The organism is Nocardioides sp. YJ-D4 (assembly GCF_054031495.1).
In genome coordinates this window covers 3,050,853-3,108,523 of record NZ_CM132932.1, presented here as the reverse complement: position 1 = coordinate 3,108,523, position 57,671 = coordinate 3,050,853, and the positions used below count along the sequence as shown (strand labels likewise).

The following is a 57,671-nucleotide window of genomic DNA, read 5'->3' as shown; positions in this document are numbered from 1 at the left end:
GCCAGGGCGACGTCGGTGCCGGTGCCGATCGCGATCCCGACGTCGGCCTGGGCCAGCGCCGGGGCGTCGTTGATCCCGTCGCCGACCATCGCGACGACCTTGCCCTCGTCCTGGAGCTGCTGGATCCGGGCGAGCTTCTGCTCGGGCAGCAGGCCGCCGGCGGCGTGACGTACGCCGACCTCGTCGGCCACCTTCGCCACCGTCACGGCCGCGTCGCCGCTGAGGATGTGCACCTCGACGCCCGACTCCTCGAGCAGGCGCACGGTCTCTTTGGCCTCGTCGCGGACCTGGTCCGCGACCCGGATCGACCCGGCGTACGTGCCGTCGACCGCGACCAGGACGGAGCCGTTGTCGGCGGCGTCGATGCCGTCCTCGGCCAGCATCGCCGAGTTGCCGACGACGACCCGGCGCCCGTCGACGTACGCGCTGATCCCGCGCCCCGGGTGGGCCTCGAACGCCGAGACCTCCGCGTCCCCGGTGTCGGCCGAGGCCTCGGCACGGGCTCGGAGCGCGGTGGCGAGGGGGTGGTCGCTGCCGGTCTCGGCGGCGGCGGCGATCCGGACCAGCTCGTCGCGGGTCCAGCCAGCGGCCGGGACGATCTCGGAGACCTCGGGCTTGCCGTGGGTGATCGTCCCGGTCTTGTCGAAGACGATCGCGGTGACGGAGCGGGCGCGTTCCAGGGTCTCGCCGGAGCCGACGAGTACGCCGAGCTCGGCGGCGCGGCCTGCCCCGACCATGACGGCGGCCGGCGTGGCCAGGCCGAGGGCGCACGGGCAGGCGATGATGAGGACCGCGATGGCCGCGGTGACGGCGCTGGTCAGACGCTCGGCGTCGGGGCCGAGGACCAGCCACCCGATGAAGGTCAGCGCTGCCACGACGAGGACGGCGGGCACGAACACCGCCGAGACCCGGTCGGCGAGGCGCTGCAGCTTGGTGCCGGAGCCCTGGGCCGACTCGACCATCGCGATGATCTGCGCCAGCGTGGTCTCGGCGCCGACCGCGGTCGCCTCGATCTCGAACGAGCCGGTCTGGTTGATCGTCGCGCCGATGACGATGTCGCCCTCGGTCTTCCGCACCGGGTCGCTCTCGCCGGTGAGCATGGACTCGTCGACGTAGGACGATCCGGCGACGATGCGGCCGTCGACCGGGATCTTCTCCCCGGCGCGTACGCGAATCCGGTCGTTGACCTGCAGGTTCGCGACCGGGACCGTGACGTCACGACCGTTGCGGACCACCGTGGCCGTCTCCGGCATGAGGCCGACGAGGGCCTTGACCGCGTCGGCCGTACGCGACTTCGCCCGTGCCTCGAGCCAGCGGCCCATCAGCACCAGCGCGACGATGACCAGGGCGGTCTCGAAGTAGAGGTGGAGCGGCAGGCCCCACGCCTCGGCCTGCCCCATCCACAGGGTCACGAAGGCGCTGTAGGCGAAGGCGATGCCGGTGCCGAGCGTGACCAGGGTGTTCATGTCGACCGTCCCGTGGCGTGCGCCTCGAGCCGCCGCGACGTAGATGTCCCGGCCCGCCCACCACTGGGTGATCGCGGCGACCACGAGCACGATCGACATCACCGGCTCCATGGCGTCGACGGGGAGCGGGACGTACATCAAGGCCATCAGGCCGAGCCCCACCGCCAGGGCCGTGACCCACCGCCGCTTGAGCTGGACGAGCTCTTCCGCGCGGCGTACGTCCCGACCCGACTCAGACGTCGCCGCCTCGTCGATGTGCGGCTCCTGCGGATTGTCGACAGTCGACGATCTCAGGACGGCCTGATAGCCCGCCTTCTCGATGGCGGCGCTGATCTCGGCGAGGTCGGTGCGGGTGGGGTCGAAGTGAACGAGGGCGGTCTCGGTGGCGAGGTTGACGTTGGCGTCCTCGACACCCTCGACACGGCTGATGGCCTTGGTGACACGGCGCACGCAGCTCGCGCAGGTCATGCCCTCGATCTCGAGCTGTTGCTCGGTCGGATTCGCGGCGGTGGGGGTCATCATGATCAGGCCAGCGAGTAGCCGGCCTCCTCGACGGCCGCGCGAATCGCGTCGTCCGAGATCGGCTCAGCGGCGGTGACGGTGACGTTGCCCGAGGCCAGGTCGACGTCGACATTGCTCACGCCGGCGATCTCGGTGACCTCTTCGGTGACAGAGGAGACGCAGTGTCCGCAGGTCATACCGACGACAGTGAAGTTCTGGGTGCTCATGAGAATCTCTCTGGGTTGTTGGATTGTTGACAATCAGGACCGGACGAGGCGAGCGATGGCGGCAGAGGCCTCGGCGAGCTTCTCGTCGGCCTCGGCGCCACCGTTCTGGACCGCGCCCGCGACGCAGTGACCGAGGTGCTCGTCGAGCAGCCCGAGGGCGACGGCCTGGAGCGCCTTGGTCGAGGCGGAGACCTGGGTGAGGATGTCGATGCAGTACGCCTCGTCCTCGACCATCCGCTGCAGCCCGCGCACCTGACCTTCGATGCGCTTGAGGCGCTTGAGATAGGCCTCCTTGTTCTTGTTGTGGAGGTATCCGTGATCCGCGTGGCCTTCGGGCCCGGTGTGCTCGTCCATGCGGCCTACCATACCCCCGTAAGGTATGAAGTCAAGCCAACATATGTCGGTGCCGCGCCCTAGAATGAAGCCATGGCTGTTGCGATCGGTGCCCACGTAGACCAGACCGACCCCGTTGCCGAGGCGACCGCGCGCGGCGCGAGCCTGGTGCAGTTCTTCCTGGGCGATCCGCAGTCCTACAAGGGCCCGGTGGTGACGTACGCGGACGGCGCAGCCGCCCTCAAGGCGCGCGCGGAGGAGCAGGGTGTCGATCTGTACGTCCACGCGCCCTACATCATCAACGTCGCCACGACGAACAACCGGATCCGGATCCCGAGCCGCAAGCTCCTCCAGCAGCACATGGACACCGCGGCCCAGGTCGGCGCCAAGGGCCTGATCGTCCACGGCGGTCACGTCAACAAGGACGACGACCCGGCAAAGGGCTTCGACAACTGGCGCAAGGCGATCGAGGCGACCGACATCAAGGTTCCGCTCCTGATCGAGAACACTGCGGGCGGCGACAACGCGATGGCGCGCTACCTCGACCGGATCGCCGGCGTCTGGGAGGCCATCTCCACCGCCGACGGCGCGGAGAACGTCGGCTTCTGCCTCGACACCTGCCATGCCCACGCCGGCGGCAACCCGCTCGAGACCGTGGTCGAGGACGTCCTCAAGATCACCGGCCGGATCGACCTGGTCCACTGCAACGACTCCCGCGACGAGTTCGACTCGGGCGCCGACCGCCACGCCAACTTCGGGGCCGGCCGCATCGACCCCGACCTCCTCGCCGGCGTGGTCCGCGACGCCGGGGCCCCGGTGATCTGCGAGACCCCGGGCGGTGCAGCGGAGCACACCAGCGACTTCGCCTGGCTCCGCGAGCGACTCTGACCGATTCTCACCGAATCTTCACTTCTGTCAGCCGAGTCGTGAGTTCTGACGGACGAAACTGCACATTCGTCCGCCACAACCGAAGATTCGTTCGCCACAGCTGCGGTCTCGCTCACCAAAGGTGAAGAATCGGCTGAGAATCAGACCACCCAGCGGGGCCGTCGGCTATGACCCAACCGGGCCATTGACTTATTGTTGATCGAATGGGTTCGAATTGGCGCGCCGATGTTCAAGGTCTCCGTGCCGTCGCTGTCGGTCTAGTGATCGCAGGACACGCGGGGCTCTCAGGATTCGAGGGAGGGTTCGTCGGAGTCGACGTCTTCTTCGTCCTCTCCGGGTTCCTGATCACCACTCTGCTGCTGCGTGAGACCGACCGCAGCAGCAGAGTCAGCATCAGTCAGTTCTACGCTCGCCGCGCCCGCCGCATCCTGCCGGCGGCGACCGCGACGATGCTGGTCGTACTCACCTACAGCGCGATCGTCCTGCCCCAGACCCGCACCGACCAGATCGCGGGCGACGCAGGCTGGGCGGCGGTCTTCCTGGCGAACGTGCACTTCGCCAAGGAGGCGGTCGACTACTTCAACAACGCCGCGCCCTCGCCGTTCCAGCACTACTGGTCGCTCTCGGTCGAGGAGCAGTTCTACGTCGTCTGGCCGCTGCTGGTGCTCGCGGTCGCCCTCTGGATCCCGAAGCACCACCGCCGCCGCGCGATCACCGCGCTCGCAGCGCTCGTGGCGGTGGTCAGCCTCGCCTGGTCGCTGCACGCCACCGCTGCCGACCCGACCACGGCCTACTTCTCCACCCCGGCGCGGGCGTTCGAGCTCGCCGCCGGCGCGCTGCTCGCCTGCGTCGCCGGACGACTGACCCGGATCAAGAAGCCGTACGCAGCCGCCCTCGGCATCGCCGGTGTCGGCACCCTCGTCTACGCCACGACCAACTTCAGCGAGGCGACGCACTTCCCGGGCTGGCACGCCCTGGTCCCGGTGCTCGCCACGGTCGCGCTCCTGGTCGCCGGCCCCGCCACCCCGACCGGCTGGCTGCTCTCGAAGCAGCCGTTTCGCTACCTGGGTGACATCTCGTTCAGCCTCTACCTGTGGCACTGGCCGATCCTGATCCTCGCGCCCGAGGCCATCCCCGGCGGCGGCGTCCGCCAGCTGCTGATCATGCTGGCGCTCATCCTGGCCGCCTCCGCGGCGAGCTACCACTGGATCGAGATGCCGTTCCAGCGCCACAAGATCCCGCACCTCACCAAGGGCCGCCGCGCGCTGGCGCTCTGGCCCGCCGCCGCCGCTCTCGCCCTGGTCGCGGGCACGAGCTCGCAGGCGTACGCCGGCTACCAGGTCGACGTCGCCAAGGCCAACGCCGAGGAGTGGTTCAAGGAGAACCCCGACGTCCTCGAGACCGACGACAAGCCGGTCACCGGCGTACTGAAGAAGACGGTCAAGGCCGCCGAGGAGGGCGCACCACTGCCGCCGGAGGTCGAGTTCGACGCCACCGACTCGTGGGCCGAGCGCGGCGGCTACTGCTACGCAGGCTACGGCGAGACCAAGCTCGACGGCGACTGCGTCTACGGCGACGGCAAGGCCGAGCGCACCGTCGCGGTGGTCGGCGACTCCCACATCGGGATGTGGCTGCCGGCCCTCGACACCCTCGCCGAGCGCCAGCACGTGAAGCTGGTCCCGTTCGTGAAGCTCGGTTGCGCCGCGTACGGCGTCAAGCAGAAGTCCTCGAAGATGACCGTCGAGGAGTGCGAGGACTTCCGGTCGTGGACCAACGAGCAGATCGCCGAGCTCGATCCGGACACGATCGTCGTCGGCGCCCGCGGCATGCTCGACATGGAGGAGCGCGACGGCGTCTCGACCGAGGAGCAGTGGCGCGAAGGCGTACGCCACGGCGTCAGCGCCTTCGAGAAGGTCACCCCGGACGTACGCGTCTTCGCCGATGTCCCCGCTGTCGACAGCGACCCCGGCGAGTGTCTCTCCGACGCCCGCAACCTCCTCGAGGACTGCGTCGTGAAGCCCGACGGCACCGAGGTCGACTCCAACGAGGTGACCCAGGAGGCGCTCGAGGGCACCGAGGCCGCGTACGTCGACATCGTCGACCTGGTCTGCACCGAGCGCTGCCCGCTCGTCGTCGGCGACGTCGTCACCTACTACGACGACTCCCACATCACCGCGACCTGGGTCGACCGGGTCACCCCCGCACTCGGCAAGCGCCTCGGCCGCCTCGACCGTTCCGCCTAGAACACATTTCAGTTCTGCGGCGGCGGAACCATTGCCGTAGCCGCGTCGGCGCGGAAGAATCGAAGGTTGCCGGGCGGGGCAGTCAATCCCCTCACCGCCCCGCCCGGCCCATGTCTTGGCCACTCGTGGGTTGGGCATCCCCCTCTTGCCCAACCCACGTTGTGGCCCCGAAACCGCCTGCCTCCCCCAAGGCGGCGGCGCCAGCGTCCGAACCGAATTCCCCCGAATCTCGGTCCGGACAGCCCCAAGGAGTACGCGACCGACCGCCTGATACACGCTCGCCGAAAACTTTCTTGCGATCCGCGAGACAGTTGCCCAGACCCTAGGAGACTCAGTCACATCTGGCGTGACTGAGTCTCCTAGGGTCGCCGGGCTACTGACTGAACCCGGTGCGGCGGGTGCCAGGCCCCCGGGATGCTCACACTGAGCTCCGTCGCAGGGTGGGCGAGGACCTTGTAGGTCTCGCCCACCCACCTCGGTAGGCAACGGCGCCGTTACGAGAAGCAGACGAACGGGGCTGGCGGGGCGTCGGTGGTCGCTGCCGGGAGGGACTCGGCGAGGGCTTCGGCCGGAGCCAGGCCCTTCGCGAGGGCGCCGTGAAGGCGGCTGAACACCTCGTACGCCGCCTCATCGGCCACGACGGCAGGCGAAGCGATCACGGCGCGGGCACCGGCGTGCAACCAGGCTCCGACCAGGCCGATCAGCTCCTCGCCCCAGCGGATGGTCGAGCGTCCGACCTCGCAGGCCGAGAGAAGTACGACGTCGGGGACGGCGGAGAGGCCGTCGATGTCGTAGCCGTACCAGGTGCCGTCGGCGAGCTCGAGGCCGGAGAAGAGCGGGTTGTCGGCGGAGTGGTGGCCGTGTGCGGCCAGGTGGAGTACGTCGACCTCGGCCGCCAGTGCGGAGACGGCGGATGCGGTCGCGTCGGCGCCGGTGAGGATGTGCGAGCCGCGCCAGGCGGTGGCGCTGTGAGCGACCTCGTCGGCGGCGCGCATGACGCGGGGTCCGGCGACGAACCCGGCCACCTGGGTGCGCAGCGGGGTGTCGGCGCGGCTCAGCCAGGCGGTGGCGCTCTGGGCCACTGTGACGGGTCTGCCGGTGAAGCCCGACAGGAGCGTCCACGGCACGGCCGCCAGCACCGCCGAGGGAGTCAGCACGACGGGCCGGTCGCCGATCCGATCCAGGACCGGCGCGACGAGCAGGTCGGAGAGCTGCTGGAGCCGGGCGGTCAGGTCGCCGCGTACGGCGGCGCCCAAGGGCCCCGGGAGGTCGGTCGCGGCGACGTCGAGATCCGGCAGCAGGCCGCCCAGGAGCGACCCGAGCGCGGCCTGCTCGCCGAGGTCGATCCGGGTGGCCGCGTCGTCGGTCGCGACGAGCGCGACGATTCGTCCTGCGGCGACGACGTAACCGACGAGCGCATGACCTCCGATGCGTTCACGCAGTTCAGGCAGTGAGATCGGGTCGGAGACCTGCCCCGATCCCTTGACCCGCCAGGCTCGCTGACGGATCTGCTCACGCAGCTCGTGCTCGCGTTCGGGCGACACCTCACCGCGCAGCTCGGCCAGGTCGGCGGCGAGCTGAGGATCAGACGGCGGCCGCACCGGCTGGACCCGCGAAGCCAGCATCCGCGAGCGCTCCGACCACTCGAAGAGCACGTCGGTCTCGCCCGACTCGACGGCCAGCTCAAGGCCGCGCCTGGCCAAGGTCCGGCCGTGTCCAGCGACGTTGGTCTGCAGGTCGAGGCTGCCGAACGAGCTCTGCCACAGGTGGAAGTCATCGAGCCCGGCCCGCAATTCGCGAAGCCCAGCCACCGCACGGCCGGCGGCCACCGCCAGCTCGGCTCGCAGCTCTCGCTCCAGAAGCCGTACGTCGATGGGCGCCTCCGGCGGAACCGGACCGACCACCCTGCCGCTCGCGGGCCTCGTCGGTAGACCAGACGCGTCAGCCGAACGAATGCGTGCCAACCGAGCCTGCATCCGTGCTCTGAGCGCAGGCCATCTCAGTCCTTGCTCCTCGAGCGGACCTGCCAGCGCCTCACCGTCCTCCGCAGGGTCGTGCCCAGCAGTGACGGCTGCTTCGAACGCCACCGCCCGAGCTCTCAATGCCAGCCCCGGAGCCTTCGCCTCTTCGAACCATCCCAGCGCCGATCGCGCAACTCGTTCGGCTTCCACCGGATCGGTCGCCAGGAGATGCGACGACAGGGCGAGCTCTGCCTCCCCCTGTCGCTGCCGCTGCCCCTTCGACCCGTAGGCGTCGGCCGCTTGACGCAGCATCGCCCCGCCCTGCCGTGTCAGCCCCGCTGCCATCAGCACCTCGGCCCGATCGGCATCACACACGGCCTTCAGAAGCGGACCAGCGCCAGCCTGGACGTCGTAACACGCGGCCATCACCTCAAGCGCCCCGACCAGTTCACCGCCAAGAAACAAGGCATAGCCCCGGTTGTGGTCGGCCATCGCTGCGGCGACATCATCGCTTTCAGCTCTGAAGTTCGCCGCGGCGGCGGAAAAGTCTAAGACCGCAGCCTCAATGTCGTGCTGATCAAGGTAGACCGTTCCACGGTTGAGGTAGGCAATGGCCAGATCCCTATGTCTGGTCCCCAGCGCTTCGATCGCCTCACCAAATGTGTCCAAGGCCTCAGCTGGACGTCCCGCTCTTCGCAGCAGTGTGGCCCGTTGCTGCAGCATCAGGCCACGGGTCTCAGTATCAGCGCCACCAACCTCCAGAGCCTGATCAAGGAGCCCAAGGGCATTGTCGAGATCCGACTCGTCGGCAGCCATGTAGGCAAGTGTCGATTCGGCCCGGGCTTGCAAAGCGGAGTCTCCCTCGGACAGGGCAAGACTTCGTGCCTGCTCCAACAAGCGCTGGGCCTCGGCGAGGTTGCCAAGCGTCAACTCAACAACGCCACGCCGATGGAAATCCTCGCCACCCGACATTGCGAAGGCCTTGTCCGTCAGCTACCGGGACTCAGGGTCGTCAATTCAGCCAGTGCCGTCCACGCCGCCTTGAGATCCTGTTCGAGGTCACGGCCGATCCCTGCCTCGAAAAGGCGCTGGGCAATGCGACCCGCAAGGATCGGCGCAGCGAACGACGTACCGCTCCAGGTACCAAAGCCGCCACTGAAGTCATCCGGATCCAGGGAGGAACGTGAGCGCCCTTGATGTGTGGTGGCGGCCGCGGCCTGAAATCCGCCGTCAAACGTCGTCGGGAAGGTGCTGACAACACCTGCGCCTATCTCACGAGCCCGTACCCACGACCCGTCGTTGCTGAAGAGGGCGTCCGTGACACCGTCGGGGTTGAGCGCCCCGACCGAGACGACAGGCAGAAGCCCCGGATGCGGCTCGACAGGGCCTGTTCCGTCTGTCCAGGGAGCAAACGCGGCCGGAAAGAAGGGACGGCTGGTGCCCTCGTTTCCGGCCGAGCAAATGACGGTCGTTCCGTTGGCGGAAAGATCAGCGAGAATCTCGTAAAGCATGTCGTCGAAGAGTTGGTCTGACGGCGTCTCATGGTAATAACCCATCGACAGACTCAGGACATCGATCCGGCGCCCTCTCGAATCGCCTGCACGATAGAGCCGCACAAGCTCAGCGATCTGGGCCAGCGCGGTGAGCCAGTCCGTCTCGGCGATCGGACCGTCCGGCGGAACGATCCGCCAAGACAGGATCTCCGCATCTGGGCATGACTGGTGGATGAGACCGGCGATGAAGGTGCCATGCCCTGCGTACGGATCGATGAGCCCGTCCAATGCACCGACCTGATCAGGATCAACCTCCGAGTCGGGCGCATTCGCGGGCCAGCCGATCGCGTATCCGTCGAGCCGGACGTTCCGTTGCACGAAGTCAAGCCACGGGTGCTCTCCGCAACCAGTGTCCAGTACTGCGACAACCGGGCGTTCGCGTCCGCCGAGGTCGGCATCAGGAGTTCGGTGTGGACGTTTACCTACGTAAGCCACAGGCTGGCGGCCACCGGTGCCGAGAGGGTCATACCCATCAGAGATGTAGCCACCCCCCGGGTTGGGCATGTTGTGCGGGTTGGGCATGTTGTGCGGGTTGGGCATGTTGTGCGGGTTCGGCATGTTGTGCGGGTTCGGCATGTTGTGCGGGTTCGGCATGTTGTGCGGCGTGGACCCGACCTCCGGCACAGGCACCAGGACGTGCTCCAAGCTCACTCCGCGCGCACCCTCTAGCCGCTCGGCCCGGAGCGTCTGAAGAACAGCCCAGGCGTCAGGCGCCTGTGCGGCTCGCCCTGCTCGAACCCCGATCCGCACACGCCGTACACCGAACCGGAGCCCGACAGCACATTCGGGCTCGTCCTCAGCAATGGCACGCCAGCCAAGACCCTTCGCGGCCTTCTCGATGCGCTTGAAGGTGTCCTCGAAGTCGACCGACTTGGAGATCAGCAGGACTGACGATGAATAGATCGTCGAGCGAGCAGCAACGCCGTCGACGGCGACGGCGTTGGTCGGGTCGAGGACTCGCGCCTCGGTGGAACCGTACGCGACCGACAGCAGGGGCTCGCGCTCTCTGCGGGTGGGGCGGTGGGCCATCGTTACTCCTGGTCAGATCTCGAACGTGGGGGTCAGAAAAGCAGCAGAGCCGTCGGCAGGCTCGAAGCGGAGCCGGATGAGGCCGGCGGGCAACGAGGTGAGCTCGAAGCGACCCGAGGCTCCGAGGGTGACGGCGACGATCGGCGTACGGACATCGTCGGCGCGGACGGCGCGGACGGTCATGGGTGAGCCGGGGACGACCCAGCCGTCGAGGCGGGCGGTGGTGTCGGTGTCGGACGCGACACGCACCAGGACATCTACGCCGGACTGGGCGAAGCGCAACGTGTAGGCAGAGCGGGCGGAGGCAGGGGCGGACGAGCGTACTCCGGCCGCCTCGGCACCCGAAGACTCCACCAGGAGCATCAGCTCCAGATCGAGCCCGAGACCGGACTCCTCGGCGGCGCCTGCGGCGGCCGCCTGCATCCGGGAGATCAGGCCCCCGGGGACGGGGTCACCGGCAACATAAGCCTGTCGAACCAGGCCCAACAGCTCTTCGCGAGTGGGCTCCTCCGAGCGACCCATCACGACACCTCCCCTTCATCGAACACAGCGCGCAGTGCGTCCCGCAGCTTCCCGAGACAGCGGCCGCGGGTGGGGCCGATGCTGCCGATGGGCATGTCGAGCTCTTCGGCCAGACCGGCGTAGTCCGGCCGGTCGGAGAAGGCGACCACGCGCAGCAGTCGCCGGCACCGCTCGGGCAAGCCCTCGACGGCTGCCCAGATGAGGGAGTTGCGGTCGCCCTCGACGACCAGGGACTCCGCCGAACGCTGCGTCGGGACGCGGGACTCGAGCGCCTCGTCCTCCACAGGTACGTCCCGCCCGGACCGCTTCGCGACCCGCCAGGCCTCACGGCGCGTGGTCAGCGTGAGCCAGGCGCCGACGGCTGCGGTGTCGAGGATCGAGGAGTGCTTGCGTACGAAGGTCAGCCAGGTGTTCTGGACGACGTCCTCCGCTTGCTCGGCAGAGAGTCGGTAGGAGCGCGCGACCTGCCACAGGACGGGCGTCATCGTCGCGACCAGCTCGTCGAGGGCGGCGGAGTCGCCGCTGAGCCAACGGTCGAAGTCGGCCGTGGCCCGGGACCACACGGTCACAGGTGCGTCGGCATGACCGATCCCCCGTGGTACCCGTGTCACAGTCTCCTCCTCGACCGGTGGCCTCCGGATCGGCGGCGAGCCGGTGGGGGGCCAGATGGCGCGCGGACGCGTCATCGTGGTGGTCATAGTTGCTGTCACGGCTACAAGGAGGCCCGGGCCCCAAGCCGTGATACATCTGGTCGTTGACAATAGCGTCTCAACGGCCCCGACTCACTAGGGAGCGGCGGGATTGTCCCCACATTGAGGCGGCGAGACGCTCACGGACGGCGGTCCCGACCGGCTCGACCACCGGGATTCGGCCCTACCGCCAGAGCGGGTAGCCTTCTGCGGGTGAGTCTCACCGTGCGCCCCATCACCGCTGCGGAGCATCTCGCCTTCATCGAGAAGCAACCCAGCGTGAGCTTCCTCCAGACCCCGTCGTGGGCCCGGGTCAAGACCGAGTGGCGCTCGGAGTCGATCGGATGGTTCGACAGCCTGCAGGGCGGTGCCCTCGTCGGCGCCGCGCTGGTGTTGCACCGGCCGGTCCCGAAGCTGGAGCGGTTCACCCTCGCCTACCTGCCGGAGGGTCCGAGCATCGACTGGTCGGGCGATCTCGCGCCGTGGCTGGCGCCGCTGGCTGCGTACCTGAAGAAGAACGGCGCCTTCGGCATCCGTATCGGCCCGCCCGTCACCACCGCCACCTGGAACGCGAACCAGGTCAAGGACGGCATCGCCGACGACACCGTCCAGCGGCTCAACCAGCTCACCCCGACCCACCGCGACGCCACCGGCGCCCGCGTCGTCTCGCAGCTGAGGGCGGCGGGCTGGAAGCTCCAGTCCCCCGAGGACGGCTTCGGCGCGGGCCAGCCGCAGTACAACTTCGTCATCCCGCTGGCCCACGAGGACGGCACGCCGAAGACCGAGGACGAGGTCCTCAAGGGGATGAACCAGCTCTGGCGCCGCAACATCAAGAAGTCCGCCAAGATGGGCGTCGAGGTCACCGTCACCTCTCCCACCGCCCCCGCGGACGGCGACTTCGAGGGTGACCTGAGCGCCTTCCACGACCTCTACGTCCACACCGCCGCCCGCGACCACTTCACACCCCGGCAGCGGAGCTACTTCAGCACCATGTTCTGGGCGATGTCGTCCGAGGATCCGGAGCGCATCAAGCTCTTCCTGGCCCGGCACGAGGGCGATCTGGTCGCCGCCACCATCATGGTCCGCGTCGGGCAGCACGCCTGGTACTCCTACGGCGCCTCCTCGACCGAGAAGCGAGACGTACGTGGCTCCAACGCCCTGCAATGGGCGATGATCCAGGACGCCATGGCCGCCGGTGCGACCACCTACGACCTGCGCGGCATCACTCCGACGCTCTCCACCGACGACTCCCACGTGGGGCTGATCCAGTTCAAGGTCGGCACCGGTGGCCAGGCGGTGGAGTACGCCGGGGAGTGGGACCTGCCGCTGAACAAGCCGATCTACACGGCCTTCGATGTCTACATGAAGAGGCGCTGATCTCCGTATGCCGCTGAAACTGACCGTTGACGCCGATCGCTGGCGCAAGCACGTCCAGACCTTCGCCGAGGCGACCCCCGGCCTGGTCCCGGTGGCGAAGGGCAACGGCTACGGCCTCACCCTGCGCAAGCTCGCCCACCAGACCGAGTGGCTCAACAGCCTCGACACCGGCGTCGACACGCTCGCGGTGGGCACCTACAACGAGGTGTGGGAGGTCGCGACCCGGTTCAGCGGGTCGATCTACGTCCTCACCCCGTGGCGGCCCTACTCACCCGAGATCAACCCGGAGATCGCCGACCGGGTGATCCACACGATCAGCCGCCCCGAGGACCTGCCGCTGCTGCTGGAGCGCCAGCCCGGCGCCCGGGTCATCGTCGAGCTGGTCACCTCGATGCGCCGCCACGGGATGACGCCGAGCGACCTGTGGCCGACCGCCGCCGTCGCCCGCGAGCACGCCCGCTTCGAGGGCATCACCATGCACTTCGGCCTCGACGGCGGTTCGCTGGCCGAGGTACGCGCCCAGATGGACGCCGTCGTCGGCGCCGAGGCGAAGACGGTGTGGGTCTCCCACCTGAGCGCCAACGAGCTGGCCCAGCTGCGCGCCGCCTACGGCGACATCACCTTCCGGCCCCGCGTCGGCACCGCACTCTGGCTCGGTGACCGCGGCGCGCTCACCGTGACCGCGACCGTCGAGGACGTACACCCGCTCGAGCGGGGTTACTCCTACGGCTACCGCGGCCGCACCGCGATGCGCGCCGGCCACCTGGTGGTCGCCTCCGGCGGCACCGCCCACGGGATCGGGCTCGAGGCGCCGCTGGGCGACACCCACCTGCGCTCCCGCGCCCTCGCGGTCGCCCGCGGTGGGCTCGACGCGATGGGGCAGTCGCGCTCGCCGTACACGCTCGACGGCAAGGCGCTCTGGTTCGCCGAGCCGCCCCACATGCAGGAGTCGATGCTCATGCTTCCCTCGGGCGCGCGTGTGCCCGAGGTCGGCGAGGAGCTCGAGGTGCGGGTGCGTTACACCGCGACCTCGTTCGACGAGATCGTCCTGGATTCCTGAGTCTCCGCGCGGGCCTCGGTCCACCGGACCGGATCGCGCCACGGCTCGTAGATCTCTCGGACCACGACCGCGACGAGGTAGATCTCGGCGGCGACCCGGGCGATGATCGCGAACCAGTACACCGGCTGGTCTCCGCCGCTGCTGGCCAGCAGGTCCGCGAGATACCACCAGACCGCGACGAAGTAGAAGAGCTCACCGGCCTGCCAGATGAGCTGGTCACGCCAGCGCGGCACGGCGAGGACGGCCAGCGGCAGCAGCCACAGGACGTACTGCGGTGAATACACCTTGTTGACCAGCAGGAACCCGGCCACGATCAGGAAGCCGAGCTGTGCCAGTCGCGGTGTCTCCCGGGCCGTCAGCCCGATGATGAGTACGCCGCTGCACCAGGCGATGAAGAAGGCCCAGGAGACGAGGTTGACCGTGTGTGCGGAGATCGCCGCGTCGCTGGCCTGCTGGACCACGAGCCACAGCGAGCCGAGGTCGGGGCCGCGCTCGGAGTTGAAGCTCCAGAAGACCTTCCACTCCTCCAGCCCGGTGGCCATCGCGGGGAGGTTGGCGAGCACCCAGGCGAGGATCGTCGCCAGGGCGGCGACCGCCAGGTCGTAGTAGCGACGGCGCCGGATGCAGATCACCACGAGCCCGCCGAGCAGGAAGAGCGGGTAGAGCTTCGTCGCGCAGCCGAGGCCGATGAGGATGCCGGTCAGCAGCGGCCGGTCGCGCGACCATGCCCACAGGGCGCCGGCCACGAAGACGACCGCCAGCATGTCCCAGTTGATGATCCCGGTCGCCGCCAGCACCGGAGCGAGCGCGAACGCCGCCGCATCCCAGGGCCGTCGACGGTGCGTACGTGCCAGGAACCAGGCGGAGAGCAGCGCCGCGACCGCGAAGCCGATCACGTTGACGATGATGAAGACCCGGATCTCGTGGTGCATTCCCGGCAGACCCCAGAAGCTCGAGGTCTCCACGAGATGGCGGTCGTCCTCGTCGGGGGTGTCGGTCAGCCAGTCGGTGACGTGGGACGTCGCCCAGGCGTAGTAGGAGATGCCGACCGGATACTCCATCACCTGCTGGTAGCGCGCCCGGACCTCAGGATCGGCGGAGTAGGGCCACTCGTGCTCGGCCAGGCCGCGATCGACGTAGAGATAGGGCAGGTCGGAGTAGCAGAAGTGGGTGTATCTGGTGTCGCCGTTGGTCCAGGTGGCGTTGTAGCAGGTCTGCTTCGACACCATCCCGATCGCGAAGGTGAGCGAGGTCAGGAGCAGCAACAGGCCGACCGCGCTGAACCAGCGCCGTCGGCCGTGTGCGAGGCCCCCGAGAGGACCGCCCACGGCGGTGGAAGCGGTCCTGACGACCGGATCCTCCGCCGTGGGGGCGGTCACTGGACCTTCTGTCACTGCGTAGTGCCCTCTTCGGTGCTGCCGCCATTACCGCCGCCATTATTGCCATCCGCCGGTGGCGAGGACGACTCACAGTCCCCGAACCAGTCACACGCGGTCTCGGTGACCCCGGGCTCGGTCGACTCGGACGGGTCAGGAGTCGTGCCCTCTCCCGGATCACCGTCGGTCGCGCCATCCGTGGGCGACTCACTGGCATCCGGCTCCTCGATCGGGATGCAGAGGCCCTTGCGCTCGTCCTTCTTGGAGCAGTTCTCCGACGGGGTCGGAGTCGGGGTCGGGGTGGCGGTCAGCGACGGCTCATGACCGTCCATCGGCGCCTCGCCGTCCTTCCACGCCGGCTCCGGGAACTCCTCGAGGTCGAGGTCGTCGGTCAGCGTGCCCATGATCTGGGCCCACGTCTCGGCGGGGTAGCCGGCTCCGAAGTAGGAGTCGAGCCAGTTGTCCAGCTTGCCGGAGCCCTTGCCACGGACGTACATGACCGCCGTGGACAGCTGAGGCGTATAGCCGGCGAACCATGCCGAGGAGACGTCATCGTCGGCGTTGGTCGCGGTGCCGGTCTTGCCGGCAGCGGGCTGGTTGATCACTCCGGCCGACTGGCCGGTGCCGTCCTTCACGACCTGCTGCAGGGCGTAGGAGGTGTCGTCGGCGGTGTCCTCGGACATCGCCCGCTCCTCGCCGTCACGCTGGTCCCACTCGTAGACGACCTCGCCCTTCGCGTCGACGACCTTCGAGACGAGGTGCACGGTGTTGCGCACGCCGCCGTTGGCGATGGTCGCGTAGGCGTTGGCCATGTTGATCGGGCTGATCGCCTGACGACCCAGCGTGAGCAGATAGTTCTTGGGGTCGAAGTCGATCGAGTAGGCCGGGATCGAGCGGTAGTCGGCAGGTGCGTTCTCGGCATGCTGCTCGTCGGGCGGCAGTCCGGCCTTGACCGCCATGTCGTAGACGTCCTGGCTGCCGTTGGGCAGCGCCGTCGACATCTCGACGAAGGAGGTGTTGACCGACTCCTCCATCGCCTTGATGCCGGTGATGTGGTCGCCGTAGCCGTGACCGGTGGGGTCCGCTGCGGTCTGACCCGAGTTGCGGACCACCCGGTCGGTGCCGGGGATCTCCCAACCACCCTCACCGGTCCAGGTGTCCTTGAGCGAGTAGCCCGCCTCGAGGGCCGCGGCGAGGGTGAACGGCTTCATCGTCGAGCCGGCCATGCCGCCCGAGGCCGCCCAGTTGATCTGGGAGTCGAGGTAGTCCTGGCCGCCGTAGAAGCCCTTGAGCGCACCGGTCTTCACATCGACCGTGGCGGCGCCCACGTGCAGCTCGTTCTCCGGGTGCTTCGCGTTGACCGCCTTCTTGTCCTCAGGACGTACGTCCTTGACAGCCTGCTCCGCGGCCTTCATCGCCTTCGCGCTGAGCGTGGTGGTGACCTTCAGGCCCTTGCTGTCGATGTCCTCCTCGGTGAAGAGAGGCTCGCCGTTCTCCTTCTTCAGGGACTTCAGCTCGTTCTTCACCAGGGTGAGCGCGTGACCCTTCTGGCCACCGAGGCGGCTGTCGGCCAGCGGCTTGGGGAACTTGGGCAGCGCCGCCTTCGCCTTCTCGAGCGTCGCCTCGTCGTAGTCGCTGAGCGCCTTGCCCTGGCTCTTGAGGTCGGCCATGCCGTTGAGGACGTACTGGTAACGGCCGAGCAGCTCGGTGCCGCCGGAGTCCTTGCCTTCCTTCTCCGGGTCGAAGCCGTTGGGGTTGTTGAGGATCGCGGTCAGCGCCGCGGCCTCCTTGATGTTGAGGTCCTGGGCCGACTTGCGGAAGTAGGTCTTCGCCGCGGCCTGGACGCCGTAGGCGCCGCGGCCGAAGTAGACGGTGTTGAGGTAGCCGGTGAGGATCTCGTCCTTCGACTTCTGCCGGCTGATCTTCAGCGAGATGACCGCTTCCTTGACCTTGCGGGAGTAGGTGCGCTCCTGGGTCAGGTAGAGGTTCTTGACGTACTGCTGCGTGATCGTCGACGCACCACCCGCGCTGCCGGTGGTGGCGTTGGTGAAGAGCGTGCGGGCGATGCCCTTGAGGTCGATGCCGTTGTTCTCGTAGAAGCTGCGGTCCTCGGCGGCCACCGCCGCGTCCTTGATGAGCGCGGGCATCTCGTCCTCGCTCAGCGCGTCACGGTTCTGGTCGCCCGCCTGGAAGCGGCCGACCTCCTTCTTGCCGCCGGCGTAGTAGACGAAGCTCGACTCGGCCTCGAACGCCGCGTTGGCGCTGGGGATCGAGATCATGTTGTAGGAGATGATCACCGCGCCGCTGCCGATCAGCGCCATGACCAGCGCGCAGATCGCCGCGATCTTGCCGATCCGGGCCGCCAGGGCCTTCTTGTCGAGCCCCTCGTCATCGAAGCGGCCGTTCGGCGCGCCGGCTACGGAGTTGGGGTCACGCGGCCCGCGACCGCCGCCGCCACGCTCGGGACGCGCCGGCCGCTGACCGAGACGGTCGACCGGCGGCTCGCCGGGACGACGGGGTCCCGGCGGGTAGGGCTGCCGCTGACCGGGGCGGGGACCGCCGGGAGGCATCGGCCGCTGGCCGCGGGGCTGGGGGCGACCGCCTGAGGACGGCCCCTGCGGAGAACCCTGCGGACCGCCCTGGGGACGGCGCGGTGCCGGCGGACGACCGCCCGGACCACCCTGCGGTGGGCGCGGTCCGCCCTGGGGTCGTCCTTGCTGCCCACCGAGATTGGATCTACGGGGACTGGCACTGCGGGGGCTGGGCCTTTGAGAAAAGCCGCCGGATGGGTCGCTCACGGGTGTTGCACTGCTCCTGTGACTGCCCGGCACGTGACCGGACGGGCTGACACTGACAATCCCCCGACGTCGCTGAATCCCCCCGAGGGAATCCCATCAACCTGACGCGCGACGCTTGCCTGACCTTCCCCGGGTGGTTCCTCGGGTAGGTGAACGGCAGCCATCAGCGTACGCAATCGACGCTAGCGCTCCCGCATCCACGCCCAGCGCGCCTCAAGTCACCCGACGTCAACAGTTCGGTGACGGTTGCATCGAAGCGGGCTCTTCAGGCGTAGACAGACAAGACTTAGGTCTCTATTTGCCATCACGGATATATCGGTACGATAGGTCGCATGGCACGTCGCGCAGAGACGATCGAGTTGGCAGTCCTTGGGCTGCTGCACGAGTCGCCTATGCATGGCTACGAGCTGCGCAAGCGGCTCAACCTGATGCTGGGCTGGGGGCGAGTGCTGTCGTACGGCTCGCTCTACCCGGCTCTGAAGAAGATGCTGCGCAAGCACCTCATCGAAGAGGAGGCGCAGTCCGTCACGCCGGTGACCCGGCGGCCGCGGATCGTCTACCAGCTGACGCCTGCCGGAGAGCGTGAGTTCACCCAGCTCATGTCCGAGGTCGGTCCGATGGCTTGGGAGGACGACAACTTCGACATCAGGTTCGCGTTCTTCGGTCGCACCGACATGGAGATCAGGCTTCGCGTCCTCGAAGGACGTCGCAGCCGGCTCCAGGAGCGGCTCGATCGGGTGCAACGCGAGCTTGCCATGACCCAGAAAGAGGTCGACTCCTACGCCCGCGAGCTTCAGCGTCACGGCGTCGAGTCGGTCGAGCGGGAGGTCCGATGGCTCTCCTCTCTGATCGACGCCGAACGCAACCCCAGGCCTGTGAACGACGAGCAGGCGGCGGGTCAGGGGGATCTGGGGGATGACGATGGCGTACGCGACGAAGCGGACGTCTCGCGCACAGCGCAGAGCAGCCAAGAGAACGAGTGATGACCTTCGGGCCGGTGTCGGCCCGGAGTATTGGAAGGAGCCCCGATGGGTTCGGTTCGTGTAGCAATCGCGGGAGTCGGCAACTGTGCCAGCTCCCTGGTCCAGGGTGTGGAGTACTACAGGGACGCCGACCCGGCGGGCAGCGTCCCGGGCCTGATGCACGTCACGTTCGGCGACTACCACGTCTCTGACGTCGAGTTCGTCGCTGCCTTCGACGTCGACGACAAGAAGGTCGGCAAGGACCTCTCCGAGGCGATCAACGCCTCCGAGAACAACACCATCAAGATCGCCGACGTTCCGTTCAAGGGCGTCGAGGTCCAGCGTGGTCCCACGCTCGACGGTCTGGGCAAGTACTACCGCCAGACCATCTCCGAGTCGGGCCTCGACCCCGTGGACGTGGTCTCGGTCCTTCGCGAGAAGGAGGTGGACGTTCTCGTCTCCTACCTTCCGGTCGGCTCCGAGGAGGCGGACAAGTTCTACGCGCAGTGCGCGATCGACGCGGGCGTCGCCTTCGTCAACGCGCTGCCGGTCTTCATCGCCTCCGACCCCGAGTGGGCCGCGAAGTTCGAGGCCGCCGGCGTCCCGATCGTCGGTGACGACATCAAGTCGCAGGTCGGTGCCACCATCACCCACCGCGTCATGGCCAAGCTGTTCGAGGACCGCGGCGTCGCGCTGGACCGTACGTACCAGCTCAACGTCGGCGGCAACATGGACTTCAAGAACATGCTCGAGCGCGAGCGCCTGGAGTCCAAGAAGGTCTCTAAGACCCAGGCCGTCACCTCGAACCTCAAGGGCGAGCTGGCCGACAAGATCGACGACCGCAACGTGCACATCGGCCCGTCCGACTACGTGCAGTGGCTCGACGATCGCAAGTGGGCATACGTCCGGCTCGAGGGCCGCGCGTTCGGTGATGTCCCGCTGAACCTGGAGTACAAGCTCGAGGTCTGGGACTCCCCCAACTCGGCGGGAATCATCATCGACGCCGTCCGTGCGGCCAAGATCGCCAAGGACCGCGGCATCGGCGGCCCGATCATCCCGGCCTCGGCCTACCTCATGAAGAGCCCGCCGGTTCAGATCGAGGACACCGAGGGTCGCGTTCAGCTGGAGGCGTTCATCCGCGGCGAGTGACCCTCTGCTGTTGAGCTGCCCCGGGTGCCTGGCACCCGGGGCAGTCGCATTTCGTACGCGGCGTCAGAAGCGGATCGCGTCGATGATCTTCACCCGCGCGGCGATCATCGCCGGGAGGATGCCCGCGATCGCACCGACCGCGAGCGCGACGGCGAGGCCGAGGAACGCCGCCGAGAGCGGGAAGGGCGGGACGTCGTCGATGCCCTGGAGGACGAGCTTCTGCACCAGCGGGTTCTTGATGGCGGCCACGGCCAGGAGCACGCCGACCACGCCCGCGACGACGGTGGCCACGACACTCTCCATCAGCACCGAGAAGAACACCCGCCCCGTGGTCGCCCCGAAGCTGCGCCGGATCCCGATCTCCCGGATCCGCTGCTGGATGGTGACCAGGGCGATGTTGAGCAGACTCAGGGCGCCGAGCAGCAGGATGATGCCGGCGATCCCGATGATCACCCACTTGATCGGGCCGATCGGGTCCTCACCGCCCCACGCCAGGTAGTCGTCGCGCTGGGCGTCGACCTGGAGTCCCGGGAGCTCGGCGCGCATCGCCATGCCGATCTCGCCGGCGAGCTCGTTGGCGCCGTCGATCGGCACCCACATCTCGTAGCTGGCGTCCGTGGGAGCTCCGGCCTGCCAGTGCTCCAGCGAGTCGGCCAGCATGAACGCGCGGGGCGTGCCGTAGCCCCGCAGGCTCGTGACACCGATGATCGTGGCGGTCACCGACATCCCCTGGCCCTTCAGGTCCACCGACGTCGGCAGCTGTGTGCCCCGCAGGCCGAGCTTCTTCAGGAACGTCTCGTCGACCACGAGCGCCGGGGAGAGGCGCTCCTCGTCCGAGGCCTGCAGCCAGCGACCCTGCGGTACCACGACCCGGTGGATGGCGGCGTACGCAGGGTCGACCCCCATCAGCTCCACCCGCTTGCTGGTGCTCGCGGTGGTCGCCTTGATGTCGTAGGCGGAGATCCTCGCCGAGGCGTACTTCACGTCGAACCGCTCCGCGACCGTCTGGAAGGCGGGCCGGACCCGCTCGACGGAGAGCGGCATGCCGGTGTGGGGGTCGTAGGCCATGACCGAGATGTGCGCCGGCCGCCCGTCGATCTCGTAGGACTCGGTGAACATCTGCTTGGCGATCTGGCCGGCCGCGACGGTCGCGGTGATCGAGGCGACCGCCACCGCCACCCCGACCAGCGACAACAGCACCCGGAGCCGGTGGATGCGCAGCTCCTGCCACGCCTCGACGGTCGAGGCGGCCAGGCCCGTGACGAGGCGCGCCAGGTTGCTCCTCACGCCGCTGCCTCCTCGGTCAGCGGGTGCAGCCGTCCCTCGGCGAGCTGGAACCGCCGCCGTGCCAGGGCGGCGACGTTCTGGTCGTGGGTGATCGTGATCAGCGCGGCGCCGGAGTCGTACGTCGCCTGGTCGAGCAGCCTCATCACCATCGCGCCCGTCTCGACGTCGAGCGCCCCGGTCGGCTCGTCGGCCAGCACGACCGACGGCGTCCGGACGAGCGCGCGGGCGATGGCGATGCGCTGCTGCTCACCGCCGGAGAGGAACTGCGGCATCGCGTCGAGCCGGTCGCCGAGCCCGACCTTGTCGAGCATCGTGGCCGCGATCCGGCGCCGCTGCCAGAACTCCTTGCCCGATGCATACAGCAGTGGCGCCATCACGTTCTCCAGAGCCGTACGCCCCGGCAGCAGGTTGAACTGCTGGAAGACGAACCCGACATCACGACCGCGGATCCGGGCAGCCTGCCGGTTGCTGATGTCGGTGACGTTGCGACCTGCCCACTCCAGGGTGCCGCCGGTGGGCCGGTCCAGCAGGCCGAGCAGGTTCAGCAGGGTCGACTTGCCGGTGCCCGAGCGGCCCACGATGCCGACATGGTCGCCGCGGCTCACGTCGAGGTCGACGCTGGTCAGGATGTGCAGGTCCTCGCCGTCGGGGAGCTCGACCGTGCGGGCCACGCCGGTGAGCCTCAGCAGCTCCTCCGCGCTCACATCTCCCCCATCGGCATTTCCTCGGTCATCCCCTCGTCCATCCCGCCGCCCGTCTCCTTCGAGCCCGGGACGTACCGCAGGACCGAGTCGCCGGCCTTCAGCCCGCTGGTCACTTCGACGAGCTTGCCGTCGGTGACGCCGAGCTTGACCGGCTGCTCGGTCGGGGTTCCGTCCTCGCCGACGACCCAGACGGTGCCGTCGCCGACCAGACCGGTGACCGCGGTGACGGGGATGGTGACGACGTCGCCGTCGCTCTTGCCCGCGTCGATGGCCATGGTCATGGTCAGACCGTCGAAGACGGTGACCTTCTCCGGGACCAGGCAGCTGATCCGGGCGCCCGCCCCCGAGTCGCCCTCGGCCCCCGGCTCCCCCTCCATCATCTCGCCCTCGGGCTCGTTGCTGGTGATCGTCTCGGTCGCCGCGTCGCCGATGCGCAGATCGGTGCAGTTGAACGGCTTCGGGCCGCTCTCGATGGTCACCGTGGCCTCGTCCGGGTTGCTGGCCAGCCGGTAGCGGTCCAGCGGCGAGATCGCGCCGACCGCATGGAACGTCGTGGGACGGATCGAGACGACCACCCCGTCCTCGGTCACCTCGCCCATCAGCTCGGCGGCGTAGTTGCCGACGATGCCGGTGGCGGGCGCGACGACCGTGTACCAGTGATAGACCGGCTTCGGCGGCGACGGCTCGACCGGGGCATCGTCACGATCGCCGTCGCCGGCGGCGTCATCGACGTTCCCGGGCTCCTCGGCAGGCTCCTCGACGGGCTCGGCCTCGGCGGGCTCCTCCTCCGTGCGCACCTGGAAGAGCTTGTCGCCCTTCTTCACCCTGGCGCCGGTCTCGGCGAACCGGTGCGCCAGCACCCCGGTGACCGAGCTGGTGGCGGAGACCGGCTTGTCGATCACGATCGTCCCCTCGACCGTGAGCGCGTTGGAGATGGTGCCCTTCTCGACGACCACCTCCTCCGGCGGGATCTTCCCGGTCGGCGTCAGTGGCGCCCCATCGGCATCCTGCGTCGAGCCGGTGAAGGCCAGCTTGAAGAGGCTCACCGCGATGACCAGGCCGATCACGGCCCAGAACGACTTGAAAAGTACGCGGCGCACCGCCGTCTTCGACATGAGCGGACTGTAGCCCTGCCTGATGGATCACTGCGGCCGAATTTCCACCGGGTTTGTCAACACTCCATCCACGTACATCTCGAACACCTGTTTGATCCCCTAGACTCCGGGACCCGAACGATCGACCGCCTCAGGCACGGGAGACCCCCACGATGCGTCCCGACAACGACACGACCCCGACAGGCAAGGGCTCGACCGGAAGTGGTCGCGGCCTCATCCTCTTCGGCGCCGTCTCGGTCGCGCTGATCTCGACGGCCGCCGCGTACGTCGCCATGGTCGGCTTCGGGCGGGACGTGCTCGCCATGGGCGCGATCAACGCCTACGCCTTCGCCGGCGTCTTCGAGCTCTCGCTCGTCACGGTCGCTCTGATGGCTCGCGAGGCGGCCCAGCAGGACCGGCCGGCGCAGACGCTGCTGACCCTGACCTGGCTGCTGTCCGCCGCGTCAGGCTTCTTCGCCGGCTGGCACGAGATCCACCTCGGCCACGCCGTCACCGCCGCCGCGTTCCGGTTCATCGTGCCGCTCCTGGCGGCGCTGATGTGGCACCTCGCGCTCGTCGGCGACCGACACCTCGCCATGGAACGCTCCTGGTCCGACCTGCGGATGGGCGCCCGGATGCACGCCCTCCTGGCCACCCGCGTCGAATGGCGCCGGGCTCGCGACACGGCGGTGCGGAAGCGTACGGCCTCGTCCCGCCGGAAGCTGGAGCGCGCGCAGAAGCGCTACTGGCGCGCCGAGGCGGTCGCGCTGCGGTCGGTCGCGCCGGGCGCGATGCGCGACCAGATCACCCAGTGGGTCGACGCCTTCGCCGCCGTCGCCGAAGGCACCCGCCAGGCCGACCGGCTGCCGATCACCCTGCCCGACGTGCACGAGGCGCTCAGCGTGCCGGTCGTGGAGCAGGTTCCGCACGTGGCACCCGCTCCTGACGCCGACCGTGCCATCGAGGCGCCTACCGGCATCCACTTCGACAGGACCACCGACGCCGTCTCCGACTCGGTCACCGACGTACCCCGCGAGGTGACCCCGTCGCGCGAGACCCGAACCCGCGAGATGGCATCAGCCCTCGCCACCCCGGACACCCGCCGCCGCGTCTCGAGCCGGGTGACCGATGCCGCGCGCACGGCCGCCGACGCTGCCCCGGGCGCCGGGATGGCGCCACAGTTCAGCAACGTCCGCACGGCCACCAGGCCGTCCGACGCCGACGGCACGCTCCTCGACCGGATCCCGTTCCCGGAGAACATCCCCGACCCCGAGCCGGCCATGGACTACCCCGACATCCTTCCCGACGAGATCGCTGAGCTGATGGCGAATCTCCCCGACGACAAGTCCGAGGCCGCCCGGCTCCTCGTCGACGCCGGGGCCCGCATCCCCGACGTGGCCGCGCAGCTCGGCGTCTCCACCAGCAGCGTCTACCGCTGGACCAGGGCAGGGGCCTGACGCCGAGGCCGCGGCGCGGGAGGGTCAGCCTTCGAGGTCGGCCTTGAGCTTGGCGAGCGTGGTGGCCATGCCCGTACGCAGCTCCTCGGTGAACTTCTCCTGACCCCCGAGCACCGCATTCGTCAGCGAGCGGGAGAGCGCGGAGATGCCGTCCGGGGTCTCGCGGCGGTGGGTGACCAGCGACCCCTCAGGGGTCTCGTCGATCTGGAAGGACCAGACCGTCGTGTTCTCCGCGACCCGGAACGCGAAGTCGGAGTGGGGCGTGAAGCGTACGACCTTGGCGTTGGTCGGCCAGTGCTTCCAGCCCTGACGGTTGATGTTGAAGAAGCGGGTGCCCTCCTTGACCTGGCCGAACACCACGGTCTTCACCACCTGCGGGCTCCACGAAGCCATCCGCGGAAGGTCCGTGATCGCGGCCCACACCTGAGCGGGCGTCGCGTTGATGGCGGTCGTTGCCTCGAGATCTGTGATCGTCGTCATACGCGGAACCGTACCGTCAGTATGGCTCGATGGACAGTAGGCGCCCAGATGTCAATTGGGTTCTCAGCCGACGCTGACCTTGACCTCGACCGAAGTCGAGGTGTCGGCGCCCGCCCCACCGTTGCCGTAGTCCCGACCTGATCCGCCGTTGAGCCTGTCGGGCCCGCTCCCGCCGTAGAGGCGGTCGTCAGCGCCGTAGCCATAGAGGACGTCACGACCGCCGCCACCTTGGAGCACGTTCCTCGCGCCATTCCCCTCGAGCTTGTCGTCGTAGCGACTTCCCGTCAGGTTCTCGAAGCCGCTCAGCGCGTCGGTGCCCGCTCCGCCGGTCGCACGTGCCAGCGACGCGACCACCCGCGCTCCCGCGGAGGCGTACGTGACGGTGTCCGTTCCCGAGCCGCCGATCAGCCTGTCGGAACCGCGCCCGCCGCTGATCGTGTCATTGCCGTACGAGCCGCTGATGACGTTGTTGCCGGGCGAGCCGGTGAGGACATCGTTGGCAGACGACCCGGTCAGGTTCTCGATCGTGCTGATCCGGTCGTAGCCGGATCCGCCGGTGTTCTGGGCCGCCGTCGAGGCGAGCGTGACTCGAACCCCGGTCTTCGAGGCGCTGCCGTAGGCGACCGTGTCCGCGCCGCTCGCCCCACTGACGACGTCGTCGCCCGCACCGGGGTCGATGCTGTCGTTGCCGTCGCCGCCCGAGATCACGTCCTTGCCACCGAACGCCTCGATGTGGTCGTTGCCGGAGCCTCCGGAGATCCGGTTCGCGAGATGGTCGCCGCGGAGGTCGTCGGAGTACGGACTCCCGATCACCGACTCGACCTCAGCGAGAGAGTCGGCATCCGCGGTGAAGTAGTCGGCCTTCATCCACGCGCGTGCGCCGGCCTTGGCCGAGGAGTAGGTGACCGTGTCCGTCCCGGAGCCACCGGACACCACGTCACCCTGCCCGCCGATGGGGACCGCGGCGCCGCCGAGGATCGTGTCGTTGCCGATCTCGCCGAACACCGAGTCCACTCCCGTGCCGGGATCGAGACGGTCATCGCCGGCGTCACCGTGGATGACGTCGTTCCCGGCCCCTGCCGTGACGGCGTCGTTCCCATCGCCCGCATAGACGGCGTCGCCGCCCGCGCCCAAGTCGATGATGTCGTTGCCGGCGCCGGACCTCACGGTGTCGTTCCCATCGCCACCGTAGATGGAGTCCTTCGCCGAGTTGCCCTCCAGGAGGTCGTCACCGAGCCCGCCGATCAGGGTGTTGTCGCCGATGCCGCCGCGTACGGTGTCCGCGTCGGCGCCGCCGTCGACACGGTCGTTGCCGTCGCTTCCGTCGAGATCGTCGAGTCCGGCCGATCCGGTAACCGCGTCGTCTCCCGCCTCACCGTGGACGGTGTCGTCACCCGCACCGCCGTCGATCGCATCGTTGCCGGCGCCACCGAAGATCTGATCGTCACCGGGGCCGCCCTCGATCCGGTTCGCCCGCGCGTCTCCGGTGAGACGGTCGTAACCGGCTGACCCGATGACGCCTTCCACTCCGGCCGGAACGGTGTACTCGACCCACCCCGAGACCTTCGCGAACGAGGCCATGTCCATGCCGGTGCCACCGTCGAACCTCGCAGACCAGTAGCCGACTCGGTAGTCGTCCTCCTGGAACTCCAAGAGGTCGTCCCCGTCTTCTCCGGAAACGGCGTACTCGTCGCAGTCGGTGTCCCGAGCTGGAATGAACCGATCGTCACCGTTGCCGCCGGCCACGTCACAGAAGAATCCGAACTCGACGACATCGTCGTACGCCGACCCGATCAGGCGCCAGTCCTGACCTGAGACCGACCACACGTTGAAGGTGTCTGTTCCCTGGCCGACGACGGTGATCTTGTTCTGTCCGACAGAGCTGGGCGTCATCGTGATCGGGCCGGATGCGGCCGCGTACGAGATAGATGCCTGGTTGTCGTCGAAGGTGTCATCGCCCGGCCCACCGATGTACTGGTCCTTCCCCTCTCCACCAGAGAGGGTCGAGCCGCCGACGCCGGCCGCGAGGGTGTCCACGAAGCGGGAACCAGTCACGACCTCCGCGCCGGAGACGGAGTCGCGCCCCAGACCGGTGTCCTGAGCGGTGGTCGTCGCCAACGACACCGTGGCAGCCACGGGTGAGAACGCGTAGGTGATCTCGTCCCGGCCGTCGCCGAGATCGGTGACGTCGTCGCCCATGCCCACGTAGGCCTTGTCGTCGCCCGCTCCGCCGAAGAGCTGGTCGTCGGCCACCTCCGGGTCGAACCCGTCACCGAGGCCGCCCTCGTGGAGCACGTCGGCACCGGCGTCACCGTGGAGACGATCGGCACCGACGTCGCCGCTCAGGAAGTCTCGGCCGGCCCCGCCGCGGATGGTGTCCGCGCCAGGACCCCCGTTGAGCTCCTCGACGGGCTTCCACGAGCCCGGCGCTTCGGTCAGGTCGGTCCCGGTGATCGTGTCGTCGCCCTGGCTGCCGATCACGAAACGTACGCGCGGCGCCGCACCGTCGCGGGCGGCCCGGATGATGTCGGTGCCGGCTCCGCCGGTCACCTTGACGACCATGCGGCCGTCGACCTCGACCGGGTTCAGGTCGATCTCCACCGGGCCTGCGACATCCGCGTAGGACAGATAGTTGGTGTCAGAGCCGATCTCGTCACCGGCGTACGGCCACGTCACGACGTCATTTCCGGCGCCGGGCTGGACGACTTGCGTGTGCTGGCTCAGGCTCGCGCAGTTCACGTGGAGGGAGTCGTCTCCTTCACCGCCCAGATAGACGTTCTCGTCCGCGTCACAGGCTTCGATCACGCCGTCGCCGATGCTGTCGTTCCCGGCACCACCGACGAGCGTGTCGTCGCCGTCCTCGCCGAACAGCCGGTCGTCACCCTCGCCACCACAGATGGTGTCGTCACCGCCGAGCCCGTTGATCGTGTCGTCGCCGGGCGTACCGAGGATGACGTCTGCCCCCTCGGTGGCAGCTGCGCCCGCCGCGGTGTTGAGGTCGATCGTGACCGGAAGGCCATTGCAGACGGTGACCTCCGTGTCCGCCGCACCAGCGGAGGCAAGCCCGACGGTCATCAGGCCGGCCAGGAGGAGACCGCCGACGACGTACGCCGGGGAGAGAAGACGCATGTGAGACTTTCGAGCTCGGTGGGGCGAGCCGACGGGCTCACGCAGCGCCGGACAGCCTCACGACGCGCGGGTTTACGTTAAGGCTGAACCATGCCGAGCGACATAGCCCGAACGGACTATGCGGAGCGCTCGGCCCACCAGTCCAGGAGCCGCTTGGCGGCTTCGTCCTCGGAGAGGATCCCCTCGTCGAGACGCAGGTCCATCAGGAACTTGTACGCAGCCCCGACCTCGCGCCCGGGAGGGATGTCGAGGAGCGACATGATCTGGTTGCCGTCGAGGGCGGGGCGGAGGGCGGCGAGCTCCTCCTCCTCGGAGATCCGCTCGATGCGGGCCTCGAGGGCGTCGTAGGTGCGGGCGAGGCGGTCGGCCTTGCGGCGGTTGCGGGTGGTGCAGTCGGCGCGGGTGAGGACGTGGAGGCGCTGGAGCTGGTCGCCGGCATCCCGCACATAGCGACGGACCGCGGAGTCGGTCCACTCACCGTCGCCGTAGCCGTGGAAGCGCAGGTGCAGCTCGACGAGCGAGGAGACCGCCTCGATCTCGTCGTTGGAGAAGCGCAGCGCCTTCATCCGCTTGCGGGTCATCTTGGCGCCGACGACGTCGTGGTGGTGGAACGAGACGGTGCCGTCGTCGTGGAACTTCCGGGTGCGCGGCTTGCCGACGTCGTGCATCAGCGCCGCGAACCGGGACACGAAGTCGGGGCCGCCACCCAGACGCTCCTCCTGGTCGATCGACTGCTCGAGCACCGTCAGAGTGTGCTCGTAGACGTCCTTGTGGCGGTTGTGCTCGTCGCGCTCCATCCGCAGCGCGGTCAGCTCGGGCAGCACCAGGTCGGCCAGCCCGGTCTCGACCAGCAGCGAGAGGCCGCGGCGCGGGTAGGGCGCGCAGATCAGCTTCACCAGCTCGTCGCGGACCCGCTCGGCGGAGATGATCGAGATCCGCGAGGCCATGTCCTTCATCGCGGCGACGACCTCGGGGGCCACCGTGAAGCCGAGCTGGGCGGCGAACCGTGCCGCCCGCATCATCCGCAGCGGGTCGTCGGAGAACGACGCCTCCGGCGTCCCCGGCGTACGCAGCACCCGGGTCGCTAGGTCGACGACGCCGCCGTAGAGGTCGACGACCTCGCGGCCAGGAAGCTGCACCGCCATCGCGTTGACGGTGAAGTCGCGGCGTACGAGATCGTCGGCCAGCGACGTGCCGTAGGCCACCTCGGGCTTGCGGGAGTCGGCGGCGTAGGCCTCGGAGCGGTAGGTGGTGACCTCGATCTGCCACGGCCCCTTGCGGGTGCCGATGGTGCCGAAGTCGCGGCCCATGTCCCACAGCGCCTCGCCCCACGTACGCAAAATCTTCTCGGTCTCCTCGGGGCGGGCCGAGGTGGCGAAGTCGAGGTCGTTGTGCGGCCGGCCGAGCATCGCGTCACGGACCGGGCCACCGACGAGCGCCAGCTCGAAGCCCGAGCGAGCGAAGGCCTCACCTAGGGAGTCGATGACAGGTGCGATACGGTCCAGTTCAGCAGTCACCGATCGCTGAACATCGGCGACGCTGATCGGGGGAAGCTGGCTGTCGGACACAACGCCGCAGTCTACGAGGACCGCACCCCCTGAAAGATATTCTCGAAGTCATGCCAGTCCGCCAGCATCAGGCGAGGCCGCCACGGCCACGTGGGCGAGTCACCGCCGCACTCGTCCTGGTGCTGCTGGCACCCCTTCTGCTGATGCTGTCCGCGACCACGCTGGCCGCTCCGGCCCGGGCCGCGGAGGAGACCGCGGAGCCCGACCCGCTCGCGATGAGCATCGACGAGCTCGACACCGTCAGCCTCGACGGCCGCACCAAGGGCCGGATCACCGTCCGCGGCAAGGTCACCAACACCACCGAGGAGGAGTGGCACGGCGTCAATGTCTACCCGTTCGTCGGCGACACGCCGATGACCACCTCCGAGGAGCTGGCCGAGGCCGCCGAGTTGCCCGCGGACTCGCTGGTCGGCGAGCGGATCGTGACCGAGGGGACGTACGCAGCGATCCCCGACCTCGCGCCCGGCGAGACCTACTCGTGGTCGCTCTCGGTGCCGCGCAAGCGGCTGGAGATCACCGAGCCCGGCGTCTACTGGTTCGGGGTCCACGCGCTGGGCTCCACGACGCCGAAGACCGCCGACGGCCGGGCACGCACCTTCCTGCCGCTGGTCAAGGAGCCCAACAAGAAGGCCAAGGCGGAGAAGGTGTCCCTGGTCATGCCGCTCCGGCGCAGCGTGGTCTACAACGGCGACGGCAGCGTGAACTACCTCCCGGGCTGGACCCGCGACCTGGGCGCCGGCGGACGCCTCTTCCGGATGCTCGAGACCGGCGCCGAGATGCCCGACCTGACCTGGGCCATCGATCCCGCGCTGATCGATGCCGTACGCAACCTCGCCGAGGGCAACCCCGCCCGCAACCTGGCGCCGACGGACGAGGGTGAGGAGGAGCCGGAGGAGAGCGGGAGCCAGAGCGCCTCGCCCTCGGCCTCCGCGCTGCTGCCGAGCCCCTCGCCCAGCATGGACACCGACGCCGAGAAGGCGATGGACGAGGAGACCGAGGCCGCACAGAAGGCCGCGACGGTCTGGCTGGGGCGCCTCGAGGAGGCGCTCGCCGGCCACAACCTGCTCGCTCTCCCGTACGGCGATCCGGACCTGTCCGCGCTCGCCACGACCGACCCCGACCTGCTGGCCACAGCGCGTGAGCACACCGCCAAGGCGCTCACCGAGCTCGGCATCAAGGCGACCTCGGCCGTCGCTCCGCCGACCGGCTACCTCGACCGTGCCGCGGTCAACCTGCTCGAGCCGGGCGCGGTCAACCTGGTCAGCGACAGGATGCTCCGCGGCACCACGCCGGTCATCGCCGACCTCGACGGTCACCAGATGATCGTGACCTCCTCCGGCGCCGCCGCCGGCGGACCCGGACCCAACGACCCCATCGACGCGATCTCGGTACGCCAGCGTCTCGTCGCCGAGGCGGCCCTGCTCCGCGGCTCCGGCAAGCCGCTCATCGCGGTCCTCCCCGACGGCTGGCACCCGCCGCAGAGCGCCGCCTCGTTCGTCACCCCATGGAACAAGGCCGCCTGGATCTCGTCCTCGACGCTGGACGAGGCCGTCGCCGGGCACAAGCCGACATCGATCACCGCCGACAAGCTTCGCTACCCCCGCCGAGAGATGAAGGCCGAGATCTCCACCGACCGGATCGACACGGCCAACGAACTCATCGGCGCCGGCGAGATGCTGCAGCGAATCCTGACCCACAACGACGAGGTCGCCTCCGACATCGTCAACGAGGCCCTGACCTCGACCTCCTACTCCGCCCGCAAGGGCGACGCGGACCCGGCCGCCGACGCGTTGAGCCAGGTCAGCTCCGAACTGAGCTCGGTCACCGTGGCCGTACCGCCGAAGGTGATCCTCTCCAGCATGAAGGGCGGCGAGTTCCAGGTCACCCTGAGCAACGAGCTCGACGAGCCCGTCACGGTGCGGCTGGACGCGATGACCGACGAGTCGCTGCGGGTCGCCACCTCCGAGCCCGTCCAGCTCGACGCCAACTCCAAGGCCAGCTTCAACCTCGCCGCCAGCATGCGCGACACCGGCACCCACACCGCCCTGATCGTCGTCACCGACACCAAGGGCAACCCGCTGGGCGCCCACGCCTCCGTCCCGATCCGCCCCTCGCAGGTGAGCGGAGTGATCTGGTGGTTCGTCGGGACCGGCTGCGCGCTACTCTTCGCGGCGATCGCCGTGCGTCTCACCCGGCGCATCATGAAGGCCAAGAAAGCACGTACGTCAGGAGCGATGTGACAGCCACCGAGCAGAAGTCCGGCGGAAGCTCGGTCCTGGCCAACAGCGCGGTGATGGCCGCGGGGACCATGTTCTCGCGCGCCAGCGGTTTCATCCGCTCTGCGCTCCTGGTCGCGGCGCTGGGCTCCGGCCTGCACGCCGACGTCTTCAACATCGCCAACACCGTGCCCAACATGCTCTACATCCTGTTGGCGGGCGGTGTCTTCAACGCGGTGCTCGTGCCGCAGCTGGTGAAGGCGCAGAAGAACGACGCGGACGGCGGCGCGGCCTACACCGACCGGATCATCACGCTCGCCGGGCTGTTCCTCGGTGCCGTCACGATCCTCCTGGTGCTCGGTGCCCCGCTGCTGATGCGCCTCTACCTCGGCCCCGAGATGTACACGCCCGACCATGCGGCCCAGCTCGAGTCGGCCATCGACTTCGCCCGCTGGTGCCTGCCGCAGGTCTTCTTCTACGGGATGTTCGTGCTGGTCGGGCAGGTGCTCAACGCCCGCGGCAGCTTCGGCCCGATGATGTGGGCCCCGATCGCCAACAACATCATCGCGATCTCGACCCTGGTGATCTACCTGGTCGTCTTCGGGCCGTCCAACGTCGGTGGCTTCACCACCGGCCAGGAGATCCTCCTCGGCCTGGGCTCCACGCTCGGCATCGTTCTCCAGTTCCTGCTGCTCCTGCCGGTGCTCCACAAGACCGGCGTACGCTTCCGCCCCCGCTTCGACTTCCGCGGCGCCGGACTCTCACAGACCGCGAAGCTGGGCGTGTGGACGGTGCTCTTCGTGGTCGTGAACCAGGTGGCGTACACGATCGTGACGCGGCTCGCCTCGACCGGTTCGGCCGAGGGCGGCACCGGCTACACGGTCTACTCCAACAGCTTCCTGGTCACCCAGGTCCCGCACTCGATCATCACGGTCTCGCTGGCCACGGCCATCCTGCCGCTCCTCTCGCGCCACGGCGCCGCCGGCGAGCTGCCCGAGCTCGGACGTACGCTGTCGCACCAGCTGCGCAACGCGCTCGCCATCGTGATCCCGATCGCCGCGTTGCTCCCGGTGCTCTCCGAGGACATCGCCCACATCCTGTTCGGCCACGGCGCCGGCGCCGACGCGTTCAAGGAGTACGCCCCGACGCTGTCGATCTTCGCGGCCGGGCTGGTCTTCTTCACGATCCACTACCTGCTGCTGCGCGGCTTCTACTCGCTGGAGCAGAACCGCACCGTCTTCTTCATCCAGTGCTCGGTCGCCACCACCAACATCGTGGCCGCGGTGCTGCTGACCAGGGCCGTCTCCGCCGAGTACACCGCGCCCGCGCTCGCCGGCGCCTACACGCTCTCCTACCTGGTCGGCTCCGTCGTCTCGTACGTCGTGCTCAAGCGCACGCTCGGAGACCTGGACGGCCGCGGGCTGCTCGGGTTCCTCGCCCGCCTGGTCATGGTGACGGTGGTCGCCGCGGCCGCCGCCTGGCTGCTCCGCACGGCACTGGGCATGATCAACGACGAGCCGACGATGGTGCTGGCCTTGATCGGGGCCGCTATCGTCGGGGCGCTGCATCTCGGCATGCTGCTCCTCGGGGCGCAGGCTGCCCAGGTCAAGGAGCTGACCACGATGGTGCAACAGGTCGCCCGACGGCTGCGTCGTTGAGCACCAGTCCTTGACCACCATCGGACAGCCGCCTCACTGTCTGGCACGGTCTGAAAGAATGGGTCCGATATGGAGTTCACGCAATCAGGCGACGTCCTCGCCGGCAGATACCAGCTGACGGATCTGCTGAGCGAGTCCCGCGAGGGACGCTTCTGGCGCGCCCAGGACGCGGTGCTCGGCCGCCCGGTTGCCGTGCACGTCCTCGACGCCCACGACGAGCGCGCGCCGCGCCTGATGGCGGCGGCCCGCAACTCCGCTGCCGTCGGTGACCCCCGGATGCTGCGCGTCCTCGACGCCGCCCAGACCGACCAGGTGGCGTACGTCGTCAACGAGTGGGGCGAGGGCGCATCGCTGGAGAACGCACTGGCCGCCGGTGGCCCGCTGCCCCCGCAGCAGGCCGCCTGGATCGCCTCCGAGGTCGCCGACCTGCTGGTCCTGGCCCACGACCAGGGCCACGCCCACGGCCGGCTCAACCCCGAGGCCGTGCTGCTCGACGACCTCGGCGCGGTGCGCGTCATCGGCTTCGGTGTCGACGCCGCGCTGCACGGGATCGACCCCGACACCCGTGACTCCCAGCGGCGCGACCGGGTCGACGCCGTCGGCGTCCTCTACGCCGCGCTGACCGGCAAGTGGGCCGGCGAGACCCTGTCCTCGATGCCGCCCGCGCCCCGCGACCACGGCCGTGTGCTCCGTCCCCGGCAGGTACGCGCCGGTGTGCCCCGGCCCCTCGACGACCTGTGCGACCGGGTGCTGGGCAGCGGCGCCGACATGCCGCCGCTGACCGCGGCCGAGCTGCACTCCGCGCTCGCCGGCTTCTCCGGGGAGCCGACCGCTCCGCTCAACCGGCCCTCGGCAGTCAACGAGGAGACCCAGGCGATGGCCGCGCCGACCGAGCTCGAGCCGGCCGAGGCGCAGGCGGCGTCGAACGCGATCGGCGTGGCCCCCGATGCCGTACGCCCGCAGCGCCAGCGTCCGTCCGCCCCGCCGCCGATGCAGGACCCGACCCCGTCGAAGCCGCTGTTCGCCGACGAGACCCCGGGCCACGTGCCGCCGCAGCGCCCGCAGCAGGCTCCTCCGGCCGCCGCGCGGCGACCGGTGGCCCCGGATGCCTCCTACAACGGCTGGCAGGGCCCGTGGACCGGCGCCAACGTACCGATCGCCGAAGAGCCGGACTACAACCAGAAGCCCGGCGCCAGCTGGCTCCGCATCGCGATGGGCGTCGCCCTCGTGGTGCTGGTCCTCATCGCCGGCTCGATCGCGTGGAACATCATCGGCGACGACCCGAACACGACCGCCGAGAACCCCGGCACGGGCAACAACGGCGGCGACACCACAACTGAGGCCAAGCCGACCCCCATCAAGGGCATCACCGCCAAGGACCTCGACCCCCACGGCGACCCGCCCACCGAGACGCCTGACCTCGTCGACCTGGTGGTCGACGGCGACGTGAACGGGCTGGCGTGGCGTACGTCCCGCTACAACGACCAGATCGGTGACAGTCCCCGCTCTCTCAAGCCCGGCATCGGCCTGGTCCTCAATCTCAAGGGCGAGTACGCCATCGACTCCCTGAAGTTCAACATGATCGGCGAGCCCACCGACATCGAGATCTTCGTCGGCGACTCACCGTGGAGCGACGACCCGAGCGGCGCCCCCGCCGCGAAGGGCAGCGTCGGCACCGAGGGTGAGATCAAGGTCGACGGCGCCCCCGAGGGCAGCTATGTACTCGTGTGGATGACTGGTCTTCCCCAGGTCGACGGCGGCTACCGCGCGGAGGTCAAGGAAGTCCAGGTCCTCGGCACCTCCGTCTCCTGACCCGAGCCGGATCTCTCGGCGTTCAGGGCCCTGGAATGTACGTGGCCTACGATCTGTTGTGCAGTTCGCCAGCCACACCTGAGGAGCCTCAAGATGCCGACCCCGTCGTCCCCGACCGACCCCCGCAACGTGATCGTCGTGGGCTCCGGCCCGTCGGGCTACACCGCAGCGGTCTACAGTGCCCGCGCCGGACTGCAGCCTCTCGTCTTCGAGGGGTCGGTGACCGCCGGCGGCGCCCTGATGAACACCACCGAGGTGGAGAACTTCCCCGGTTTCCGTGACGGCATCATGGGTCCCGCGCTGATGGACGAGATGCGTGCCCAGGCCGAGCGCTTCGGTGCCGAGCTCGAGCCCGACGACGTGGTCGAGATGGACCTGACCGGCCCGGTGAAGGTCATCAAGACCGCGACCGACACCCACTACGCGAAGTCCGTCATCCTCGCGACCGGCTCGGGCTACAAGAAGCTCGGCCTGCCCCGCGAGGACGAGCTCTCCGGCAAGGGCGTCTCCTGGTGTGCCACCTGCGACGGCTTCTTCTTCCGCCAGAAGCCCATCGTGGTCGTCGGCGGCGGTGACTCCGCTCTGGAGGAGGCCCTCTTCCTGACCCGCTTCGGCTCCTCGGTCACCCTGCTCGTACGCCGTGACGAGCTGCGCGCCTCCAAGATCATGCAGGAGCGTGCCTTCGCCGACCCGAAGCTGGAGATCGCCTGGAACTCCGTGGTCGAGTCCATCAACGGCGAGCTCTCCGTGGAGAGCATCACCGTCAAGGACACCAAGACCGGTGAGCTGCGCGACCTCGAGTGCGCCGGCCTGTTCATCGCGATCGGTCACATCCCGCGGTCCGAGCTGCTCACCGGCCAGGTCGACCTCGATGACGACGGCTACGTCCTCACCAAGGACGGCACCACGGCCACCAACATCGAGGGCGTCTTCGCCGCCGGTGACCTGGTCGATCACGTCTACCGTCAGGCGATCACCGCTGCCGGCACCGGCTGCCAGGCCGCGCTCGACGCGGAGAAGTTCCTCGCCCACCAGGCCCACGCCGAGGCGGCTGCCGTCTCGGCCTGAGCCTCGCGTCTACCCTGGTCGTCATCTCGACAAGCTCGATGACCGGGTGCGCGGGAATGCTCGACGCAGACCCAGCGTTCTGACCACAGACCTCCCCAAACACGTCCCTACCGAGAAGGAACCCATCGTGGCTGACAACATGACCGCCGTGACCGACGCCGAGTTCGACTCGACCGTCCTCAAGTCCGACAAGCCCGTCCTGGTCGACTTCTGGGCCGAGTGGTGCGGCCCGTGCCGTCAGGTCTCCCCGATCCTCGAGGAGCTCGCCGGCGAGCACGGTGACAAGGTCACCTTCACCAAGATGAACGTCGACGAGAACCCGGTCACCCCCTCCACCTACCGCGTGACCGGCATCCCGACCATCAACGTCTACCAGGGCGGCGAGGTCGTGAAGTCGATCGTCGGCGCCAAGCCGAAGGCTGCGCTCCTCAAGGAGCTGCAGGAGTTCATCGGCTGACACCAGCTGTCACACACGTTGGCGCGCCGCTGTCACAGTGGCGCGCCAACGTTCATTTAGCCGAGACGTCAGTTACGTCGGCCGAGTTGGCACTTGCGTCGGCCGAGTTGGCACAAGCGGTGGGTGAGACTGCGGTTGTGGCGGAGGCTTGGTGGTCTCGACAGGCTCGACCACCGGGGCGGGTCGTGGTCTCGACAGGCTCGACCACCGGCGATCACCACCGTTTCACGGGAAACATTCACTCGCCGTCGCGGTGCAGCTCGGTGGAGGCGGGCGACGGGTGGCTGCGTGGACGTACGACCTCCCGCAGCCGCTCCCAGGCGGACTCGAAGTCGTCGATCCAGGTGACCGTCTGCTTCAGGTCCATCCGCATCCGCGGGACGGTGGGGTGGTCCCGGTGGGTCTTGAACCCGACCCGGCCGAGGAAGTCGGCCGGGGCAGCGCAGCGGCGACCGTGGATGCCGCTCATCGGACCCACGTCACCGAAGGCCTCGATCGCCCGGAACTCGCCACGTTGGACCAGGTCACGGGCCATTCCCTGGACCAGCATCCGGCCGATCCCGCCGCCAGCGCGACGCGGGTCGATCCACACCGTGGTCATCAGGACGGCATCGGCGGAGACCGGTCCGGACGGGAACGAGGCGACCCGCGGGACGAAGACCGGCGGTGCGTAGAGCACGAACCCTGCCGGCGTACCGTCCACCACTGCCACCCGCCCGCACGATCCCCATTCGCGGAGCACCTCGGAGATCCACGCCTCCTTGACACCGATCGACTGCGAGGAGTCGACGCGGCGATGGCCGACGGGGTCACGTTCCCAGAACAGGCAGGCGCGGCACGGCGCCGGGACCTCGGAGAAGAGATCCAGCGTCAGGGGCAGGATGCGGCGTGCCATGTCTCACCATTGATCCTGGGTTAAGGGTCTGTCACCAGCGTATGCGATCCTTCATGATGGTGACACCATGACTGATCTTCCCCAGCGCGCAACATCATCCCGCCTCGACCCGTACGCGGACCGCTACGCCGCGCGCACGGCAGGCATGACGGTCTCGGAGGTCCGGGCCCTCTTCGCCGTGGCAGCCCGTCCCGAGGTGGTCTCGCTCGCAGGCGGCATGCCCAACATCTCCAGCCTCCCGCTGGACGTGGTCGGCGACTCGATCAAGGACCTCATCCTGACCCAGGGCCCGACCGCCCTGCAGTACGGCGGCGGCCAGGGCGATCCTGTCCTGCGCGAGCAGATCTGCGAGGTCATGCGCCTGGAGGGCATCGAGGCCCACCCCGACGACGTCGTCGTCACCGTCGGCTCCCAGCAGGCCGTCGACCTGGTCACCCGCGTCTTCTGCGACCCCGGCGACGTGGTGATCTGTGAGGCTCCTTCGTACGTCGGCGCTCTCGGTGTCTTCAAGGGCTACCAGTGCGACATCGTGCACGCCGAGGTCGACGCCGACGGCCTGATCCCGAGCGCGCTCGAGCAGGCGATCGTCTCCACCAAGTCCGCGGGCCGCAAGGTGAAGTTCCTCTACACGATCCCGAACTTCCAGAACCCGACCGGCGTCACCATGACGCCCGAGCGCCGCACCGAGATCCTCGAGATCTGCCGGCGCCACGACATCCTGGTCCTCGAGGACAACCCGTACGGCCTACTCGGCTTCGACGACGAGCCCCGCCCGGCGATGCGCGCCCAGGACCCGGGCGTCATCTACCTCGGCTCCTTCTCCAAGACGTTCTCCCCCGGCCTGCGGGTCGGCTGGGCGCTGGCTCCCTCCGCGATCCGGGAGAAGCTCGTCCTGGCGCAGGAGTCCGCGACGCTCTGTCCGCCGCCGTTCAACCAGATGGCCGTCTCCGCCTACCTCTCCAACCACGACTGGCAGGGCCAGATCAAGCAGATGCGGGAGATGTACCGCGAGCGCCGCGACGCCATGCTCGACGCGCTCGAGGCCTACATGCCCGCGGCCTGCACCTGGACCAAGCCCGACGGCGGCTTCTTCGTCTGGCTGACGCTCCCCTCCGGCATCGACAGCAAGGCCATGCTGCCTCGCGCGGTCACCTCGCGAGTCGCGTTCGTCCCCGGCACCGGCTTCTTCGCCGACGGCTTCGGCGCCTCCTCGATGCGGATCTCCTACTGCTACCCCACTCCGGAGCGGATCCGAGAGGGCGTACGTCGCCTGGCCGGCGTCATCGAGGCCGAGATGGAGCTCCTGGAGACGTTCGGTGCCACCGGCCCGATCCCAGGTCTCCCCATCCGCGGCGCCGAGCACCCCTCGACGAACACGCAGTAGCTCACCCGCCGGTGGTCGAGCCTGTCGAGACCACCGTCCTGACGCCAGGGTCATCTCGACAAGCTCGATGACCGGCAACCCCGGTGGTCGAGCCTGTCGAGACCACCCATCCCGGCACAAGCGTCATCTCGACAGGCTCGATGACCGGCAACCCCGGTGGTCGAGCTTGTCGAGACCACCCGTTCCGGCGCGAAGGTCATCTCGACAGGCTCGATGACCGCGCGACGCTCGATGACCAGGGTAGAAATCTATTTGTCGACAAAGCGCTTTAGCGCTTGATGGCTAAATAGATTCGTCGGGTGCGGGAGACATCAGCTCGACGATGCGGCGCAGGTCGTCCAGCGTGGCGAACTCGACGGTGATCTTTCCCTTGGAGCGGCCCAGATCGACCTTGACCCGGGTGTCGAAGCGGTCCGAGAGCTTGTCGGAGATCTCCTTGAGCCCAGGAGCAGTCGGCTTGGCTCGCCGCACGCGCGGCGTGGCGAAGGCGTCGCCGTCAGGATCGCCCAGGGCGACGATCTCCTCGAGGCCACGTACGGAGATGCCCTCGGCGACCACCTTCTGCGCCAGCTTGTCCTGCTGCGCCTCGCCGTCGACGGCGAGCAGCGCTCGGGCGTGACCGGCCGAGAGCACGCCGGCGGCGACCCGGCGCTGGACCGACGGGGACAGCTTCAGGAGCCGGATCGTGTTGGAGATCTGCGGCCGCGATCGACCGATCCGCTGAGCGAGCTCGTCGTGCGTGCACTCGAAGTCGTTGAGCAGCTGCTGGTAGGCGGCCGCCTCTTCGAGGGGATTCAGCTGGGAGCGGTGGAGGTTCTCCAGGAGCGCGTCCCGGAGCATGTCGGTGTCGTCGGTCTCGCGGACGATCGCCGGGATGACATCGAGGCCGGCCTGCTGGGTGGCGCGCCACCGGCGCTCACCCATGACGAGCTCGTAGGAGTCTGCCGCCACTTTCCGGACGACGATCGGCTGCAGAAGGCCGATTTCATTGATCGAATGGACCAGTTCGGCCATCGCTTCCTCGTCGAAGACCTGACGAGGCTGCACGTGGTTGGGGTGGATCTGCTTGACCGGCAGCTCGGCGAAATATGCGCCGTCGACGGGGGCCAGATCCGAATTCTCGATCTGGCGGCCTTCCGCCGGGTCGGTGGACCTGGGGTCCACGGATGGGCCAGAAGTCGCTCCAGCGGGAAGGTCCGAATGACGGACGTCCGGCTGGACAGCAGCGCTGTCCGCCGACTCGTTTCCACTGGCGGGTGGAGCGGTCGGGATCAGCGAGCCCAGACCTCGTCCGAGACCACGCTTCGGCGGCTGCTTACTCATATCTGGATGTCCCCCATGTCAGTTCCATGCTGCTGATGGTGGTCTCGACAAGCTCGACCACCGGGATTCTTCACGTCGGTTCCGTACTGATGGCGGTCTCGACAAGCGAGATCACCTCAGTGCTCGCTCTGTTTGGCGAGCTCCTTGGCGGCCTCGAGATAGCTCAGCGCACCCGGCGAGCCGGGGTCGTACGTCATCACCGTCTGCCCGAACGACGGCGCCTCGGACACGCGCACGGCGCGGGGGATGAACGTGCGCATGACCGTGTCGCCGAAGTGCTCGCGCACCTCCTCGGCGACCTGCGACGCGAGGCGGGTGCGGGCGTCGTACATCGTGATCAGCATCGAGGAGACCTTGAGCGTCGGGTTCAGCGCGGCGCGCACCATCTCGACGGTCTTGAGGAGCTGGCCCAGACCCTCCAGCGCGTAGTACTCCGCCTGGATCGGGATCATCACCTCGGTGCTCGCGACCAGCGCGTTGACCGTGAGCAGGCCCAGCGACGGCGGGCAGTCGATGAGGACGTAGTCCCACCGGTCCTCCGCGTCGCCCACGCGGGGCGACCTGGCCAGCGCCTCCTTCAGGCGCTGCTCACGTCCGTCCTCCTCGACGAGCTCGACCTCGGCACCGGCCAGGTCGATGGTCGCCGGCACCAGTTCGAGGCCTTCGAGCTTCGGGACAGGCACGACGACGTTCTCGAGGCTGGCTCCTTCGACGAGGACCTCGTACGTCCCCGGGGTGCCCTGGAAGTGGTCGACGTCGAACGCGGTGCAGGCGTTGCCCTGCGGATCGAGGTCGATGACCAGAACCTTCTGACCGAGCTGCGCCAGCGCCGCGGCGATGTTCACCGTCGAGGTGGTCTTGCCGACGCCGCCCTTCTGGTTGGCGGAGACGATCACGCGCGTGCTCGCCGGGCGTGGCAGCGGCGGCCGGTTGCTCGCCGCACCACGCGCCAGAAGCGTGTGCTCGGCGGCAGCTGCCAGCGGTGTCGCCTCCGTGTCGAAGTCGTTCTCGAAGGACGCGATGTCCCCGGCCGTACGGAGCCTGATCGACACCGGTTCGTCGGTTTCACGTGAAACGGCGTTCTGTGCGCTCTCGTCGTCGTACGGCATGTTTCCTCATCCTCATCGTTCGGTCATCGAGCTTGTCGAGATGACGTCTCACGCCCGAAATCTCGTGGTCTCGACAAGCTCGACCACCTTCAGCGGCGGCGCTTCTTCTTTCGAGACCCGCCCTTGGGCCCCTTTTGGCCGCCCTTCGGGACCGGCGGCCAATCTACCCGTGCGGGATCCGACCAAACCACCCGAACCGCGACAGTTGTCGTCTCCAAAACGCCTACACCGAGCTCGGAGACCACCGGCGGCGCGCATCCCCACTTCTTCAGTGCTGCGTCGGCCTCCTCGATCTCCGTCTCGATGCTCGACCCCTTCATCGCGACCAGCGCGCCCGTGGGGACGACCAACGGCATCGACCAGTCGAGCAGCTTGCCCAAGCCGGCCACGGCTCGCGACGTCACCACGTCGAACCCGAGCTCGCCGTGGAAGGCATCCGCCCTCCCCCGCAGCACCGTCACGTTCTCGAGCCCGAGATCCTCGGCAACCTCCTCGAGAAAGGTCGTACGCCGCAGCAGCGGCTCGATCAGCGTGATGTGCAGATCCGGGCGGGCGATCGCGAGGACCAAGCCGGGGAGTCCAGCACCAGACCCGATATCCGCCACCGCGACTCCCTCAGGGATCACCTCCCCCAGCACGGCGCAGTTGAGGATGTGCCGGTCCCACAGCCGCGGAACCTCCCGCGGCCCGATCAGACCCCGCACCACCCCCGCGTCGGCCAGCCAGGCGGCGTACCTCTCGGCGAGCTCCAGCCGATCGGCAGGAAAGACCTTCTCCGCCCGAGGGTCCACCTCGCCCAGACCACCCAAGTCCTCACGTTCCTCGCTCACACACAAACTGTTTCACGTGAAACGCACAACCAAGAACTCCCGGAGTCGAGCGTCATCTCGACAAGCTCGATGACCGGTGGTCGAGCGGTGGTCGAGCTTGTCGAGACCACCCCACACACATCCACGTCATCTCGACAAGCTCGATGACCCGGTGGTCGAGCTTGTCGAGACCACCACCACCACACTGACCAGAGAGGTCTCGACAGGCTCGACCTCCGGGACTGTCGGTGGTGCCGCTCATGATGAGGGCATGGCTTACACATACATGCTTCTCTGCGCCGACCGGACCCTCTACGTCGGCAGCACGACAGACCTCGAACGCCGCATGACTGAGCACCGAGTCGGCCTCGGCTCTGAGTACACCCGACATCGCCTCCCGGTGGAGCTCGTCTGGTACGAGCAGTACGACAACGTCGAGCATGCGTTCATACGGGAGAAGCAGATCCAGAACTGGGGTCGAGCCAAGCGGCTCGCGCTCATCAGAGGAGAGCTCGGTGAGCTCCCGCGCCTGGCCAACACATCGACGACCCCGCACCCCTTGCCCACTCCTCAGCAGGGGTCATCTCGACAAGCTCGATGACCGGCATGACGTACGCGACGTCATCTCGACAAGCTCGATGACCGGCATGCCGTACGCGACGTCATCTCGACAAGCTCGATGACCGGCATGACGTACGCGACGTCATCTCGACAGGCTCGATGACCGGGCGGTGGTCGAGCCTGTCGAGACCACCCGCCGCACGTGTCCGATGCCCCGGTGGTCGAGCCTGTCGAGACCACAATCTGCACGCGCACACAGTCATCCCGAGCGGCTCGACGACCACCCGCGTTTCACGTGAAACCACCTCGCCGAAGACGCCTGGACGAACGTCTGCCCAACGAATCCGCAGAAGCATTCCCAAAGGCGTCGTCGGGGCGCCGGGTGCGCTAAAGTCCGCGAGCAGCCTCGCGAATCTGATGCAACCGCGCACGCTGCTCGAACGTCTTTCTCGTAGAACGTCGCACTCGGGGTGCGACTCCAGCGGCCCGTGCGACCGGGCCACCATCCATGACCCACGGAGCTGATGTGAACGTCCGTAGAACCCCGGTGGCGATCTTCCTCACCACCATCCTCGCCTTGGGATTCTCCCTGGGCTCGATCGCGGCGCCGAGCAGCGCCCAGGCCACTGCCCCGTCGGCCTCCGTCGGGCAGATCGGACTGCACACGGCGTACACCGTCCTCTACCAGCAGGGGTCGACCGGCCTCGGGGTGCGCAAGATCCAGGCGCGCCTCAAGGAGCGGAGGATCTACACCGGCCGAGTCACCGGCAACTACGGTTCGAAGACGACCGGCGCCGTGAAGGTCTTCCAGCGCAACCAGCGTCTGGCCATCACCGGCAAGGTCAACCAGCGCACCCTCGATCGGCTCCGCTCGCTGACGAGCACGCCGACCGACGCGGCGCTCTTCAACCTCGACCGTCGCTGCCTCACCGGCCGCGTGCTCTGCGTCGACAAGACCGACCGCCGGATGCGCTACGTACGCGCCGGCAAGATCGTCCGGGCGATGGACGCCCGCTTCGGTTGCGCCGACACCAAGACCCGCGAGGGCGCGTTCAAGGTCTACCGGAAGAGCCGCAACCACGTCTCCTCGATCTACCACACGCCGATGCCGTACGCGATGTTCTTCAACGGCGGCCAGGCGGTCCACTACTCCTCCGACTTCGCCGCCCGCGGCTACAACGGCTGCTCCCACGGCTGCGTGAACGTACGCAACAAGTCGTCCATCGCGTGGGTCTTCGACCAGATCCGCATCGGTGACCGGGTCGTCGTCTACTGGTCCTAGCCGACCGGGGTGGTCGAGCTTGTCGAGACCACCACTTGTTCCACGTGAAACAGAAAGAGATCGCCCCTCGTGCCACACGGCACGAGGGGCGATCTCTTTGTGTCAGCGTCACTCAGGCAGGACGACCACGTAACGTCGCGGCTCCACACCGGAGGACTCGGAGGTCAGCCCAGCAGCGGCGACGGCGTCGTGGACGACCTTCCGCTCGAAGGGCGACATCGGCTTGAGCGAGACCGGGGCACCCGACTCCTTGACCTTCGCGACGGTCTCCTCGGCGAGCGCCATGAGCGTCGAGCGACGGTCGGCACGGTAGCCGCCGACGTCGAGCATCAGGCGGGACCGCTCGCCGGTCTCGCGGTAGACCGCGAGCCGGGTCAGCTCCTGGAGCGCGTCCAGGACCTCACCGTGACGGCCGACCAGCTGCTGCAGGTCGCCACCGACGATCGAGACGGCGGCACGGTCGCCCTCGACGTCCATGTCGAGGTCGCCATCGAGGTCGGCGATGTCGAGGAGCTCCTCGAGGTAGTCCGCCGCGATGTCACCTTCCTGCTCGAGCTGCTTGAGGCGCGTCTCGTCGCTGACCTCCTCCACAGGCTCGGTCACGGTCTCGCTCACATCCTGAGTCGTCACTTGGTTCCCCCGTCCTTCTGGGTCGTGGAGCGACCGGCGGTCGTGCCGGCCTTCTTCCGCTGGCTCCTGGTCTGGCTCTTGGGCTGGGTGCGCTGCGCGGGACGCTTCTCGGCCGCGGCCTCGTTGGCCTCGGCGATGTCGATCTCCGCGTCGGGCAGACCCTTCTTACGGCGCTTCTCCCGCTCGCGCTCCTGCTTGGCGTCGAACGCCGGCGTCCCCGGTGCGGGGTTGTTGCGGATCACGTAGAACTGCTGGCCCATCGTCCACAGGTTGGAGGAGGTCCAGTAGAGGATCGTTCCGACCGGGAAGGCGATACCACCGACGGCGAACACGACGGGCAGCACGTAGAGGAGCAGCTTCTGCTGCTGGGCGTACTGACCGGTCATGGCGTCGGCCGGCATGTTCTTCGACATCAGCTGACGCTGGGTCAGGAAGGTGGTCGCGATCATGGCGACGACCAAGAAGCCGGTGAGGAAGTACGTGCTCATGTGGTCGGCCGTCGTGAACTGGTCCGAGAGCAGCGAGCCCAGCCAGGTCGACGTCGCGAACTCGTGCGCGGCCTCGTCGCTCAGGAAGCCCTTGCCGACACCGTCCGAGGCGTGCTCGAGCATGCGGAACAGCACGAAGAAGATCGGCATCTGCAGCAGCAGCGGCAGGCAGGACGCGAACGGGTTGGTGCCCGAGTCCTTGTAGAGCTTCATCGTCTCGTTGGCGAGCTTCTCGCGGTCGTGACCGTACTTCTTCTGCAGCTCCTTGACCTTCGGCTGCAGCAGCTGCATGTTGCGGCTGGAGTTGATCTGCTTCACGAACAGCGGGATCAGCAGCGCGCGGATGGTCACGGTCAGGCCGACGATGGCCAGGGCCCACTGCCAACCTTCAGACGGGATGACGTACGAGAACGCCTTCTGCCAGACGAGCAGGATGCCCGAGATGGCGTAATACAGCGGTGTTGCGATCCATCCGAACAGATCGCCTATGGCTCCCACGGAATCAGGCTCCTCGGTTTGGGGAGTCCGCACTTACACGGACCAGGTCTTCAGGGTCTCTTCAAATCTTCTTCGGTACGGGGTCGAAGCCCCGGGTCTTGGCCCAGGGGACGCAACGGGCCAGACGGCGCGCCGTCAGCCAGCTCCCGCGCCAGGGGCCGTGCGTCTTGACGGCCTCGAGCCCGTACGCCGAGCACGACGGGTAGTAGCGACACACATCGCCGTAGAGCGGACTGATCAGAGTCCGCCACACGTGAAGCAGCCCGATCAGGATGGCCGCGACCAGATGGTCGAGCTTGTCGAGACCACCACGCACGACGCGCCGCGCCCTGGTCATCGGAGCACCCGCTCCAGGCAGCGCCGCAGATCGGCGCCCAGGGCGTCGTAGTCGGCGTCGGCGGCAGCAGGAAGTGCACGGACCACAAGCACAGCAGAGCCCGGGAGTCCGCTCAGGGACTCCCGGGCCTGGTGACGCAGTCTGCGCTTCACGCGATTCCGGACGACGGCCGGACCGACGGCCTTGCTCACCACGAAGCCCACCTGCGGCTCGGTCTCCCGGTCGGCAGCTGGGCCGGTGCCGGGGACGAGCAGGTGGACCACCAGGCTCTTCGAGCCCGCGCGCTTGCCCCGTCGTACTGCTTCTTTGAAGCCCGACGAATCGACCAGTCGGTGGCGACGTGGCAACACGCGCGTGGTGGCTGAGGCCGCGGCCTCAGACGGTCAGGCTCTTGCGACCCTTGCCGCGGCGCGCAGCGAGGATCGCGCGGCCGGCACGGGTGCGCATGCGCAGGCGGAAACCGTGCGTCTTGTGACGGCGGCGGTTGTTCGGCTGGTAAGTACGCTTGCTCACGGGTGCTTCCTTAGTGGTGTGGTGTGGGCCGGTCGCTCGTCCGGCACTATGGGGTCGCCCTCGGTGGTTCCAGGCGGGCCGATTCAACAAGCACCGCCCGTCCGCGCCTCGGCGACCGAGGCGTGGACATGCGGCACCCGTAGATCCGGGCGACCTAGTAACGGTACGTGGACGGCGAAACCACGGTCAAACTCGCGCCCTATCACATCCCTGTGATTAGCCCTCCACCTGTGGAGGACGGGTTGCCCATGACCCTCGCCAGCCGGTAGTTTCGTCCTCTACCGAGGTTTCCCTGCACATCGTCAGGAGCGTCGGCCGCATTCGGGGGGATGCCACGCAGGGAACTAGTTTTCCCGCCTGACCTGCCGAAACGGTCGGATTCTCGAGGACGGCGACGTGTCTCGGTTGGTCTCCGATGCCTACATTCGGGGATGCTCCACAGCTTGTGGAAAAGTCTGTGGAGGATGTAGACCGGACCGCTGCACGAATCCAGGCTGCATCAATACAAGACCACCCACCCGAGCCATCAGGGAAGGCAGGAACCTGTGGAGCACTCCGGCCTCGCGCCAGAACCACAGCCAGATCTCCAGTCCGCATGGACGAAGGTGGTCGCCGAGCTTCCGCCGAACCAGCGAGCCTGGCTCCGGGACAGTGAGCCTCTCACTCTGCACGGGTCGACCGCGATCGTCGAGGTCCCCAACGACTTCACCCGCAACCAGATCGAGGGCCGCCTGCGTGGCTCCCTCGAGAGGTCCTTGGGCGAGATCTTCCATCGCGAGATCCGTATCGCGGTCACCGTGAACCCCGATCTCGACGTCACGCCGGATCCCGACACACAGGCGATCATGATCTCCGAGCGGGAGATCGCCGCCGCGGACGCTGCCGCCGCCGCTGCCCTGCAGCAGCAGTCGCCGTTCTCGAACAGCGCAGCCCCGCACCAGGCGGCGTTTCCGCACCAGGCGGCGTTTCCGCACCAGTCGGTCTACCCGCCCAACTCGCCCGGCCTGATCCCCGGCGTCCCACCGGCGAGCGCGCCGCACGACGAGCAGGGCGCGCCCGCCGCGTACTCGGCGCCGCAGGCTCCCGTCGCTCCGCCTGCCGCGCAGCAGCCGGCTCCGCCCGCCGCGCATGAAGACGTACGTCCCGGATATGGCGACATGTCGACAAATCCCCCGGCGCCTCCGGTGGCTCCCATCGAGGAGCCGGTCCCGCCGCGGCCGCTCGTCCCGGGTCCGCCCACGCGGCCGAGCGAGCCGAGCCACAACGTCCTCGAGACCCGCCTGAACCCGAAGTACACCTTCGAGACGTTCGTCATCGGGTCCTCCAACCGATTCCCGCACGCGGCCGCGGTCGCGGTCAGCGAGGCGCCGGGCAAGGCCTACAACCCGCTGCTCGTCTACGGGGAGTCCGGTCTGGGCAAGACCCACCTGCTGCACGCGATCGGCCACTACGTCCGGAGCCTCTACTCCGGGGCGAAGGTGCGCTACGTCAGCTCGGAGGAGTTCACCAACGAGTTCATCAACGCGATCCGCGACGACCGGCAGGACCGGTTCAAACGGCGCTACCGCGATGTCGACGTCCTGCTGATCGACGACATCCAGTTCTTGGAGGGGAAGACCCAGACGCAGGAGGAGTTCTTCCACACCTTCAATACGCTCCACAACGCCAACAAGCAGATCGTCCTCACCTCCGACCGGCCGCCCAAGCGGCTCGAAGCGCTGGAGGACCGGCTGCGCAACCGGTTCGAGTGGGGCCTGATCACCGACGTCCAGCCGCCTGACATCGAGACCCGGATCGCGATCCTTCGGAAGAAGGCCGCCATGGAGCGGCTCACCGCGCCGCCGGACGTGCTCGAGTTCATCGCGAGCAAGATCCAGACCAACATCCGTGAGCTCGAGGGTGCGTTGATCCGGGTGACGGCGTTCGCCAACCTCAACCGGCAGGACGTCGACCTGACCCTGGCCGAGATCGTGCTCAAGGACCTGATCCCCGAGGGCGGCGAGCCCGAGATCACCGCCGGCCTGATCATCGCCCAGACCGCGGCCTACTTCGGGCTGTCGATCGACGAGCTCACCGGACCCTCCCGCGGGCGTCACCTGGTGATGGCCCGTCAGATCGCCATGTATCTGTGTCGTGAGCTCACCGAGGACTCCCTGCCCAAGATCGGCAAGCACTTCGGCGGCCGCGACCACACCACCGTGATGTACGCCGAGCGCAAGATCAACCAGCTGCTCGCCGAGCGCCGGGCCGTCTTCAACCAGGTCTCCGAGCTCACCAACCGCGTCAAGATGCAGGCACGCCAGGCCTGACCGCACCAGCAGTCGTACGCGGCCGCCGCCCCTCCTGGGCCGGCGGCCGTTTCGCGTTTTGGGCCGTACCGCGTTTTGAGATGGCGAAAACCCACAGGACGAGATTTCCCAGGTTGTCCACAGCCCACAGGCTGGGTGGAACCTGTGGAGAACCGGCCGTTCAAATGGGATGGAAAAGGGGATGGCCTGTGCACAAAACACTGGAACGGGCCGACAACTCTCCACAGCCCACAGTGACGTGCGTCATTTCAGCATGGCGTCCACATCCCCTGTGGAATCACATTTCCGGGGATGACCAGGGAAGACGCCACTCATCCACATTTCCCACAGATGCTCTTACGACGTACGAAACTATTTAGATCCATGGATCCTCCGTGAAATTCCACGAACGCCCTTCCCTGGGGACAACCCGCTCGACGAGCCGAGTGCACAGGTACGCCTGTGCAGACCCGACACAGCTGAGCGCTTACCGCTTGTCGGCGGTCCGTGGCAGGATGCGTACTCCAGGTCATGTCAACGCGGGGGCGTTCCGGAACCGGTGGCGTCTTCCCCCAGGTTCAAGCACAGCCCGGGCCGCATGTCCTCAAACGCCCCGATGTCGAGTTAGAAGAAGGACAGGTCATCGTGAAGTTCCGCGTCGACCGCGACGTGTTCGCGGATGCCGTCGCCTGGGCTGCCCGCAGCCTTCCGGTCCGCCCCAGCACCCCGGTGCTCTCAGGTCTCCTGATCGAGGCGGGTCACGAGGGCCTGGTGCTCTCGACATTCGACTACGAGACCTCCGCGCGGGCGACGCTGTCGGCCGAGGTCGCCGACGAGGGCAAGGCACTGGTCTCGGGCAAGCTGCTCGCCGACATCTGCCGCAGCCTTCCGGCCAAGCCGGTCGAGATGGTCACCGATGGTGCCCGCGTCTCGCTCACCTGCGGGAGTGCGCGGTTCAGCCTCCAGACCATGCCGGTCGAGGACTACCCGACGCTGCCGGAGATGCCGACCGCGGCCGGCACGGTGAAGTCGGAGCTGTTCGCCCACGCCGTGGCCCAGGCCGTGACCGCCGCCGGTCGCGACGACATGCTCCCGGTGCTGACCGGCGTGCGGCTCGAGATCGAGGGGTCCACGATCTCGCTGCTCGCCACCGACCGCTTCCGGCTCTCCCACCGCGAGCTCGAGTGGAACCCGGCGACTCCCGACGAGAGCCTGGCGGCTCTGGTGCCGGCGAAGGTCCTCGGTGACACCGCCAAGTCGCTGACCAGCGGCAGCGAGGTCACGCTCGCGCTGTCCACCACCGGCACCGGCGAGGGCATCATCGGCTTCGAGGGCGCGGCCGCGGGTGGCGTACGACGCACCACCACGCGCCTGCTCGACGGCGAGTTCCCGAAGGTGCGCAGCCTCTTCCCGGCCGAGCACCTCACCACCGCGCTGGTCGACAAGGCCTCCCTGGTCGAGTCGGTCAAGCGCGTGGCTCTGGTCGCCGAGCGCAACACCGCGGTCCAGATGGTCTTCGAGGACGGCGTGCTCACGCTCGACGCCGGCTCCGGTGACGAGGCCCAGGCGTCCGAGTCGATCGAGGCGACCATGGAGGGCGAGGGGCTGACCACCGGGTTCAACCCGCAGTTCCTCCTCGACGGGCTGCAGGCCATCGACGAGCAGGTCGTCGAGCTCGCCTTCACGCAGGCTCCGAAGCCCGTGGTGATCAGCGGCAAGCCGGCCGAGGGTGGCGAGGAGCCGGGGTTCCGCTACCTGTTGATGCCGCGGCGCCTGCTCTCCTGACCCACCCCCTCACTAGGGTGGTCTCGACAAGCTCGACCACCGGTACTCGAAGGAACCTCGTATGCACATCGGACTCGTCGGCCTCGGCAAGATGGGTGGCAACATGCGCACCCGGCTGCGGGAGGCTGGTCACACCGTCGTCGGATACGACCGCAACCCCGATCTCGCCGACGTGGCGAGCCTGGCGGAGATGGTCGAGGCGCTGCCCAGCCCCAAGGTGGTCTGGGTGATGGTGCCGGCGGGCGACCCGACGCGTTCCACGATCGCCGAGCTCAAGGAGCTCCTCGGCGAGGGCGACCTGGTGGTCGACGGCGGCAACTCGAAGTACACCGATGACGCCAAGAACGCCGCGAGCCTGGCCGAGAAGGGCATCGGCTTCGTCGACTGCGGTGTCTCCGGCGGCGTCTGGGGCCTGCAGAACGGCTACGCGCTGATGTACGGCGGCTCCGACGAGGACGCCGCCAAGGTGATGCCCGCCTTCGAGGCGCTCAAGCCGTCCGGCACCGAGGACGGCCTGGTCCACTGCGGTGTGACCCCCGGCGCCGGCCACTTCTCCAAGATGGTCCACAACGGCATCGAGTACGCGATGATGCAGGCCTACGCCGAGGGCTGGGAGCTCCTCGACAAGGTCGACATCGTCGACAACGTCCCCGAGATCTTCGCCTCGTGGCGCACGGGCACCGTCGTACGCTCTTGGCTTCTCGATCTTCTCGTCGACCAGCTGCGCGCCGACGAGCACCTCGACAAGATCAAGGGCTACGCCGAGGACTCCGGCGAGGGTCGCTGGACCGTCGAGGCAGCGATCGAGAACGCCGTCCCGATGCCGGCGATCTCGGCCTCGCTGTTCGCGCGGTTCGTCTCGCGCCAGGAGGACGACCACGCCATGAAGGCGATCGCCGCGATGCGCAACGGGTTCGGCGGGCACGCGGTGATCTCGGAGTCGGAGGCCTGAGCACCCGCTTACGCGGGTGGTCTCGACAGGCTCGACCACCTAGATGGCGGGGATTGCTCCGGTCATGGTGAGGATCAGGCGTACGGCGCCGTAGGCCACGAAGAGGGCGAAGAAGCCGAGGATGATCGGGCTTCGGACCAGCTTGTCGAGGTCGGCGGGGCGTCTCCGGTTCAGTCGGGCGCGCACCGAGACCACGGCCAGGACGAGGATCGCCAGGATGAGCACCGGCCCGAACCAGTTGCTCGCCAGCGACGAGCCGATGTCGCCGTGCATCAGGTAAACCCACGACCGGGTCAGTCCGCAGCCGGGGCAGGGCAGCCCGGTGAGGGCACGGAACGGGCAGAGCACCGGGCCGTCCTCGATGCCGCCGGCCGGCAGGAGCGCCGCGATGACGATCCCGCCGACGCCGATGGCGGCGGTGACCTCCGTGGAGCTCACCGCCGCGATGCGCTGATGCAGGTCAGGCGAGGGGTTTGCCGTCGGCATCCGGGAACTTTCGCACGATGACGAGGATGAGGTCGACGATCGTCCAGATCCCGAAGCCACCACAGGTGATCAGCTTGAGGATGCCGAGGCCGATCTGTCCGACGTAGAACCGGTCCACGCCGAAGGAACCCAGGAAGATCGAGAGCAGCAGGGTGACGAGCCACTCGCGGCTCGAGAAGACGCCCGGGATCTGTTTCACGGGAAACCACTGCTGGTCGGTGCCGAGGCTCGCCGGGGTGTCCGACTTGATCTGCCCGGCGGCAGCCATCTGGGCGAGCTGCTGGACCGGGTAGGGCCCGTGGACCTGGCCCATGACCGACAGATAGAAAGGTCCGGCCGGCTCGCTATAGGCGGGTTGCCCTGGAGGCGGGCCGTACGGATTGGGAGACTGGGTCATGCAGGCACCTTAACGAGAGAGGAAACTCGATGTACGTCTCACACCTCTCTCTCCACGACTTCCGCTCCTATCCGAGCGTCGAGGTCCCGCTCGAGGCGGGCGTGACCGCCTTCGTCGGGAGGAACGGCCAGGGCAAGACCAACCTGGTCGAGGCGATCGACTACCTCTCCCGCCTGCAGTCCCACCGGGTCGCCACCGATGCGCCGCTGGTCCGGGCCGGCGCCGAGCAGGCGGTCGTGCGCGCCGCCGTCGTACGCGACGGTCGCACCGCCACGCTCGAGGTCGAGATCAACGCCGGCCGCGCCAACAAGGCCCGGATCAACAAGAGCCCGCTCCCCCGCACCCGCGACCTGGTCGGCCTGGTCCGCACCGTCGTCTTCTCTCCCGAGGACCTGACCCTCGTCAAGGGGGACCCCTCCGACCGGCGGCGCTTCCTCGACGACCTGATGATCCTGCGCGCACCCCGTCTGGCAGGCGTACGCAGCGACTACGACCGCGTCCTCAAGCAGCGCAACTCGCTGCTGAAGACCGCCGGCCTCGCGCGCGGCTCCGCCCGCGAGGGTGCGCTCGCCACCCTGGCCGTCTGGGACGACCACCTCGCCGCCATCGGCGCCGAGATCCTCGCCCAGCGGCTCGCCCTGGTCGAGGCCCTGCGCCCCTATGTGGGGAAGGCCTACGAGACGGTCGCCCGCGGCGCGAGCCGAGACGACGCCGAGATCACCTACAAGTCGGTGGTCGAGTCGGTGGTCGAGCCTGTCGAGACCACCACCCCCACAGTGGAGTCGCTTCGCCAGGCGATCCTCGCCGAACTCGCCCGACGCCAGAAGGACGAGCTCGACCGCGGGATCAGCCTGGTCGGTCCCCACCGTGACGATCTGCTGCTGTTCCTCGGCCACGGTGCCGGCGCTGAGCGCCTCCCGGTGAAGGGCTACGCCAGCCATGGCGAGTCGTGGTCGTTCGCGCTGGCGCTCCGGTTGGCGGCGTACGACCTGCTCCGGGCGGACGGCGACGACCCGATCCTGATCCTCGACGACGTCTTCGCCGAGCTCGACAGCCAGCGCCGGGTCCAGCTGGCCGAGCTGGTCGCCGACGCCGAGCAGGTCCTGGTCACCGCGGCGGTCCCGGAGGACGTACCTGCTGCTCTCGCCGGTGCGCGCTACCACGTCAAGGCGGGCGAGGTGACCCGCGATGAGTGACGACGACGAGGTGGTCGAGCCGGTGGTCGAGCCTGTCGAGACCACACCGGAAGAGGAAGAACCAGAAAAGCGCCCCGACGGCCTCGACCTGGCCCGCTCCCTGACCCGAGCCACCGCCAAGATGCCCGCGCCCAAGGCGGGGATGCGGAAGAAGCGGCGTACGCCGGACAACGCCACCCGACGCGGCACGGTCTCCGGCGCGCGGCCCGATGACCGCGACCCCCAGCTCATCGATTCGGTGGTCAGCCGGATGGTCAACGACCACGGCTGGGACACCTCGCTGCGCGTCCATGGCGTGATGGCCCGCTGGCCCGACATCGTCGGTGAGGAGATCGCCGACCACACCACCCCGGAGTCGTACGCCGACGGCAAGCTCTCCGTACGCACCGACTCCACCGCCTGGGCCACCCAGCTCAAGCTGCTGGCGCCCACCCTGGTGAAGCGTCTCAACGAGGAGCTCGGTCACGGAACCGTCCTCGTCATCGAGGTGCTCGGCCCGCATCTGCCCTCGTGGAAGAAGGGTCCCCGAGGCGTACGCGACGGCCGCGGGCCGCGCGACACCTACGGCTGAGACCCCGGCCGAGAGCAGGGCATGAACACGTGTTCGAGGCTCGGCGCGTGAGCCGCGATCTGCCGCTCTAGGCGCCCCGAGGACGTATAGGGACTCACCGAGCCCCCTGCTGAGGGCGCAGAGACACCGTCAGGAGACGTACAGACGCTCATTTCGATCACAGTTCCCCCTCAGGAACGGCGGCGTGCGTGGAATCCGGGCTTCCACGGGGTAAGATGGGGGTCGGGTCGATCGTCCTAGGTTTTACTTCCCCGGCGCTGGTCGGCCCGTTGCATGCCCGACCGACACCATGTCCGATTCCGGACCGAAATGACAGGTGGATCGCACCGGTGACCGCTGCCGACCAGACGACTCCTATGCCGGACGACAAGACCACAGACGGAGTCGAATACGACGCGTCTGCCATCCAGGTCCTCGAAGGGCTCGAAGCTGTCCGCAAACGACCGGGTATGTACATCGGCTCGACCGGAGCCCGCGGCCTGCACCACCTGATCTGGGAGATCGTGGACAACGCGGTCGACGAGGCGCTCGCCGGCTACTGCGACACCATCAAGGTGACGCTGCGTGAGGACGGCTGGGTGAGCGTCTCCGACAACGGCCGAGGCATCCCGACCGACACCGCAGCCGGCCAGGAGATCCCCGCGGCGACCCTGGCGCTGACCGTGCTGCACGCCGGCGGCAAGTTCGGCGGTGGCGGCTACAAGGTCTCCGGTGGTCTGCACGGCGTCGGCTCCTCCGTGGTGAACGCGCTCTCGACCAACCTCCACATGGAGATCAAGAACCGCGGACGCCTGTGGGAGCAGGAGTTCACCCGCGGCGTACCCGACTACGACCTGCGCGAGGTGCGCGAGCTCGAGGAGGGCGAGCGCACCGGCACCACGATCTCTTGGAACGCCTCGAGCGACATCTTCGAGTCGACCGACTACAACCTCGAGACCATCTCGAGCCACTTCCGCGAGACCGCGTTCCTCAACAAGGGTCTGCGGATCGAGCTGCGCGACGAGCGTCCGGAGGCCTCCGCCCTCGCCGAGGCCGTCGAGGACGGCACGATCGAGTCCGACACCGACAGCGCCGACGAGCTGCACAGCACCGGCAACGGTGAGCGGGTGCTGGAGCAGTCCTTCTACTACGAGCGCGGTCTGGCCGACTACGTCGACCACCTCAACAAGCGCAAGACCCCGGTCTCCAGCATCATCGCCTTCGAGACCGAGACCGACGACAAGGCGCCCAACCCGATGAGCGTCGAGATCGCCATGCAGTGGCAGGCGTCCTCCTACAACGAGTCGGTCCACACCTTCGCCAACACGGTCAACACCCCCGGCGGCGGCACCCACGAGGAGGGCTTCCGCGCCGCGCTCACCACCCTGGTCAACCGGTGGGGCGAGGAGTGGGGTCTGATCAAGAAGAAGGAGGACCGGCTCACCGGTGACGACATCCGTGAGGGTCTCACCGCGATCATCTCGGTGAAGATCAGCGAGCCGCAGTTCGAGGGTCAGACCAAGGACAAGCTCGGCAACACCGAGGTCAAGGGCTTCGTGCAGGGCGCGGTCAACGACCAGCTCGGCGCCTGGCTGGAGCAGAACCCGGCCGAGGGCAAGGAGGTCATCCGCAAGTCGATGGCCGCGGCCTCGGCCCGGATCGCCGCGCGCAAGGCCCGCGACCTGGCCCGCAACCGCAAGGGCATCGGCGGCGGTGGCGGCCTGCCGGGCAAGCTCGCCGACTGCCAGTCGACCAACCCCGAAGAGTGCGAGATCTTCATCGTCGAGGGTGACTCCGCGGGTGGCTCGGCCAAGTCGGGCCGTGACCCGCGCATCCAGGCGATCCTCCCGATCCGAGGCAAGATCCTCAACGTCGAGAAGGCGCGGATCGACAAGGTGCTGGCCAATCAGGAGGTCCAGTCGATCATCTCCGCGCTGGGCACCGGCGTGCACGACGACTTCGACATCAACCGGCTGCGCTACCACAAGATCGTGATGATGGCCGACGCCGACGTCGACGGCCACCACATCAACACCCTGCTGCTGACGCTGCTGTTCCGGTTCATGAAGCCGCTGATCGAGCAGGGCTACGTCTACCTCGCCCAGCCGCCGCTCTACCGCCTGCGCTGGAACAAGCCGGCCGAGCACGAGTTCGTCTACTCCGACTCCGAGCGGGACGCCCTCATGCGTGACGGCATCGAGCAGGGCAAGAAGCTGCCCAAGGAGAACCCGGTCCAGCGCTACAAGGGTCTGGGCGAGATGAACGCCGACGAGCTGTGGGAGACCACGATGGACCCCTCGCAGCGGCTGCTGCTGCAGGTCACCCTCGAGGACGCCGCCCACGCCGACGAGATCTTCTCCATCCTCATGGGTGAGGACGTCGCAGAGCGACGCTCCTTCATCCAGCGCAACGCCAAGGACGTCCGATTCCTCGATATCTGAGTCTCACTGAGCCCCTAGATACCGATAGACGCACGCAGAAAGTGAAATCGTGACCGAGACTCCTCCGGAAGGCTCCGGGCAGACCGCTGCCGGCGGCCGGATCGAGACCGTCGAGCTGCAGGCCTCGATGCAGTCGAGCTACATCGACTACGCGATGGCCGTCATCGTCGGCCGCGCGCTGCCTGACGTACGCGACGGGCTCAAGCCCGTCCACAGGCGCGTCCTCTACGCGATGTACGACGGTGGCTACCGTCCCGACCGCGGGTTCTCCAAGTGCGCCCGTGTCGTCGGTGAGGTGATGGGTAACTACCACCCCCACGGTGACACCGCGATCTACGACACCCTGGTCCGGCTGGCGCAGCCGTGGGTGATGCGCAACCCGCTGATCCACGGGCAGGGCAACTTCGGTTCGCCCGGCAACGACCCGGCCGCGGCCATGCGCTACACCGAGTGCCGGATGGCGCCGCTGGCGCTCGAGATGGTCCGCGACATCACCGAGGACACCGTCGACTTCGGCCCCAACTACGACGGCCGCTCCCAGGAGCCGGCCATCCTTCCGGCCCGGTTCCCCAACCTGCTGGTCAACGGCTCGGCCGGCATCGCGGTCGGCATGGCGACCAACATCCCGCCGCACAACCTGCGTGAGGTCGCCTCCGGCGCCAAGTGGGCGCTCGAGCACCCCG

Annotated in this window: 49 protein-coding genes (2 of these 49 cut by a window edge); 23 read left to right on the top strand and 26 right to left on the bottom strand. The window is 68.3% G+C overall.

All coding sequences use genetic code 11. From position 1 onward, the window contains the following. The 3 genes in view from ACW14X_RS14725 to ACW14X_RS14715 are tightly spaced (at most 33 nt apart) and all read right to left on the bottom strand, a layout consistent with a single transcriptional unit that may run on beyond the window. Positions 1 to 1,985 carry the 5' portion of a heavy metal translocating P-type ATPase gene (locus ACW14X_RS14725; protein WP_457162476.1) on the bottom strand. 1,192 nt of this gene lie to the left of the window's left edge, so 1,985 of the gene's 3,177 nt are visible here — the first part of the coding sequence; the start codon lies at positions 1,983 to 1,985; its stop codon lies off the left edge, out of view. A 5-nt stretch (positions 1,986 to 1,990) separates the two neighbouring features. Beyond that, positions 1,991 to 2,194: a heavy-metal-associated domain-containing protein gene (locus ACW14X_RS14720; RefSeq protein ID WP_160026139.1), complete on the bottom strand. Its 204-nt coding sequence runs from the start codon at positions 2,192 to 2,194 to the stop codon at positions 1,991 to 1,993. A 33-nt stretch (positions 2,195 to 2,227) separates the two neighbouring features. Beyond that, positions 2,228 to 2,548: a metal-sensitive transcriptional regulator gene (locus tag ACW14X_RS14715; RefSeq protein ID WP_008355454.1), complete on the bottom strand. Its 321-nt coding sequence runs from the start codon at positions 2,546 to 2,548 to the stop codon at positions 2,228 to 2,230. 72 nt (positions 2,549 to 2,620) lie between these two features. Between ACW14X_RS14715 and ACW14X_RS14710 the strand changes: the two genes are divergently transcribed. Both ACW14X_RS14710 and ACW14X_RS14705 read left to right on the top strand, forming a co-directional pair. Continuing rightward, positions 2,621 to 3,415: a deoxyribonuclease IV gene (locus ACW14X_RS14710; protein ID WP_457162475.1), complete on the top strand. Its 795-nt coding sequence runs from the start codon at positions 2,621 to 2,623 to the stop codon at positions 3,413 to 3,415. A gap of 203 nt (positions 3,416 to 3,618) precedes the next feature. Further along, positions 3,619 to 5,658, top strand: coding sequence for an acyltransferase family protein (locus ACW14X_RS14705; RefSeq protein WP_457162474.1), 2,040 nt, complete (start codon positions 3,619 to 3,621; stop codon positions 5,656 to 5,658). 494 nt (positions 5,659 to 6,152) lie between these two features. Here ACW14X_RS14705 and ACW14X_RS14700 read toward each other — a convergent pair whose 3' ends face one another. Then, positions 6,153 to 7,562: a CHAT domain-containing protein gene (locus ACW14X_RS14700; RefSeq protein WP_457162473.1), complete on the bottom strand. Its 1,410-nt coding sequence runs from the start codon at positions 7,560 to 7,562 to the stop codon at positions 6,153 to 6,155. Positions 7,563 to 7,919: 357 nt separating this feature from the next. Here ACW14X_RS14700 and ACW14X_RS14695 point away from each other — a divergent pair, with 357 nt between their 5' ends. After that, positions 7,920 to 8,171, top strand: coding sequence for a hypothetical protein (locus ACW14X_RS14695; RefSeq protein ID WP_457162472.1), 252 nt, complete (start codon positions 7,920 to 7,922; stop codon positions 8,169 to 8,171). Positions 8,172 to 8,608: 437 nt separating this feature from the next. On the opposite strand, the gene ACW14X_RS14690 is transcribed toward ACW14X_RS14695, so the two are convergent. From ACW14X_RS14690 to ACW14X_RS14680, 3 genes are read right to left on the bottom strand one after another with little or no spacing between them, the layout of a single operon-like run. Further along, positions 8,609 to 10,201: a S8 family peptidase gene (locus ACW14X_RS14690; RefSeq protein ID WP_457162471.1), complete on the bottom strand. Its 1,593-nt coding sequence runs from the start codon at positions 10,199 to 10,201 to the stop codon at positions 8,609 to 8,611. A gap of 12 nt (positions 10,202 to 10,213) precedes the next feature. Continuing rightward, the gene (locus ACW14X_RS14685) at positions 10,214 to 10,723 is read right to left on the bottom strand and encodes a hypothetical protein (RefSeq protein WP_160026133.1); all 510 of its coding nucleotides are present in this window, start codon (positions 10,721 to 10,723) and stop codon (positions 10,214 to 10,216) included. Continuing rightward, positions 10,723 to 11,334, bottom strand: coding sequence for an RNA polymerase sigma factor (locus tag ACW14X_RS14680; protein ID WP_160026132.1), 612 nt, complete (start codon positions 11,332 to 11,334; stop codon positions 10,723 to 10,725). Before ACW14X_RS14680 ends, ACW14X_RS14685 begins: the two co-directional genes overlap by 1 nt. Before the next feature lie 291 nt (positions 11,335 to 11,625). On the opposite strand from ACW14X_RS14680, the gene ACW14X_RS14675 reads away from it, so the two are divergent. Continuing rightward, complete coding sequence (locus ACW14X_RS14675; protein WP_160026131.1) at positions 11,626 to 12,789, top strand: lipid II:glycine glycyltransferase FemX; 1,164 nt, start codon at positions 11,626 to 11,628, stop codon at positions 12,787 to 12,789. Between the two features lie 7 nt (positions 12,790 to 12,796). Beyond that, positions 12,797 to 13,849: an alanine racemase gene (locus ACW14X_RS14670; RefSeq protein ID WP_350837740.1), complete on the top strand. Its 1,053-nt coding sequence runs from the start codon at positions 12,797 to 12,799 to the stop codon at positions 13,847 to 13,849. Here the strand turns inward: ACW14X_RS14670 and ACW14X_RS14665 are convergent. Continuing rightward, on the bottom strand, positions 13,807 to 15,228 hold the full coding sequence (locus tag ACW14X_RS14665) for a glycosyltransferase family 87 protein (protein ID WP_457162470.1): 1,422 nt from the start codon (positions 15,226 to 15,228) through the stop codon (positions 13,807 to 13,809). The genes ACW14X_RS14670 and ACW14X_RS14665 overlap by 43 nt on opposite strands. Before the next feature lie 11 nt (positions 15,229 to 15,239). Then, the gene (locus ACW14X_RS14660) at positions 15,240 to 17,795 is read right to left on the bottom strand and encodes a transglycosylase domain-containing protein (RefSeq protein WP_160026128.1); all 2,556 of its coding nucleotides are present in this window, start codon (positions 17,793 to 17,795) and stop codon (positions 15,240 to 15,242) included. A 560-nt stretch (positions 17,796 to 18,355) separates the two neighbouring features. Between ACW14X_RS14660 and ACW14X_RS14655 the strand changes: the two genes are divergently transcribed. Both ACW14X_RS14655 and ACW14X_RS14650 read left to right on the top strand, forming a co-directional pair. Next, on the top strand, positions 18,356 to 19,006 hold the full coding sequence (locus ACW14X_RS14655) for a PadR family transcriptional regulator (protein WP_160026127.1): 651 nt from the start codon (positions 18,356 to 18,358) through the stop codon (positions 19,004 to 19,006). A gap of 45 nt (positions 19,007 to 19,051) precedes the next feature. Further along, a complete protein-coding gene (locus tag ACW14X_RS14650; RefSeq protein WP_160026126.1) occupies positions 19,052 to 20,134 on the top strand; it encodes an inositol-3-phosphate synthase in 1,083 nt (360 codons plus the stop codon). Positions 20,135 to 20,197: 63 nt separating this feature from the next. Here ACW14X_RS14650 and ACW14X_RS14645 read toward each other — a convergent pair whose 3' ends face one another. From ACW14X_RS14645 to ACW14X_RS14635, 3 genes are read right to left on the bottom strand one after another with little or no spacing between them, the layout of a single operon-like run. After that, positions 20,198 to 21,421, bottom strand: coding sequence for an ABC transporter permease (locus tag ACW14X_RS14645; RefSeq protein WP_457162469.1), 1,224 nt, complete (start codon positions 21,419 to 21,421; stop codon positions 20,198 to 20,200). Further along, complete coding sequence (locus ACW14X_RS14640) at positions 21,418 to 22,125, bottom strand: ABC transporter ATP-binding protein (protein ID WP_457162468.1); 708 nt, start codon at positions 22,123 to 22,125, stop codon at positions 21,418 to 21,420. Before ACW14X_RS14640 ends, ACW14X_RS14645 begins: the two co-directional genes overlap by 4 nt. Continuing rightward, positions 22,122 to 23,240 (bottom strand): hypothetical protein, encoded by a 1,119-nt coding sequence (locus ACW14X_RS14635; RefSeq protein ID WP_457162467.1) that lies wholly within the window; start codon positions 23,238 to 23,240, stop codon positions 22,122 to 22,124. The genes ACW14X_RS14640 and ACW14X_RS14635 overlap by 4 nt, the downstream gene beginning before the upstream one ends. A gap of 152 nt (positions 23,241 to 23,392) precedes the next feature. Here ACW14X_RS14635 and ACW14X_RS14630 point away from each other — a divergent pair, with 152 nt between their 5' ends. Next, on the top strand, positions 23,393 to 24,676 hold the full coding sequence (locus tag ACW14X_RS14630) for a helix-turn-helix domain-containing protein (RefSeq protein WP_457162466.1): 1,284 nt from the start codon (positions 23,393 to 23,395) through the stop codon (positions 24,674 to 24,676). 24 nt (positions 24,677 to 24,700) lie between these two features. Here ACW14X_RS14630 and ACW14X_RS14625 read toward each other — a convergent pair whose 3' ends face one another. The 3 genes from ACW14X_RS14625 to ACW14X_RS14615 all read right to left on the bottom strand — a co-directional run bounded on the left by ACW14X_RS14625 (position 24,701) and on the right by ACW14X_RS14615 (position 29,853). Then, a complete protein-coding gene (locus ACW14X_RS14625; RefSeq protein WP_160026122.1) occupies positions 24,701 to 25,156 on the bottom strand; it encodes an SRPBCC family protein in 456 nt (151 codons plus the stop codon). A 63-nt stretch (positions 25,157 to 25,219) separates the two neighbouring features. Then, complete coding sequence (locus tag ACW14X_RS14620; RefSeq protein ID WP_457162465.1) at positions 25,220 to 28,285, bottom strand: calcium-binding protein; 3,066 nt, start codon at positions 28,283 to 28,285, stop codon at positions 25,220 to 25,222. Between the two features lie 116 nt (positions 28,286 to 28,401). Then, the gene (locus tag ACW14X_RS14615) at positions 28,402 to 29,853 is read right to left on the bottom strand and encodes a CCA tRNA nucleotidyltransferase (protein ID WP_457162464.1); all 1,452 of its coding nucleotides are present in this window, start codon (positions 29,851 to 29,853) and stop codon (positions 28,402 to 28,404) included. Positions 29,854 to 29,903: 50 nt separating this feature from the next. On the opposite strand from ACW14X_RS14615, the gene ACW14X_RS14610 reads away from it, so the two are divergent. From ACW14X_RS14610 to trxA, 5 genes are all read left to right on the top strand, one after another. After that, entirely contained in the window at positions 29,904 to 32,093 is a 2,190-nt protein-coding gene (locus tag ACW14X_RS14610) for a DUF6049 family protein (RefSeq protein WP_457162463.1), read from the top strand. Further along, on the top strand, positions 32,090 to 33,727 hold the full coding sequence (murJ, locus tag ACW14X_RS14605; RefSeq protein WP_457162462.1) for a murein biosynthesis integral membrane protein MurJ: 1,638 nt from the start codon (positions 32,090 to 32,092) through the stop codon (positions 33,725 to 33,727). Before ACW14X_RS14610 ends, murJ begins: the two co-directional genes overlap by 4 nt. Positions 33,728 to 33,796: 69 nt before the next feature. Then, positions 33,797 to 35,539 carry a protein kinase family protein gene (locus tag ACW14X_RS14600; RefSeq protein WP_457162461.1) on the top strand — a complete coding sequence of 581 codons (1,743 nt, stop codon included), beginning with the start codon at positions 33,797 to 33,799 and terminating at the stop codon, positions 35,537 to 35,539. A gap of 93 nt (positions 35,540 to 35,632) precedes the next feature. Continuing rightward, positions 35,633 to 36,607, top strand: coding sequence for a thioredoxin-disulfide reductase (gene trxB, locus ACW14X_RS14595; protein ID WP_160026116.1), 975 nt, complete (start codon positions 35,633 to 35,635; stop codon positions 36,605 to 36,607). A 127-nt stretch (positions 36,608 to 36,734) separates the two neighbouring features. Then, complete coding sequence (gene trxA / locus ACW14X_RS14590; RefSeq protein WP_091044069.1) at positions 36,735 to 37,064, top strand: thioredoxin; 330 nt, start codon at positions 36,735 to 36,737, stop codon at positions 37,062 to 37,064. 238 nt (positions 37,065 to 37,302) lie between these two features. On the opposite strand, the gene ACW14X_RS14585 is transcribed toward trxA, so the two are convergent. Next, positions 37,303 to 37,959, bottom strand: a complete 657-nt coding sequence (locus ACW14X_RS14585) for a GNAT family N-acetyltransferase (RefSeq protein WP_160026115.1) — start codon at positions 37,957 to 37,959, stop codon at positions 37,303 to 37,305. Between the two features lie 67 nt (positions 37,960 to 38,026). Between ACW14X_RS14585 and ACW14X_RS14580 the strand changes: the two genes are divergently transcribed. Next, the gene (locus ACW14X_RS14580) at positions 38,027 to 39,343 is read left to right on the top strand and encodes an aminotransferase-like domain-containing protein (protein WP_160026114.1); all 1,317 of its coding nucleotides are present in this window, start codon (positions 38,027 to 38,029) and stop codon (positions 39,341 to 39,343) included. A gap of 282 nt (positions 39,344 to 39,625) precedes the next feature. On the opposite strand, the gene ACW14X_RS14575 is transcribed toward ACW14X_RS14580, so the two are convergent. From ACW14X_RS14575 to rsmG, 3 genes are all read right to left on the bottom strand, one after another. Then, on the bottom strand, positions 39,626 to 40,666 hold the full coding sequence (locus ACW14X_RS14575; protein WP_457162460.1) for a ParB/RepB/Spo0J family partition protein: 1,041 nt from the start codon (positions 40,664 to 40,666) through the stop codon (positions 39,626 to 39,628). A 116-nt stretch (positions 40,667 to 40,782) separates the two neighbouring features. Further along, positions 40,783 to 41,775: a ParA family protein gene (locus ACW14X_RS14570; protein ID WP_350837720.1), complete on the bottom strand. Its 993-nt coding sequence runs from the start codon at positions 41,773 to 41,775 to the stop codon at positions 40,783 to 40,785. Positions 41,776 to 41,864: 89 nt separating this feature from the next. Then, positions 41,865 to 42,605 (bottom strand): 16S rRNA (guanine(527)-N(7))-methyltransferase RsmG, encoded by a 741-nt coding sequence (gene rsmG, locus ACW14X_RS14565; protein WP_457162459.1) that lies wholly within the window; start codon positions 42,603 to 42,605, stop codon positions 41,865 to 41,867. 151 nt (positions 42,606 to 42,756) lie between these two features. Here rsmG and ACW14X_RS14560 point away from each other — a divergent pair, with 151 nt between their 5' ends. Then, complete coding sequence (locus ACW14X_RS14560) at positions 42,757 to 43,185, top strand: GIY-YIG nuclease family protein (RefSeq protein ID WP_457162458.1); 429 nt, start codon at positions 42,757 to 42,759, stop codon at positions 43,183 to 43,185. 486 nt (positions 43,186 to 43,671) lie between these two features. Continuing rightward, positions 43,672 to 44,427 (top strand): L,D-transpeptidase family protein, encoded by a 756-nt coding sequence (locus ACW14X_RS14555; protein ID WP_457162457.1) that lies wholly within the window; start codon positions 43,672 to 43,674, stop codon positions 44,425 to 44,427. A gap of 108 nt (positions 44,428 to 44,535) precedes the next feature. On the opposite strand, the gene ACW14X_RS14550 is transcribed toward ACW14X_RS14555, so the two are convergent. From ACW14X_RS14550 to rpmH, 5 genes are all read right to left on the bottom strand, one after another. After that, positions 44,536 to 45,030 (bottom strand): Jag family protein, encoded by a 495-nt coding sequence (locus ACW14X_RS14550; RefSeq protein WP_201451176.1) that lies wholly within the window; start codon positions 45,028 to 45,030, stop codon positions 44,536 to 44,538. 23 nt (positions 45,031 to 45,053) lie between these two features. Then, complete coding sequence (yidC, locus tag ACW14X_RS14545) at positions 45,054 to 46,043, bottom strand: membrane protein insertase YidC (RefSeq protein ID WP_160026111.1); 990 nt, start codon at positions 46,041 to 46,043, stop codon at positions 45,054 to 45,056. Positions 46,044 to 46,104: 61 nt separating this feature from the next. Beyond that, a complete protein-coding gene (gene yidD / locus ACW14X_RS14540; RefSeq protein WP_457162456.1) occupies positions 46,105 to 46,380 on the bottom strand; it encodes a membrane protein insertion efficiency factor YidD in 276 nt (91 codons plus the stop codon). After that, positions 46,377 to 46,730, bottom strand: coding sequence for a ribonuclease P protein component (gene rnpA, locus ACW14X_RS14535; protein ID WP_350837710.1), 354 nt, complete (start codon positions 46,728 to 46,730; stop codon positions 46,377 to 46,379). The genes yidD and rnpA overlap by 4 nt, the downstream gene beginning before the upstream one ends. 25 nt (positions 46,731 to 46,755) lie before the next feature. Beyond that, positions 46,756 to 46,893, bottom strand: coding sequence for a 50S ribosomal protein L34 (rpmH, locus tag ACW14X_RS14530; protein ID WP_091044043.1), 138 nt, complete (start codon positions 46,891 to 46,893; stop codon positions 46,756 to 46,758). Between the two features lie 545 nt (positions 46,894 to 47,438). Here rpmH and dnaA point away from each other — a divergent pair. The 3 genes from dnaA (at position 47,439) to gnd (ending at position 51,918) form a co-directional block, all read left to right on the top strand. Further along, positions 47,439 to 49,202: a chromosomal replication initiator protein DnaA gene (gene dnaA / locus ACW14X_RS14525; RefSeq protein WP_457162455.1), complete on the top strand. Its 1,764-nt coding sequence runs from the start codon at positions 47,439 to 47,441 to the stop codon at positions 49,200 to 49,202. Between the two features lie 624 nt (positions 49,203 to 49,826). After that, the gene (gene dnaN, locus ACW14X_RS14520; protein ID WP_008355535.1) at positions 49,827 to 50,966 is read left to right on the top strand and encodes a DNA polymerase III subunit beta; all 1,140 of its coding nucleotides are present in this window, start codon (positions 49,827 to 49,829) and stop codon (positions 50,964 to 50,966) included. A 61-nt stretch (positions 50,967 to 51,027) separates the two neighbouring features. Next, positions 51,028 to 51,918, top strand: coding sequence for a phosphogluconate dehydrogenase (NAD(+)-dependent, decarboxylating) (gnd, locus tag ACW14X_RS14515; protein WP_350717550.1), 891 nt, complete (start codon positions 51,028 to 51,030; stop codon positions 51,916 to 51,918). Positions 51,919 to 51,957: 39 nt separating this feature from the next. Here the strand turns inward: gnd and ACW14X_RS14510 are convergent, their stop codons facing one another. Then, positions 51,958 to 52,356, bottom strand: coding sequence for a DUF2752 domain-containing protein (locus ACW14X_RS14510; protein ID WP_350837706.1), 399 nt, complete (start codon positions 52,354 to 52,356; stop codon positions 51,958 to 51,960). Between the two features lie 22 nt (positions 52,357 to 52,378). Next, on the bottom strand, positions 52,379 to 52,801 hold the full coding sequence (locus ACW14X_RS14505) for an NINE protein (RefSeq protein ID WP_350837704.1): 423 nt from the start codon (positions 52,799 to 52,801) through the stop codon (positions 52,379 to 52,381). 29 nt (positions 52,802 to 52,830) lie between these two features. Between ACW14X_RS14505 and recF the strand changes: the two genes are divergently transcribed. The 4 genes from recF to gyrA form a co-directional block, all read left to right on the top strand. Further along, positions 52,831 to 53,997, top strand: a complete 1,167-nt coding sequence (gene recF, locus ACW14X_RS14500; protein WP_457166029.1) for a DNA replication/repair protein RecF — start codon at positions 52,831 to 52,833, stop codon at positions 53,995 to 53,997. Beyond that, a complete protein-coding gene (locus tag ACW14X_RS14495) occupies positions 53,990 to 54,568 on the top strand; it encodes a DciA family protein (protein ID WP_160026104.1) in 579 nt (192 codons plus the stop codon). Before recF ends, ACW14X_RS14495 begins: the two co-directional genes overlap by 8 nt. A 356-nt stretch (positions 54,569 to 54,924) precedes the next feature. Beyond that, positions 54,925 to 56,988 (top strand): DNA topoisomerase (ATP-hydrolyzing) subunit B, encoded by a 2,064-nt coding sequence (gene gyrB, locus ACW14X_RS14490; protein WP_457166066.1) that lies wholly within the window; start codon positions 54,925 to 54,927, stop codon positions 56,986 to 56,988. Between the two features lie 49 nt (positions 56,989 to 57,037). Then, positions 57,038 to 57,671, top strand: partial view of a DNA gyrase subunit A gene (gene gyrA / locus ACW14X_RS14485; RefSeq protein WP_160026103.1) — the beginning only. Its footprint extends 2,066 nt past the window's final position; only the first 634 of its 2,700 coding nucleotides appear in the window; the start codon lies at positions 57,038 to 57,040; its stop codon lies beyond the right edge, outside the window.

What these genes read in the sequence shown, in the direction of transcription:
- ACW14X_RS14720 (WP_160026139.1), bottom strand. Translation starts at nt 2,194, where the DNA reads ATGAGCACCCAGAACTTCACTGTCGTCGGTATGACCTGCGGACACTGC.
- ACW14X_RS14715 (WP_008355454.1), bottom strand. Translation starts at nt 2,548, where the DNA reads ATGGACGAGCACACCGGGCCCGAAGGCCACGCGGATCACGGATACCTC.
- ACW14X_RS14710 (WP_457162475.1), top strand. Translation starts at nt 2,621, where the DNA reads ATGGCTGTTGCGATCGGTGCCCACGTAGACCAGACCGACCCCGTTGCC.
- ACW14X_RS14705 (WP_457162474.1), top strand. Translation starts at nt 3,619, where the DNA reads ATGGGTTCGAATTGGCGCGCCGATGTTCAAGGTCTCCGTGCCGTCGCT.
- ACW14X_RS14690 (WP_457162471.1), bottom strand. Translation starts at nt 10,201, where the DNA reads ATGGCCCACCGCCCCACCCGCAGAGAGCGCGAGCCCCTGCTGTCGGTC.
- ACW14X_RS14685 (WP_160026133.1), bottom strand. Translation starts at nt 10,723, where the DNA reads ATGGGTCGCTCGGAGGAGCCCACTCGCGAAGAGCTGTTGGGCCTGGTT.
- ACW14X_RS14670 (WP_350837740.1), top strand. Translation starts at nt 12,797, where the DNA reads ATGCCGCTGAAACTGACCGTTGACGCCGATCGCTGGCGCAAGCACGTC.
- ACW14X_RS14660 (WP_160026128.1), bottom strand. Translation starts at nt 17,795, where the DNA reads ATGCCTCCCGGCGGTCCCCGCCCCGGTCAGCGGCAGCCCTACCCGCCG.
- ACW14X_RS14655 (WP_160026127.1), top strand. Translation starts at nt 18,356, where the DNA reads ATGGCACGTCGCGCAGAGACGATCGAGTTGGCAGTCCTTGGGCTGCTG.
- ACW14X_RS14650 (WP_160026126.1), top strand. Translation starts at nt 19,052, where the DNA reads ATGGGTTCGGTTCGTGTAGCAATCGCGGGAGTCGGCAACTGTGCCAGC.
- ACW14X_RS14635 (WP_457162467.1), bottom strand. Translation starts at nt 23,240, where the DNA reads ATGTCGAAGACGGCGGTGCGCCGCGTACTTTTCAAGTCGTTCTGGGCC.
- ACW14X_RS14630 (WP_457162466.1), top strand. Translation starts at nt 23,393, where the DNA reads ATGCGTCCCGACAACGACACGACCCCGACAGGCAAGGGCTCGACCGGA.
- ACW14X_RS14625 (WP_160026122.1), bottom strand. Translation starts at nt 25,156, where the DNA reads ATGACGACGATCACAGATCTCGAGGCAACGACCGCCATCAACGCGACG.
- ACW14X_RS14620 (WP_457162465.1), bottom strand. Translation starts at nt 28,285, where the DNA reads ATGCGTCTTCTCTCCCCGGCGTACGTCGTCGGCGGTCTCCTCCTGGCC.
- ACW14X_RS14610 (WP_457162463.1), top strand. Translation starts at nt 29,904, where the DNA reads ATGCCAGTCCGCCAGCATCAGGCGAGGCCGCCACGGCCACGTGGGCGA.
- ACW14X_RS14600 (WP_457162461.1), top strand. Translation starts at nt 33,797, where the DNA reads ATGGAGTTCACGCAATCAGGCGACGTCCTCGCCGGCAGATACCAGCTG.
- trxB (WP_160026116.1), top strand. Translation starts at nt 35,633, where the DNA reads ATGCCGACCCCGTCGTCCCCGACCGACCCCCGCAACGTGATCGTCGTG.
- ACW14X_RS14585 (WP_160026115.1), bottom strand. Translation starts at nt 37,959, where the DNA reads ATGGCACGCCGCATCCTGCCCCTGACGCTGGATCTCTTCTCCGAGGTC.
- ACW14X_RS14580 (WP_160026114.1), top strand. Translation starts at nt 38,027, where the DNA reads ATGACTGATCTTCCCCAGCGCGCAACATCATCCCGCCTCGACCCGTAC.
- ACW14X_RS14575 (WP_457162460.1), bottom strand. Translation starts at nt 40,666, where the DNA reads ATGAGTAAGCAGCCGCCGAAGCGTGGTCTCGGACGAGGTCTGGGCTCG.
- ACW14X_RS14570 (WP_350837720.1), bottom strand. Translation starts at nt 41,775, where the DNA reads ATGCCGTACGACGACGAGAGCGCACAGAACGCCGTTTCACGTGAAACC.
- yidD (WP_457162456.1), bottom strand. Translation starts at nt 46,380, where the DNA reads ATGACCAGGGCGCGGCGCGTCGTGCGTGGTGGTCTCGACAAGCTCGAC.
- gnd (WP_350717550.1), top strand. Translation starts at nt 51,028, where the DNA reads ATGCACATCGGACTCGTCGGCCTCGGCAAGATGGGTGGCAACATGCGC.
- ACW14X_RS14505 (WP_350837704.1), bottom strand. Translation starts at nt 52,801, where the DNA reads ATGACCCAGTCTCCCAATCCGTACGGCCCGCCTCCAGGGCAACCCGCC.
- recF (WP_457166029.1), top strand. Translation starts at nt 52,831, where the DNA reads ATGTACGTCTCACACCTCTCTCTCCACGACTTCCGCTCCTATCCGAGC.
- ACW14X_RS14495 (WP_160026104.1), top strand. Translation starts at nt 53,990, where the DNA reads ATGAGTGACGACGACGAGGTGGTCGAGCCGGTGGTCGAGCCTGTCGAG.
- gyrB (WP_457166066.1), top strand. Translation starts at nt 54,925, where the DNA reads ATGCCGGACGACAAGACCACAGACGGAGTCGAATACGACGCGTCTGCC.